Raw genomic sequence first — 56,180 nt, forward strand, 5'->3', positions numbered from 1 at the left:
TCTACTTCCAGGGTCACATCTCCCCGGGCATCTACGCCCGTGCATTCGCCGAAGGTCGTCTGACCGAAGAGCAGCTGGACAACTTCCGTCAGGAAGTGGATGGCAAGGGTATCCCTTCCTACCCGCACCCGAAACTGATGCCGGAATTCTGGCAGTTCCCGACCGTTTCCATGGGGCTGGGCCCCATCGCCGCCATCTATCAGGCGCGTTTCCTGAAGTACCTGACTGACCGTGGCATCAAGGATTGCTCCGAGCAGACCGTTTACGCCTTCCTGGGTGACGGCGAGATGGACGAGCCGGAAGCCAAGGGTGCCCTGACCGTTGCCGTGCGTGAAAAGCTCGACAACCTGGTGTTCGTGGTCAACTGCAACCTGCAGCGTCTGGATGGTCCGGTTGTCGGCAACGGCAAGGTCATCAACGAGCTGGAAGGTCTGTTCGCCGGCGCTGGCTGGGACGTGACCAAGGTCATCTGGGGTCGCAAGTGGGATGAGCTGCTGAAGAAAGACACTTCCGGCAAGCTGATCCAGCTGATGAACGAGACCGTGGATGGTGACTACCAGACCATGAAGTCCCGCGACGGTGCCTACGTGCGCGAGCACTTCTTCAACCGTTACCCGGAAACCGCCGCGCTGGTCAAAGACATGACCGACGAGGAGATCTTCGCCCTGAACCGCGGTGGTCACGACCCCCGCAAACTGTTCGCCGCCTTCTCCAAGGCTGCAGCGACCAAGGGCAAGCCGACCGTGATCCTGGCCAAGACCATCAAGGGTTATGGCATGGGCGAAGCGGCCGAAGGCAAGAACATCGCTCACCAGGTCAAGAAGATGGATCTGGGCTCCGTGCGTCACCTGCGCGATCGTTTCAACCTGCCGGTCACCGACGAGCAGCTGGAAAACCTGCCGTACCTGAAGATCGAAGAGGGTACCGAAGAGCACAAGTACCTGCACGCCCGCCGTGCCGCACTGAAGGGCTATGTACCGACCCGTCTGCGCGAGAGCACCACCAAGCTGGAAATCCCGGCGCTGGATGCCTTCGGTCCGCTGCTGGGTGAACAGGCGCGCGAAATCTCCACCACCATGGCGTTCGTGCGTTCCCTGAACGTGATGCTGAAAGACAAGTCCATCGGCAAGCGCATCGTCCCGATCCTGGCTGACGAAGCCCGTACCTTCGGTATGGAAGGCCTGTTCCGCCAGATCGGTATCTACAGCCCGCACGGTCAGCAGTACACCCCGCAAGACCGCGACATCGTCTCCTACTACAAGGAAGACAAGCAGGGTCAGGTTCTGCAAGACGGTATCAACGAGCTGGGCGCCATGTCCTCCTGGCTGGCTGCTGCCACCTCTTACAGCACCAACGACTGCCCGATGATCCCGTTCTACATCTACTACTCCATGTTCGGCTTCCAGCGGATCGGCGACATGGCGTGGGCAGCCGGTGACCAGCAAGCCCGTGGCTTCCTGCTGGGCGCGACCTCCGGTCGTACCACTCTTAACGGAGAGGGCTTGCAGCACGAAGATGGTCACAGCCACATCCTGGCCAACACCATCCCGAACTGCATCTCCTACGATCCGTCCTACGCCTATGAAGTGGCGGTGATCGTACAGGACGGCCTGCGCCGCATGTACGGTGAGAACCCGGAGAACGTGTTCTACTACATCACTACCCTGAACGAGAACTATGCCATGCCGGCCATGCCGGAAGGCGCCGAGGAAGGCATCCGCAAGGGTATCTACAAGCTGGAAACCGTGGCCGGCACCAAGGCCAAGGTACAGCTGCTGGGTTGTGGTTCCATCCTGGGTCACGTGCGCACTGCCGCCCAGATCCTGGCCAGCGAGTACGGCGTGGGTTCCGACGTGTTCAGCGTCACTTCCTTCAACGAACTGGCTCGTGACGGTCAGGACGCGGATCGCTGGAACATGCTGCACCCGACCGCCGAAGCGCGTGTGCCCTACATCGCTCAGGTGCTGGGCAGCGAAGCCACCATCGCCGCGACCGACTACATGAAGTCCTTCGCCGATCAGGTGCGTGCCTTCGTTCCGACCGAGAACTACCGTGTACTGGGTACCGACGGTTACGGCCGTTCCGACAGCCGTGCCAACCTGCGTCGTCACTTCGAAGTGAACGAGTTCTACGTAGTGGTTGCTGCCCTGACCGAACTGGCCAAGCGCGGCGAGGTAGACAAGCAGGTGGTGGCCGAAGCCATCGCCAAGTACGGCATCGATGCCGACAAGGTCAACCCGCTGTACGCGTAAGAGGATTGAGTGTCGCGCCGGGTATCCGGCGCGACCTTGCCTGGGTTTAAACGGATAACGCGGGATGCGCGTGGTGATGCTCAGGCTGCCACGCGGATGCACGCAAGAGGATAAAGCGCAATGTCCAAACAGATTATGGTGCCGGATATCGGTGCCGATGAAGTTGAAGTCACCGAGATCATGGTGGCCGTGGGTGACAAGGTCGAACTGGACCAGTCCCTGATCGCCGTGGAAGGTGACAAGGCCTCCATGGAAGTCCCGGCCCCCGCCGCCGGTATCGTCAAAGAGATCCTGATCAAGGTGGGCGACAAGGTTGCCACCGGTTCCCAGATCATGGTCTTCGAAGCCGAGGGTGCTGCCGCACCGGCTCCGGTCCAGGCTGCTGCCCCGGTTGCTGCCGCGCCGGCCGCCGCTCCTGCTGCTGCCGCTCGCCAGGACGTCAACGTGCCGGACATCGGTGGTGACGAAGTCGAAGTGACTGAGATCATGGTTGCCGTGGGCGACATGGTTGAAGCCGACCAGTCCATCATTGCCGTGGAAGGTGACAAGGCCTCCATGGAAGTGCCGGCACCGTTCGCCGGTCGCGTGGTCGAGATCAAGGTTGCCGCCGGCGCCAAGGTTTCTACCGGCTCCCTGGTGATGGTCTTTGAAGTGGCGGGCGCTGCCCCGGCCGCTGTTGCCGCGCCGGCTCCTGCTGCTGCCCCCGTGGCTGCCGCTGCTCCGGTTGCCGCCGGTGCCAAGGACGTCAACGTGCCGGACATCGGCGGTGACGAAGTGGAAGTGACCGAAATCATGGTCGCCGTGGGTGACAAGGTTGAAGCCGACCAGTCCCTGATCACCGTGGAAGGCGACAAGGCCTCCATGGAAGTGCCTGCGCCGTTCGCCGGTGTGGTCAAGGAGATCAAGGTGAAGGCGGGTGACAAGGTCTCCACCGGTTCCCTGATCATGGTATTCGAAGTTGCGGGTGCCGCTCCGGCTGCCGTGGCTGCTCCGGCTCCTGCCGCAGCGCCCGTTGCTGCCGCTCCGGCTGCCGCCGCTCCTGCACCGGTTGCCCAGGCTGCTGCCGCCTCCGATTTCGTCGCCAACGACGCCTACGTCCACGCCTCCCCGGCTGTACGCCGTCTGGCGCGCGAGTTCGGTGTCAACCTGGCCAAGGTGAAAGCCTCCGGTCGCAAGGGTCGCATCGTCAAAGAAGACGTGCAGGCTTACGTGAAGGATGCGGTCAAGCGCGCCGAGTCCGCTCCGGCTGCCGGTACCGGCACTGGCAACGGCATGAGCGTCGTGGCCTGGCCGAAGGTTGATTTCAGCAAGTTCGGCCCTGTCGAAGAGCTGGAACTGACCCGTATCCAGAAGATCTCCGGTCCTGCCCTGCACCGCAACTGGGCCATGATCCCCCACGTCACCCAGTTCGACGAAGCCGATACCACGGATCTGGAAGCGTTCCGCAAAGAGCAGAACATCCTGGCCGAGAAGCAGAAGCTGGACGTGAAGATCACCCCGCTGGTGTTCATCCTGAAGGCGGCCGCCAAGGCCCTGGAAGCCCATCCGCGCTTCTGCAGCGCCCTGTCCGAAGACGGCAGCAAGCTGATCATGAAGAAGTACATCCACATCGGTGTGGCGGTGGATACCCCCAACGGTCTGGTGGTTCCGGTGGTTCGCGACGTCAACAAGAAGGGCATCCACGAGCTGTCCCGCGATCTGGCCGAGATCTCCAAGAAGGCCCGTGCCGGCAAGCTGACCGCTGCCGACATGCAGGGCGGTTGCTTCACCATCTCCAGCCTGGGTGGCATCGGCGGTACCAGCTTTACCCCGATCGTCAACGCGCCGGAAGTGGCCATCCTGGGCGTCTCCAAGTCCGAGATGAAGCCGAAGTGGAACGGTAAAGAGTTCGTGCCGCGCCTGATGCTGCCGCTGGCTCTGAGCTACGACCACCGCGTCATCGATGGCGCCGACGGTGCCCGCTTCATCACCACCCTGAGTGGTGTGTTGTCCGACATTCGTCGACTGGTCCTGTAAGTGAGAGGGCGGGCCCAGAGCCCGCCCTTTTTGCTTCTCATTTCGTTAACAGGATTGTAAACTTGCCCCGTTTTTTTCACGGCTGCAGCGGCCTTGTTTGGCATAAGACTGTGCTGTCCGGGGATATAAGAACGACAAAGAGGTCATGATGAGTAAAGAAATCAAAACCCAGGTCGTAGTACTGGGTGCTGGCCCTGCCGGTTATTCCGCTGCCTTCCGTGCGGCTGACTTGGGTCTGGATACCATTATCGTCGAGCGTTACTCCACCCTGGGTGGCGTCTGCCTGAACGTGGGTTGCATCCCGTCCAAGGCACTGCTGCACGTCGCCAAAGTCATTGAAGAAGCCAAGGCGCTGGCCGAGCACGGCATCGTCTTCGGTGCCCCGCAGACCGACATCGACAAGGTGCGTCTGTGGAAAGAGAAGGTCATCAACCAGCTGACCGGCGGTCTGGCTGGCATGGCCAAGATGCGTAAAGTCGAGGTCGTGAACGGCTTCGGCAAGTTCACCGGTCCGAACACGCTGGAAGTGGAAGGCGCCGACGGCAAGACCACCGTCACCTTCGACAACGCCATCATCGCCGCCGGTTCCCGTCCGGTGAAGCTGCCGTTCATCCCCCATGACGACCCCCGCGTATGGGACTCTACCGATGCGCTGGAGCTGACGACCGTTCCTGGCAAGCTGCTGGTCATCGGTGGCGGCATCATCGGTCTGGAGATGGGTACCGTGTACTCCTCCCTGGGTTCCGAGATCGACGTGGTGGAATTTGCCGACCAGCTGGTACCGGCTGCCGACAAAGACATCGTCAAGATCTACACCAAGCGCGTTGCCAAGAAATTCAACATCATGCTGGAGACCAAGGTCACCGCTGTTGAAGCCCGTGAAGACGGCCTGTACGTCTCCTACGAAGGCAAGCACGCCCCGGCCGAGCCGGTTCGCTACGACAACGTGCTGGTTGCCGTAGGCCGTGTGCCGAACGGCAAAATGCTGGATGCCGAGAAGGCCGGTGTTGCCGTCAACGAGCGCGGTTTCATCGAAGTCGACAAGCAGCTGCGTACCAACGTGGCCCACATCCACGCCATCGGCGACATCGTCGGTCAGCCCATGCTGGCCCACAAGGGTGTACACGAAGGCCACGTGGCGGCCGAAGTCATCGCCGGCAAGAAGCACTACTTCGATCCGAAAGTGATCCCGTCCATCGCCTATACCGAGCCAGAGATGGCCTGGGTGGGTCTGACCGAGAAGGAAGCCAAGCAACAGGGTCTGAACTTCGAAGTCGCCACCTTCCCGTGGGCTGCTTCCGGTCGCGCCATCGCGTCCGACTGCTCCGACGGCATGACCAAGCTGATCTTCGACAAGGAGAGCGGCCGCGTCATCGGTGGTGCCATCGTGGGTACCAACGGCGGTGAACTGCTGGGTGAAATCGGTCTGGCCATCGAGATGGGTGCCGACGCTGAAGACATCGCGCTGACCATCCATGCTCACCCGACTCTGCACGAGTCCGTGGGTCTGGCTGCCGAAGTGTTCGAAGGCTCCATCACCGACCTGCCGAACGCCAAGGCCAAGAAGAAAAAATAATCTTCTGCCCGTTTCATAAGAAAAGCCGCTCCATGGAGCGGCTTTTTGTTGTCTGTCTTTCGGCACCCTGCGGTCAGCAGCGCCCCTTCTTGGCCTGTCCCGGTGGGCAGAAGGTGCCGTCGCCTCCGCGATTCCCGTCGCTGACCCGGATCCGGGTATCGTCCACGCTCACATCGGCCCCGTGCACCCGCACGGGCCCGCTGCTGCAGGCACTGAGCAGCACCCCCAGCACTATCATCACGACCAGCTTGCCCATCATACCTCCTCGCGTTTTCCTGATTATGGGGCATTTTCAGAAGCCGGTGGAGGCGGTGCAAAAGCGCCTGCGTCACGGCTTGCCGTGGTGGCGACAGCGGGCGCCGCAGCGCCTTCTGTCGGGTGATGAAATGGGAGTCAAAAGTTACAGCCGGAAGTTGCCGACCAGCTTGTCGAGCTCGCCGGAGAGGTGCTGCAGGTTGCGGCTCGACTCGGTCAGGTGATGGGCGATGTCGGCGGTCTCCATGGTGAGCTGGTTGATGTCCTCCACGTTGCGGTTGAGTTCGCCCACCACGCTCGACTGCTCTTCGGTGGCGGTGGCGACCTGGATGTTCATGTCGCTGATCTGGGTGATGTGTCCGGTGATCTGGTCGAGGGCGCCGTTGGCCTCGTCGGCCTGGGTCACCACCCGCAGGCTCTGGTTGCGCCCATGGGCCATGGCGCTGACGGCGCGGGCGCTCTGCTCCTGGAGGCTGTTGATCATGCCCTGGATCTCGGCGGTGGAGGCGGCGGAGCGGCTGGCGAGGTTGCGCACCTCGTCGGCCACCACGGCGAAGCCACGGCCCTGCTCGCCGGCGCGGGCGGCCTCGATGGCGGCGTTGAGGGCCAGCAGGTTGGTCTGCTCCGAGATGCTGCGGATGGTGTCGAGGATGCTGCCGATGGAGTCGGTCTGGCTCGCCAGGGACTCGATGACCCCGGCGACCTGCTCGATTTCACCGGAGAGGCCGACGATGCCGTGACGGGCCTGGGCGACGACCTGTGCCCCCGCATCGGCCTGCTCGTTGGCCTGCTTGGCAACGTCGGCTGCCAGGGATGCATTGCCGGCGATTTCGCTGACGGTGGCTCCCATCTCGTGGATGGCGGTAGCGACCTGGACGGTGCGATCCCGCTGGGCGGTGCAGTTGTGCTGGGTGAGCTGGGCCTTGGCGGCCACCTCGCTGGCGGTGGCGGCTACCTGGCGCGAGTTGCTCGCCACCTGCACGATGGCCCCGTGGATCCGGGTCACGAACTGGTTGAAGCTGTGGGCAATCTCGGCCAGCTCGTCCTTGCCGGTGAGACTGGCGCGGCTGTCGAGGGCGAGGTGGCGGGCCACCTCGCCAATATGAGATTGCAGGAAGGAGACCCGGCGGCGCAGCCCGATGAGGATGAGGGTCGAGACGAGCAGCGAGATGGCGATGGCGATGACGATGATGGCGATCATCTGGGTACGACCGCTGTCATAGCTGTTTTCGCTCAGGTCGTTGCGATGCTGGGCCTGACCTATCAACCCGTCGAGCAGCTCATTGGCGCCCTTGCGCATGACCCCGTAGCTCTGGCTGTAGCGATCCCGGTAGATGGCGCGTGCCTCGTCCATCTTGTTGTCAGAGAGCGCCTGCAACATGGGGGTCAGCTCCTCCCGCTCCACCCGGGTGAATTGATCGAGCAGGGTCTGGGCCCTGGCCCGGGCGTCGGGATCGACCTGGGCCTTGACGGCCTGCTCCATGGCCTGGCGCATCTCGGGAATGTCTTCCTCGCGGGTCTCCTTGACCCGGGTCAGCACCCCCTTTTCGTCGCGCAGGGAGGTGTCCTGCAGCAGCATCATGTCGATGCCGACTCGCATGCGCGGGATGCGGGAGGCAACTTCCGCCATGGCCCGCATGGGGGTGGCGGTATTCTGGAACAGCTCTTCGGCCTGCTGCCTGATGTTGTCCATGCTGCGCAGACTGGCGGCGCCAACCAGCAGCAGGGCGAGACAGGGCACGGTGACGGCCAGGATCAGTTGGGTTTTGATGGTGAGGTTGCCTGCCAGCATGTTGACTCCTTGGTGTGTTGCTGTGTCGCTACTGTAGCGGCTTGTCATGACGGTTCGCCGTCATGGGGGTCGGTATTCCCTGTCGACCCGGTGAAAAAAGGGCGCCGCAGCGCCCTTTCATCTTATAACCGGAAGTTGCCGACCAGCTTGTCGAGCTCGCCGGAGAGCTGTTGCAGGCTGCGGCTGGACTCGGTCAACTGGTGGGCTATATCGGCGGTCTCCATGGTGAGCTGGTTGATGTCCTCCACGTTGCGGTTTATCTCCCCGACCACGCTGGACTGCTCTTCGGTGGCGGTGGCGACCTGGATGTTCATGTCGCTGATCTGGGTGATGTGTCCGGTGATCTGGTCGAGGGCGCCGTTGGCCTCGTCGGCCTGGGTCACCACCCGCAGGCTCTGGTTGCGGCCCTGGGCCATGGCGCTGACGGCGCGGGCGCTCTGCTCCTGGAGGCTGTTGATCATGCCCTGGATCTCGGCGGTGGAGGCGGCGGAGCGGCTGGCGAGGTTGCGCACCTCGTCGGCCACCACGGCGAAGCCACGGCCCTGCTCGCCAGCACGGGCGGCCTCGATGGCGGCGTTGAGGGCCAGCAGGTTGGTCTGCTCCGAGATGCTGCGGATAGTGTCGAGGATGCTGCCGATGGAGTCGGTCTGGCTCGCCAGGGACTCGATGACCCCGGCGACCTGTTCGATTTCACCGGAGAGGCCGACGATGCCGTGGCGGGCCTGGGCGACGACCTGGGCCCCCGCATCGGCCTGCTCGTTGGCCTGCTTGGCGACGTCGGCTGCCAGGGATGCATTGCCGGCGATCTCGCTGACGGTGGCTCCCATCTCGTGGATGGCGGTGGCGACCTGGACGGTGCGATCCCGCTGGGCTGTGCAGTTGTGCTGGGTGAGCTGGGCCTTGGCGGCCACCTCGTTGGCGGTGGCGGCGAGCTGGCGGGAGTTGCTCGCCACCTGTTCGATGGAGCCGTGGATCTTGGCGACAAAGTTGTTGAAGCCGCTCGCCACCTGGGCCAGTTCGTCACGGCCATCGACCTTGAGGCGATGGGTGAGGTCGCCATCACCGCTGCCGAGTTCGCGGAACAGGCGGGCCAGTTCGTTGAGGGGGCGGCTCACGGAGCCGGCCAGGAGGACGCCGAGCAGCCCCATGCCGACGGCGATAGCCAGGCTGACCAGCACCATGTGCAGGCGTGCTCTGTCCAGTTCGGCATAAATCTCGGCCTCCGGCACCTGGGCCACCAGATACCAGTCGAGCAGGGGGATGTAGCTGCTGGCCAGGATCACTGGCTGGCCGTCGACCTCGGCACGGGTGGCGGCAAAGGGCTGCTTGTTGAGCAGGTTGGTGCTGCTGCCGCTGGCCAGCTGGGTCAGGTTGTCCCGATCGATGCGGCTGGCGTCTGGGTGCAGCTTCACCTTGCCGCTGCCGTCTGTCATGAAGACGAAGCCGCTGTCGCCGATGCGGAAGTTGGCGAGCATGCTGACCATGCTGTCGAGGGATTTGGCGAGGCCGGCGAGGCCGCGTCCGTCGAGTTGCTGGAAGTTGACGAACAGTTTCACCTCGCCGTTGCTCTCCCGAAAGATGCTAAGCATCAGATCCTGGCGGCTCTTGGTGTAGTCATAGAACCAGTTGTCCTGCTCGTGGTTCAGGATGCGCAGAAAACCGTCCTGGTTGTAGTAGGCGGCACTCTGACGATCGGCGAAGGAGGCGGTGACCAGACCATACTGGCTCGTCATGTCCTTGAGCTGGTTGATGAGGATGGACTCCTGCTCCTTGGGCATACCGCGCTCGACCCAGTCCAGCACGAAGCGGTCGTTGGCAAGCTGTCTGGCGGCATTGGCGACCGAGGTGAGATCCTTTTCGATCTCCTTGCCGATGCGCTGGGTCAGGTTGGGCAGCTCCTGCTCGAACATGCGGTCCTCGATCAGCTGCTGGGCAGAACGCTGGCTGAAATAGCCCACCAGCAGGCAGGAGAGGGCCACGGCGAGGATGACGGTGGCCAGAATTTTCTGTTTCAGTGTCAGGCTTGCGAACATAGGGGTGACTCGGAAGTGTGAACCAGGGTTGAACTCATATTAGCGGCTGATTTGGCGCGCTCTTGAGGCGGCGGGGGCGTTTATTGTCGATTAACGTTTGCGCTCACACCCGGATTGGACTGGATTGGCGCCCGATTTTGCCAAGACATCGTCGCAAGCGGGGCGACCCCTCGCCAGCACCCCGGCTTGCGGTTAAAGTGCTTGCACTTATAGTAGGCTGCACCTGACTGGCGGCCTGCCCGCTCGACTCGCTCCGGATTTATGGACTCTCATATGCGCATCTTTCATCGGGGATGGACCCACCTGCTCGTGCTCCTGCTGGCGACCCTGCCGTTCATGGCGGCGGCCGGAGCCAATGATCCCGCGCCTTCGGCCAGAAACTCGGGGGCAACCAAGATGGAGCGTCCGAGGATCGCCCTGGTACTGAGCGGCGGCGGGGCCAAGGGGTCGGCCCATATCGGGGTGCTCAAGGTGCTGGAGGCAAAGCACATCCCGGTGGACATCATCGTCGGGACCAGCATGGGCTCCTATGTGGCGGGCATGTATGCCATGGGGCTCAGCGCCGAGGAGGTGGAGCGCACGACGCTGGCCATCGACTGGAACAAGGGCTATCAGGACAAGGTGGGGCGCGACGAGCTCTCCCTGCGCAAGAAGCAGCAGACCGAGAAGTACCAGCTGCGCACCGACATCGGGGTCAACGGTGACCAGACCCAACTGCCGGACGGCTTCTTCCAGGGGCAGTCCATGGCCAGCCTGCTGCGCCACGCCACCTCCAACCTGCCGGCGCAAAAGAGCTTCGACAACCTGCCTATCCCCTATCGCGCGGTGGCGACCGACATGGAGACGGTGACCCCCTTCGTGCTGGATCACGGCAGCCTCGCCAAGGCGATGCAGGCCTCCATGTCCATTCCCGGTGCCCTCAAGCCGGTGGAGTGGGACGGCCGTATCCTGGCCGACGGTGGCACGGTCAACAACATACCGGTGGACGTGGCCAAGGCCATGGGGGCCGACGTGGTGATCGCGGTGGACATCGGCGCCAAGCTGCGTACCCGGGAATCCTTGAAGTCGGGGCTGGCCATGATCGATCAGCTCACCACCTATATGACCCAGGTGGGGACCGAAAAGCAGAAGGCGCTGCTCGGCCCCAGGGACATCCTGCTGACCCCCGAGTTCGGCAACATGGGGATCGCCGACTTCGCCCTGATGCCGGAGGGGATCAAGATCGGGGAGGCGGTTGCCAACAGTGCAGCGGCCCGGCTCGATGCGCTCTCTCTCTCGCCCGCCGCCTACGCCGACTATCGCAACGGCAAGCTGAGCCGGCGCGCCGAGCGCAGCGGCCAGCCCGCCTACTACATCGACAAGGTGGAGATCATCAACAAGTCGCGCCTCTCCGACGACACGGTGCGGGCCATGCTGAACGTGCGTCCGGACAAGGTGCAGACCTACGAGAGCCTGGAGGCGGGGATCCGTCGCCTCTACGCCCTGGAGTCGTTCGATCGGATCACCTACGAGGTGGAGGAGCGGGACGGGGAGAACGTGCTGGTGGTGGACGCCAGCGAGAAGAACTGGGGGCCGGGTTATCTTAACTTCCAGCTCGGTTTCTCCGATGACTTCGAGAGCAGCTCCAACTACAACGTCGGCATGTCCTACACCCTGACCAACGTGAACGACTGGGGAGGCGAGTGGCTGACCGAGGCGTCCCTCGGGACCGCCAAGCACCTCAAGACCGACTTCTACACCCCGCTGGAGCCCTCCCAGACCTACTTCGGCGAGACGAGCCTGGCCTACGACAAGACCCAGCGACGCGTCTTCTTCCCGGAAGAGAGCAGGTCCTCGTCCGGGGTCAGCTATCTGGACTCCGAGTACAGCTTCACCAGCGTGGATCTCGCCGTCGGCTGGAATCGCCAGCCCTGGAGCCGCTTCTCCCTTGGGCTGGAGGGCAAGATCGGCAGCGTGGAGATCCAGAACCTCACCAACGCGGATGCCGATGCCTCAGCCTGGGGACCCTACATCCGCTTCGAGCACGACACCCTCGACAGCCGCTACTTCCCCTATCAGGGGGTCTACTGGGACATCAAGGGTGGCTACTCCTACGTCGATCTCGACCCCGCGGACGCGCCCTCCGAGCAGGCCGAGGGGGTGAATTACCGGCTGGTGATGATCAAGCCCTGGTCCTGGGACAGACACAGCCTCAACCTGATGCTGGAAGGGGGCGGCTCAAGCTCCCAGGAGACGGTACCACTGTTCGTGCAGGATCTGGGCGGGCTGTTCCGCATGTCCGGCTTCCAGCATTACCAGTTGAGCGGTCGCTACAGCCTGTTCGGCGGATTGCGCTACATCTACCGGGTGGCGGACAACGATTTCGGTGCCTTCAAGGCGCCCCTGTTCCTCGGGGGCTCCCTCGAGCAAGGGGGGGTCTGGGACAAGGGAGAGGACATCAGCATCGAATCCTCCTATACCTCGGGTTCCCTCTATATGGGGGTGGAGAGTTTCCTCGGTCCCATCTTCCTCGGCTATGGCGTGGCGGAGGGGGGGCACGACATGTTCTATCTGCAATTGGGCACTACGTTCCAATAAGGGCGAAATGCTGCCTTTTTGTTAACTCACCTTGGGTGGGCGGCTTGTCACTCTAAAAAAACCTAATAGGTTTATATGGTTATGCTGGTTTGATGAATAACTGCACAGGGTTTGGATTTTAATTAGTCGTTAAAACTTATATAGTGGGGGGCACCCTACGGGTGTCCCGCAAGGACGATCGCCGCGAGCTTGGGCGAACCCCAAAAAAAAGACCAAAGAGGAATTAGTCGTGCTTGAAACATACCGTAAACACGTCGCAGAACGTGCCGCCGAAGGCGTGGTCGCCAAACCTCTGGACGCAGAGCAGGTTGCCGCCCTGGTTGAGCTGATCAAGAATCCGCCCGCCGGCGAACAGGACTTTCTGAAAGAACTGTTGTCCTCCCGCATTCCCCCGGGTGTTGATGAAGCGGCCTATGTGAAAGCCGGCTTCCTCACCGCCGTCGCCAAGGGCGAGGCCCATTCCCCCATCCTGACTGCCGCCGAAGCCGTCGAGCTGCTCGGTACCATGCAGGGTGGTTACAACATCCAGCCGCTGATCGACCTGCTGGACGATGCGACCCTGGCTCCTCTTGCCGCCAAGGGTCTCTCCCATACCCTGCTGATGTTCGACTCCTTCCACGACGTGGAAGAGAAGGCCAAGGCGGGCAATGCCCACGCCAAGCAGGTACTGCAATCCTGGGCTGACGCCGAGTGGTTCCTGAACCGCCCGGCCCTGGCCGAGAAGATCACCGTCACCGTCTTCAAGGTGACCGGCGAAACCAATACCGACGATCTGTCGCCGGCGCCGGACGCCTGGTCCCGCCCGGACATTCCGCTGCACGCCCTGGCGATGCTGAAGAACGCCCGTCCCGGCATCACCCCGGACAAGGATGGCGTCATCGGCCCCATCAAGACCATCGATGCCCTGAAAGAGAAAGGTTTCCCGCTGGCTTACGTGGGTGACGTGGTCGGTACCGGCTCTTCCCGTAAATCCGCCACCAACTCCGTGCTCTGGTTCATGGGCGATGACATTCCGTTCGTGCCGAACAAGCGTGCCGGCGGCGTTTGCCTCGGCGGCAAGATTGCCCCCATCTTCTTCAACACCATGGAAGATGCCGGCGCCCTGCCCATCGAAGTGGACGTCTCCAAACTGGAGATGGGCGATGTCATCGACATCTTCCCCTATGAGGGCAAGATCACCCGCCACGGCACCGACGAGGTGCTGGCCCGGTTCGAACTGAAGACCGAGGTGCTGATCGACGAAGTGCGCGCCGGTGGCCGCATTCCGCTGATCATCGGCCGCGGCCTGACCGACAAGGCCCGCGAAGCGCTGGGTCTGCCGTTCTCCACCGTGTTCCGTCGTCCGCAGCCTGTCGCCGACACCGGCAAGGGCTTCACCCTGGCCCAGAAGATGGTGGGCAAGGCATGTGGCGTGAAGGGCATTCGCCCGGGCACCTACTGCGAACCCAAGATGACCACGGTCGGCTCCCAGGACACCACGGGCCCCATGACACGCGACGAGCTGAAAGACCTGGCCTGCCTCGGCTTCTCCGCCGATCTGACCATGCAGTCCTTCTGCCACACCGCCGCTTATCCCAAGCCCATCGACGTGCAGACCCACCACACCCTGCCTGACTTCATCATGAACCGCGGCGGTGTCTCTCTGCGTCCGGGTGACGGCGTCATCCACTCCTGGCTGAACCGCATGCTGCTGCCGGATACCGTGGGTACCGGTGGTGACTCCCACACCCGTTTCCCCATCGGTATCTCCTTCCCGGCGGGCTCCGGCCTCGTGGCCTTCGCCGCCGCCACCGGCGTGATGCCGCTGGACATGCCGGAATCCGTGCTGGTGCGCTTCAAGGGCGAGCTGCAGCCGGGCATCACCTTGCGTGACCTGGTCCATGCCATCCCCTACGCCGCCATCCAGAAAGGGCTGCTGACCGTCGAGAAAGCGGGCAAGAAGAACATCTTCTCCGGCCGCATCCTCGAGATCGAAGGTCTGCCGACCCTGAAGGTGGAGCAGGCATTCGAGCTGGCGGACGCCAGCGCCGAGCGTTCCGCCGCCGGTTGCACCATCAAGCTGGATAAAGAGCCGATCATCGAGTATCTGAACTCCAACATCGTGATGCTGAAGTGGATGCTCTCCGAAGGCTACGGCGACGTGCGCACCATCACCCGCCGCATCAAGGGGATGGAAGAGTGGCTGGCCAACCCGGTACTGATGGAAGCGGACAAGGATGCCGAGTACGCCGAAATCATCGAGATCGACCTGGCCACCATCAAGGAGCCGATCCTGTGCGCGCCGAACGATCCGGACGACGCCCGTCTGCTGAGCGACGTGGCGGGTGACAAGATTGACGAGGTGTTCATCGGTTCCTGCATGACCAACATCGGCCACTTCCGCGCCGCCGGCAAACTGCTCGAGAAGTATCAGGGCGAGCTGCCGACCCGCATGTGGATCGCGCCGCCCACCAAGATGGACAAGGATCAGCTGACCGAAGAGGGCTACTACGGCATCTTTGGTCGCGTCGGTGCCCGCATCGAAATCCCTGGCTGTTCCCTCTGCATGGGCAACCAGGCGCGGGTAGCGGAAGGGGCCTCCGTGGTCTCCACCTCCACCCGCAACTTCCCGAACCGTCTGGGCAAGGGGGCCAACGTCTATCTGGCCTCTGCCGAGCTGGCCGCGGTTGCCGCCATCATCGGCAAGATCCCAACCGTGGAAGAGTATCTGCAGTATGCCAAGGCGCTGGACGCCACTGCGGCCGACACCTACCGCTACCTGAACTTCAACGAGATCGCCTCCTACACCAAGAAGGCCGATGCGGTGATCCTGCAGCAAGCGGTCTGAGACTCGTCGGTCTGACCACTGAAAATAACAATGCCGCGTCTCGACGCGGCATTTTCCATTTCAGGGGGCTGCGCGATAATGACCCGCCATGCCCAGCAACGGCGTCGTCGATTTGCCTGGTACGCGCGTTGCGCTTTCGTTGTCTGGCCATGATGGCCCCACCGTTTCCTGGTGGGCACTTTTATACCGCGGTACCTGCGAAGCGGGCCCGCGCATTGCGGCGTGGTTGCTATGTTTCTGTTCCGGATTGATCTGGCCCGCATGAAGTGGCGCCTTGGTTGTGCCCTGCTGGTGTTGGCCCTGCCCCTGGTGGTGGGAGGGTGGATAGTGCACGACAGCTACGAGCAGGAGCTGAAGAACGATGCCAGCGCGTCAGCCAGCAAGGCCAGAACCTTGCTGGAGCGCATGCTGGATCAGGCCGAACGGGCCAACCTCGAGGTATTGCCGCTGGCCGGTCGACCTTGCAGCGACAACCTGTTGCTGCTGCGCAAGCGGGTGGCGCTGGAGCCTTTCCTGCGTTCCATCAATCTGGTGCGACAGGGGATCATCAACTGCACCTCGCTGTTCGGGCCTGCCAGGGAAGTGGATGACGGCTCCCGCTACACGGATCGCAAGTTGCTGCTGATGAGCGGCAACCTGGTGCGCAAGAATCACCCCTTGCTGGTGGTGCGTCAGGAGCGGGGGCGTGATGCGGCACTGAGCGCCATTGACAGCAGCCAGCTCAGTTTCATGCTCACCCTGAGCAGCGATCCCAGCGAGCTGTTCTTGCAGGTGGGGTCCGCCTGGCTCGATGAGTCCGGCCACTTCCAAAGCGATCCGCCGAAACTGCACAGCAAGTTTGCCCTGATACTCGCCTCCCAGCGTTACCCCTTCACCATCCACGCCGGTTATGCCATGCCGATCTACTGGCGTGCCCTGTGGGAGGCTCGCCATCTGCAACTGATCTGGCTGGGAGCCAGTTCGCTGGTGCTCTCACTGCTGGTGTGGTGGCTGCTTGGGCGGCCTGGGGCCCTGACGGACGAGCTGAGACGCGGGCTGCGAGCCAGGGAATTTGTCCCCTATCTGCAACCGCTGATCGCCAGCAAGGGCGGCAAGATGGTGGGAGCCGAGGTACTGATGCGCTGGCAACATGCCACCGAGGGGCTGATCCGCCCCGATCTCTTCATCCCCCAGGCGGAAGAGTCTGGCCTGATCGTGCCCATGACGGTCAACCTGATGAAGACGGTGGCCAAGACACTCCACCCGGTGCAGGAGCAGTTGCCCGAGGCATTTCACATCAGCTTCAACATCAGTGCCATCCACTGCCGGGACCTCTCCCTGGTGGCGGAGTGCCGCGACTTCCTCGGCCACTTCGTGCCGGGACGGGTGGTGCTGGTGCTGGAGCTCACGGAGCGGGAGCTGCTGGTGACCAGCCCGCAGACCCTCTCCCTGTTTCGCCAGCTCGACGAGATGGGAGTGCAGCTCGCCATCGATGATTTTGGCACCGGCCACTCCAGCCTCATCTATCTGCAGCAATTCCACGTGGACTATCTCAAGATCGACCGCTCCTTCATCGGCCGTATCGGGACGGAGTCCCTCTCCGAGCACATCGTGGACAACGTCATCGACCTTGGGGGACGGCTGGGGTTGTCCCTGGTGGCCGAAGGGGTGGAGACGGAGCAGCAGGCCGCCTATCTGAGAGGCAAGGGGGTCCAGTATCTGCAGGGATACCTGTTTGCCCGCCCCATGCCGATACGCCAGTTCTGCCGGGAGCTGACGGCGGGAGAGATACAGGTCGCTGCCGGGCGCACCGCCCAGGGCTAGGCCGGGCCCACCAGGCTGTGCAGCCAGTTCACCAGGATGTCGTGGGGGCTGCCGGGTTCGGGAGGGGCGGGGGCGAGCAGGTGATAGCCGGTGCCGTCGGGGACGAAGCCGAGCGGTGCCACCAGCAGACCGGCCTCGATATCGTCGCACACCTGCCGGTAGGGGCCGATGGCGACCCCCAGCCCGGCGACTGCCGCCTGCAGGCTGAAATAGAAGTGCTCGAAGGTCTGACCCGGCCCCTCCTCGTCGGCGGACATACCTGCGTGCTGCTGCCACTCCAGCCAGGCGCCCGGACGGGTCTTGGTGTGCAGACGGGGTGCCGTTGGCCTGAGGGCCTGCACATCCCCCCTGGATTCAAAGAAGTGCGCCACCTTGCCCGGCGGGCAGACAGGGCCGGTCCGCTCTTCGAACAGCAACTGGTTGTAGAGCTCGGCAGGCCACTGGAAGTCGTTGCGCCGGATGGCGAGATCGATGCCGCTGCCAAAGCTGAGGGCGCCGCCGCCCGCCATCAGGTGTACGTCCAGCTCCGGGTGCAGGGCCTGGAAGGCGGGCCAGCGCGGGATCAGCCAGCGCATCAGGAGGGTGGGTTCGCAGGAGAGCACCAGCGACTGGGGGCGGCTCTGCTGGCGCAGGGCCTGCGCCGTCTGGCGGATGCTGCCCAGCCCCTCTCTGACCGCCTGATAGAACCGTTCACCCGCGTCGGTCAGAAAGACCCGGCGCTGGCGCCGCTCGAACAGCATGACCCCCAGATCCTCCTCGAGCAGTCGTACCGCCCGACTGATGGCGCCATGGGTGAGGTGCAGTTCGTCGGCGGCGCGGCCGAAATGCTCGGTGCGGGCAGCCACCTCGAAACAGCGCAGGGCGGTGAGGGAGGGAAGCGAGAGGGCTTTTTGTGAGTTTTTTTTCACCATTCATGTCAGAAATCATCGTTCGTTATTGGTGTTATTGGCAAATAAAATAGCCGATACCCCCTCTAATCAGGACTCTTTTCATGACCGAACTGTTAGCCGTTGTCGCCATTACTCTCTTTGCCGTCATCAGCCCCGGGCCCGACTTTGCCATGGTGTCGCGCAACAGCCTGCTGCTCTCGCGCCGCACCGGCGTGTTGACGGCGATCGGCATCGCGGCCGGGGTCTGCGTGCACGTGGCCTACACCCTGCTGGGGGTGGGCCTGCTGATCCAGCAATCCCTCTGGCTGTTCAACCTCATCAAGCTGGCGGGGGCCGCCTATCTCATCTTCCTCGGCATCAAGATGCTGCGGGCCAAACCGGCTGCCGATGAAGAGAGCATCTGTCAGCCTGCCCTCTCCAGCCTGGGGGCGCTGCGCACCGGATTTTTGACCAATGTGCTCAATCCCAAGACCACCATCTTCATCGTCAGCCTCTTCATGCAGGTGGTGCAGCCGCAGACGCCGCTGGCGGTCCAGATCGGCTATGGCGCCTTCATCGCGCTGGCGCACGCCCTCTGGTTTGGTGCGGTGGCGCTCTTCTTCTCCACCCCTGCGGTGCGGGACCGACTGCTGGCGGTACGCCACTGGATCGATCGGGTGTTCGGGGGGCTGCTGGTGGGATTCGGCATGTTGCTGGCATTGACCCAGCAGACGCGCTGAGGCGGGGAGGGGCGCTCCCCCTATCCACCCCCGACTGTAGGGTCTTGTTTTTCATGCCTTGGCAGCCACTTTTCGGTAGAATTGGCGCTCATTTTGAAGTCAGATGAGGCGCGGTATGACGGTCAGGTTCCAGGCATTTCACAGCATCAAGGCGATTGGCAATCGGGAGGTGCTGTTCAACTGGTCCAGAACCAACCCCCTCGGCGCCCTTGATCAGGTGTGGCGCCCGACGACCCGTGACGAGCTGCAGCAACTGCTGCGGGAATATCCCGAGCGCAAGCTGCGGCTCATCGGCTCCGGCCTCTCTTTCGAACCCATCCACAGCGTCTACGCCGAAGGCAGCCAGGCGCTGCTGGTGGACCTGCACCACCTGCGCGGCCAGCTGGACAAGACTGCCGATACGGTGACCTACCTGGCGGGGACGCCGCTTGATACCGTCTATGCCGACCTCATCGCCATGGATCGCATGCTGCCGGCATCCCCCGGCGTCATCGGCATCCAGACCCTGGGCGGTGCGCTCAGCACCGGCACCCATGGGCAGGGACTGCACCAGTCCGCCCTGTGCGATGCGGTGGCTGCCCTGACCGTGATGCTGGCGAGCGGCGACATCATCCGTGTGGATCGCACCGATCCGCGCTTCGGCGCCTTCGTGATGGGCATGGGGATGCTCGGTATCCTGCTGGATGTGACCCTCAACACCGTGCCCAACCGCATCATGCGCTGCACCAAGTTCACCACCGACTACCCCTTCCTGCTGGAACACAACGAGCGCCTCAACCGGGAGCACGCCTTCGTGAAGAGCTGGTGGTTCGCCTGGACCGGCGAGAGCCACATCTGGCTGGTGGATCCCGCCTCCGATGACGAGGTGGCCCGCTACCGCGCTGGGGGCAGCGAGCCGCTGGTGCTGGAGGGAGACATGGACGAGCGCATGAACCTGGCGCTCAATGCCACCATAGACGCGACCCTGCAGAAGATGGCCAGAGACACCAAGGACGAGGCCAGGGCAGGCGAGCACTTCGAGACGGTACGCCGCTTCAAGGACGCCTCGGATCTGGTGGGCAACGTCTACCAGATCCTCTGCAAGGGAATTCCTGCTCCCCAGATCAACTGCGAGGTGGCCGTGCCCCTCGAACGCATGGGGGAGGCCCTTGAAATCCTGCAGACATGGCAGGAGGCGAACCCCGGCGTGCTGCACTACCCCTTCATCCTGCGCTGCACCGGTCCATCCGTGGCCTGGCTCAGTGCCGCCCATGACAAGTCGGTGTGCTGGATAGGTTTTCTGGTCTATCTGGCGGCGGACGGGACCTTTGTCGGGGGCTCCATGGAGCAGATGCGCGAGTTGCAGCAACTGCTGGTGCCCCTCGGCGGCATTCCCCATTTCGGCAAGCACCTGGCGATGGACCTCTACGACTTCCCGGCCCTGTTGCCGCGCTGGCACGACTTCCTGGCCCTGAAGCGGGAGCTTGACCCCCATGGCCGTTTCGAAAACCGCTGGCTCGGCGACCTGTTCGCCAACCGGTAAGGATCTGACATGACCGATATGCAAGACACTCGCTTACTCATCCTCCTGCCGATCAGAGGGGGGGCAACCCGATGACAGACATGCAAGACACCCGCATCCCCGTGACCCTGCTGACCGGCTTTCTCGGCAGCGGCAAGACCACCTTGCTCAACCATTGGGTCAAGCAGCCCGAGCTCGGGGAGTGTGCCGTGCTCATCAACGAGTTCGGCTCCGTGGGGCTGGATCACCATCTGGTACAGCAGGTGGACGAGCAGGTGGTGCTGCTCGATTCCGGCTGCATCTGCTGCTCGGTGCAGGGCTCCCTGGTTGAGGCGCTGCAGGGGCTCTTCATGAAGGCCATCCAGCGCAAAATCAAACCCTTCAAACGGCTGATCATCGAGACCACGGGTCTGGCCGATCCGGCCCCTGTGCTGTTCACGTTGAGGGAAGAGGGCTTTATCGCCCAGCGCTACCGCTTCGATGGCACCGTCACCGTGGTGGATGCCGGCCATATCGAGCAGCAGCTGGCCGCTCAATATGAGGCGGTCAAACAGGTGGCGCTGGCGGATCTGCTGGTGGTGAGCAAGGGCGATCTGGTGGATGAAGAGACCCTTGCTCGGGTGGAAGCCCAACTGGCGGCCCTCAATCCGGCAGCCCCCATCCAGCGGGTCAGCAATGGGGTGCTCTCACCCGCGGTGCTGGAGAAGCTCGGCGCCTACAACGAGGCGGCGGGGCGCGACGTGCGCCAGTTGCTGGCCTGGCTGCGTACCGAATCCCCGAAACAGGGGCTGGCTTCGCCCATGCAGCCGAAGATGACGCCGTTTGCCGCCAAGGTGGGGACGGTCGCGCCCACCCGCTTCGAGCACGGCAATATAGAAAGTTTCTCCCTGCGCATCGGCGAGCCGCTCAAGCCTTCCCGCCTGCTGGCCGCCATCGATGCGGTGCAGGCGCAATACGGCGATGCCCTGCTGCGTCTCAAGGGGATATTGCAACTGGAAGGGGAGAGCCAGCCCGTGGTGATCCACGGCGTGCACGGCCAGCTCTATCCGTTGCAGGCGCTGGGGGAGTGGCCCGAAGGCAAGGCCCAGTCCCGGCTGGTGTTCATCGTGAAGAGCCAGGACAGGGCTGGCATAGAGCAGTTGTTCCTCTCGACCCTCAAGGCCCCCGAACCCAGCCTGGAAGAGCACCTCAAGGCCATGCTCGGCCACCCGGATGCCTGATATGCTGATATGGCCCGCGCTCGTGCGGGTCTTTTCTTATGTGATGAGGAGAGACAGAACCATGCCTGACAGCTCCCCGATGGTGACGCCCGCCCAGCGCAAATGGCTGCCCTGGCTGACGGCGGTCGGTTTTTTCATGCAGACCCTGGATGGCACCATCCTCAACACCGCCCTGCCCAGCATGGCCGAGGCCCTGGGCGAGAGTCCGCTGCAGATGCAGTCCGTCATCATCGCCTACATGCTGACGGTGGCCCTGCTCATTCCCGCCTCCGGCTGGCTGGCGGACAGATTTGGCACCCGCCGGGTCTATCTGGTCGCCATCCTGCTGTTTACCCTGGGTTCCCTGGCCTGTGCCATCGCCAACACCCTGCCCATGCTGGTGATCGCCCGGGTGTTGCAAGGGGTCGGGGGGGCCTTGCTGATGCCTATCGGGCGTCTGGCGGTGCTGCGGGTCTACAGCAAGCATGAGCTGCTGAGGGTGATGTCGTTCGTCACCATCCCCGGTCTGCTCGGCCCCCTCATCGGCCCGGCCCTGGGGGGCTGGCTGGTGGAGGTGGCGAGCTGGCACTGGGTCTTCCTCATCAACCTGCCAGTGGGCCTGCTCGGCTTCGTGGCAAGCTGGCACTTCATGCCCGACCTTCGCCAGCACACCGCCAGGTTTGACTGGCAGGGGTTTGTGCTGTTCAGTGTCGGCATGGTGCTGGTATCCGTCGGTCTGCAAGGCCTGGGGGAGCACAGCATCTCAACCGGCTGGGCCCTGTTTGCGGTATTGTTCGGTCTGGCCGCCATGGCGAGCTACTGGCTCTATGCCGCCACGGCGGAGCAGCCCCTGTTCAGTCTGGCGCTGTTCAAGACGTCCACCTTCGCCATCGGTATCTGGGGCAATCTGTTTGCCCGCCTCGGCAGCGGCGCCATGCCGTTTCTCACCCCGCTCTTCCTGCAACTGGGGCTCGGCTTCTCCCCGAGCAAGGCGGGGATGACCATGATCCCCACGGTGATCGGCGCCATGCTGACCAAGACGCTGGTGAACAAGCTCATTCCGCGCATCGGTTATCGCCGCATCCTGATCGGCAACACCCTGGCGCTCGGGGCCATGATCGCGAGCTTCTATTTCATCGACAACCAGGTGCCCCACGGCGTACTGCTGGTGTGGCTGGCGGTCTTTGGCGCCATCAACTCCCTGCAATTTTCCGCCATGAACACCCTGACCCTGCAGGATCTCAGCAGTGAGCACGCCAGCAGCGGCAACGGTCTGCTGTCGGTGGTGATGCAGCTCTCCATGAGCCTGGGGGTGGCCATCGCCGCCAGCCTGCTGGGACTCTTCTCCATCGGCCAGCCCGAGGAGAGTGGCCGCTGGCTGGAGGGGTTCCACCTCACCTATCTGTGCATCGGCCTGATGTCCATGCTGGCGGCGCTGATCTTCGCCCAGCTGGCGCGGGAAAAGCGCTGAGTCCCAGGCTCAGGGGGCGGGCAGGTAGCTCACGTCGCAGGGCAATCGGGCCAGCAGTCCGGCCAGGTGGGTAGTCTCCAGCAGGAAAGTCTGCTCGGGGTGGCCCGGCGTCCAGGTAAAGGCGTGGTGATTCATGAGCACGGGATCCACCAGCAGGGGGATGTCGGCGCGGGGCAGGAAGGGGCAGACGGCTCCCGGCAGGCAGCCAATCTCGGTCTGCATCTCGTCGGCAGTGCAGATGGAGGGTTTGGCACCGAGCGCCGCCTTGACCGCCTTGCTGTCGAGCCGGCCGTCCCTGTGGGTCAGCAGCAGGGCGAAGCGACCATCCTTGAATTTGAGGAAAAGGGTCTTGCTGAACTCGGCCTGCCAGCCGAGGCGAGCCTTGACCCGCTCGTCGGTGGCGTAATCGAGGATGGGTTCGTGCTCGAAGTGCTGGTAGGGCAGGTCGGTGAGCAACTGACAGTTGAAGTCGTGAATGGCATCGAGTGGCATGGGGTTCTCCTGTGATGGCGGTCATCCTGCCACTTGCACCGGCGCAGGCCCAATCACCGTTTCTTATCCATCATCAGCGGAGTCATCAACAAGGGCACCCGAGGGTGCCCTTGCTGTTCAGTGATGCTGCAATTCGCCCGCTTTCCAGTGGAAGGGAATGGGGTCAAGGCGCTGAGAGGCTTTGTCGTAACCTGCCCACAGCTCAGCGATGGTGCGACCATCGATGGGGTGGCGGAATGTGGGGGCCAGCTCCGCCAGCGGCCAGAGCACGAAGGCGTTGGTGAGGATCTCGCCGCGGGGCAGCACCAGCGGTGTCTCGCAGACCAGCTCGCCGTAGAGCAGCAGATCGAGATCCAGGGTGCGCGGGGCGAACTTCTTGGCATCCGGCTCGCGGCCGTGAGCGAACTCCATGGCGCGCAGCCGCTGGCACAGGGTCGCCAGGGGCAGCTCGGTATCGGCACCCACCACCAGGTTGTAGAAGGGGCGGCCGTTGAAGCCCACCGCCTCGCTCTCGAATACCCGGGAGACCTGCAACTCGCCGAATTCGGCGTGCAGGGCATCGAGGCCGGCGCGGATATGGCGTTCCCGATCGATGTTGGATCCCAGACTGATATAGATGCGGGTCATCAGTTGGCGCTCGCAGCCGGCGTGCGATGGCGCAGGATCTCGACCCCGACACCTGCCGCATTGGGCACGGCACCCGGTTTGGTCAGGGTCACCTTGACCCACTGTACCCGCTCGTCTTCCAGCACCAGGGCGGCGACCTGCTCGGCCATGGTCTCTACCAGCTCCACTATCTTGCCCTGGGCGTGATCACAGATCTTGCGAGAGAGGGTGGCGTAATCCAGCGCCAGATTGATATCGTCGGTTGCGGCGGCTGGGCGATTGTCAAACCCCATCTCGAGGTCGAAACAGAGCTTCTGGCGAATGCCCTTCTCCCACTCATATACCCCTATGGTGGTCAAAACCTCGAGTCCGCGAATAAACACCTTGTCCATGACAGTACTTCTTCTTTACTCTTGATGGGCTGTGAAAACAGCGCAGGGATGCAGGCCCGGCAAGCAGATTGCCGCTGGCGGCCGGTTTGGGCGACACGCTTTCGGGCAAGCCCGGGCCTGGGAATGTGGCCCGCATCATACCCCATTCATATCGTGGTAAAAACGACCAAGATGACGGCCCTGACGATTTTGATGATTATTCTGGCCTATCTGGGCGGCTCGCTGTCCAGTGCCGTGCTGGTTTCCCGCATCACGGGTCTGCCGGATCCCCGTGACCATGGTTCCCACAACCCGGGGGCGACCAATGTGTTGCGCCTCGGCGGCCGGATGGCGGCGCTGATCGTACTGCTTCTCGACGTGCTCAAGGGGATGGCCCCCGTCTACCTCGCCTGGTATCTGCAGATCAAGCCCGTCTACCTCGGCTTTATCGGGGTGGCCGCCTGTCTGGGCCACATGTACCCCCTCTTCTTCCACTTCCGTGGCGGCAAGGGCGTCGCCACCGCCCTCGGTACCATGCTGCCCATTGGGTTTGCCATGGGGGGCGCCGTCATCACCACCTGGCTGCTGGTGCTGCTGGTGAGCGGCTATTCGTCACTGGCGTCCATCGTGACCGTGTTGCTGACTCCGCTCTTTACCTATCTGCTCAAACCGGAATACACGTTGCCGGTCTCCCTGCTCTCCTGTCTCATCCTGATCCGTCATCACGAGAACATTACCCGCCTGCTCAAGGGGGAGGAGTCCCGCCTCTGGGGGCGCCGGGGAGCGGTCCCGCCAGCAGAAGTGATGAAAATGGATGATGCTGCGCAAAAAAGAGACGAACGAGACGAAAAGTGAAATTTCCCGTTGACCACCTGCCCTAAAATCCGTTTAATAGCGCCCACGCCCAGATAGCTCAGTCGGTAGAGCAGGGGATTGAAAATCCCCGTGTCGGCGGTTCGATTCCGTCTCTGGGCACCATATTTTGGTGCCATGAAATAAAAACGTGTTCATGCACAATGGTTTGAAGTGTGCCGGCTTAGCTCAGTAGGTAGAGCAACTGACTTGTAATCAGTAGGTCACCAGTTCGATTCCGGTAGCCGGCACCATTTGCCCAGATAGCTCAGTCGGTAGAGCAGGGGATTGAAAATCCCCGTGTCGGCGGTTCGATTCCGTCTCTGGGCACCACGAATAATTCCTCCTTAGCTCAGTCGGTAGAGCGACGGACTGTTAATCCGCAGGTCGCTGGTTCGAGCCCAGCAGGAGGAGCCAAATAAAAAGCCCAGCAGCAATGCTGGGCTTTTTCTTTTCCCGTTTTTCGATGTTCCGCTTCCCGCTGTTCGAAAAGCGTCCTGTCCGGTGACAAAGCTGCCGCAGCGCCCCTCTTGAATCTTTCCTCCCAGTGACTTGGCCCGTCTGCCGAGTATGATGGCGTGGTGAGTCCCTATGCTGTGCCCGCCGGATCACCCTGTCGTGATCGACGCTTGCCGTCACCCTGGCCCGGCAAAACGGGATCGGTTTCTTGAGTGAGGTCATGCATGAATGCAACAGAGCTTTGGCAGCTTTCCCCCGAGCAATTCAACGAGTGGCGGCGTGAGAACGATTATCCCCGTATCTGGGCGCTGCTGGTGGCGTCGCTGCCCCATTTCGACGACTGGATGGCGGAGCAGAAGATAGAAAAAAGCGTGATCTTCCAGATCGGCATCGCCCGCTTCATCAGCTCCCGCTGCGTGCTGAGCCTTTGTGTCTACATGAGCGACGACAAGGTCCGTCTGTATGAGAGCGCCTCGAGTGCACTGGAATCCCTGCGCAAGAGCGGCCTCATCCGCTCGGAGACCCGTTTCGAGCCTTACAGCATGTGGCTGGCGGGAAAACATGGCAATGACGAGGTGAAACGGGTGCAAAGCCTGCTCTCGGTCTCGGAGAACAACAAGGGGGAGGCCCAGGTGCTGGGCAAGCATCGTCTGCTCAACATCGGCGGTGTTGCCCTCAAAAGCCCCATCATCTCCGGCCGGTTGCTCGATTTTACCTGTCTCGACGAGCTCTCTCTCGATGGGGCCGTCAACAACTCCAAGGTTTATCTGTGGCACTGCTCGGCCAAGGGGGTCAGGGTCAATGGCGGGGTGATCGGGCTCGATCTGTTCGACTCCCTGCTGTGGGACCACAGGGCCTGGGCCAAGAAGCGGGAGCTGGCGCTGGAGGACGGGGTCTTTCAGGACTTCACCATAGAGTGCGAGGAGATCCGCTTCCACTCCTCCCGGGCGGTGCTGAAAAACTTCAGCGTCAGCGCCAAGAACTTCGATGCCACCATGGAGCACACCAACCTGGACAAGGTGGAGGTGGTCTACAACGACAATGGGCGGATCGACCACAACGAGGCGAGCAAACTCTATCGCAATGCCAAGCGCCTCTTCTCCAGCGTGGGTGACACCGTCGATGCCGGCGAGTGTTACTACAAGGAGAAGCTGCACGAGATGAAGTCCCTGGCGAGCCCGCGGGAGCTGTACCGGGAGCGCTGGCTGCGAAGCGGTCCGATGACGAAGTGCTGGCTCTCCCTGTTGTGCTATCTCAAGTGCGCGGGCAAGTTCATCAGCTTCATCACCTGGGGGTTTGGGGAGCGTCCCATCAGAAGCCTGCTGATGTCGATGGGGGTGATCCTGCTGGCGACCCTGACCTATTTCCTGGCGCCGGAGTCTGCAACCCACGGCCATCTGGGGCGCTCTCTCTATTTCAGCATCGTCACCTTCGTGACCCTGGGTTATGGGGACATCTCCCAGACCTCCTCGCCGCTGCAACTGCTGTCGGCCATCGAGGCCTTCTGCGGCATGTTCCTGACCGGTCTCTTCCTCGCGGGTTTTGCCTCGAAAACCAAGCAGTATTGACGGGAGTGCCGGCGGCGGGTGCCATCAGTGCCCGCCTCCGGTGCCCTCCTGCTGTCTTCCCATCCCTCCCGGCTGGCCCGGCGACCCTGCTTGACGCAGCGGCGGTGGAGCGACTTTATTTAAAGTCATCGCATGCCATGGCAAGCGATGGCGCCACCAGCGCCCGGACATGACGCAATCAGAGGAGAAAGCCCGGTATCGATCCGCCAACCACCGATGTAGAGAAGGAATAACGCTATGATATTGAATCACTTATGGGGATTGTATGCCCATCCCCACACCGAATGGCATACCATAGACGAGCGGCACGACAGCTTCAGAAACAGTCTGACCCACATCCTGCTCGTGGCCCTTATCCCTCCCATCTGCGCCTACTATTCCGCCGTTCACATCGGCTGGAGCATCGGGGTCGGCGATCCCATCACCCTGACCGCCAACAGCGCATTCAAGCTGTCGGTCGCCATGTACGTGACCCTTATCATCGGCGTGCTGGCACTCTCCTATCTGGTGCACTGGATGGGGCATACCTTCGGCTCGGATCCTAGCTACACGACCTCGCTGGAGCTGGCGGCCTACACCTCCACGCCACTCTTCATGGTGGGCTTCTCCGCTTTCTTCCCGCATCTCTGGTTCGTGATGCTCATCGGTTTGGTCGGGCTGACCTATTCCGTCTACCTGCTCTATATCGGCGTGCCCATCTTGATGCACATCACCAAGGAGCAGGGATTCATCTACGCCAGCTCAGTGGTGACGGTCGGCCTGGTGTTGCTGGTCTGCGTGCTGGCTGCCACGGCCATCCTGTGGGGATCCGGCTTCGGTCCCGTCTTCACCCAGTAGCCGTGTATGCCGACGGCAACGACGACAAGGGCGCCTTGATGGCGCCCTTGTCGTTGATCTCTCGCCTGGTCGGCGTGTCTTTGCCAGACCCGGGAGGGAAGTCGTCTGCGTTGATCAGCGGGGATTCCCGCTGCCGATACCGAACGGGATGCGGTAATCGCTGCTCTGATCGCCGAGGCTGACGGTCAGGTTGCCCTGGGCGCGGCTCGGGATCTGTACCTGTTGGGTACCCATCAGGTTGGCGTGGACGGAGGCCACCAGATCACCGGATTCATCGCGCACCTCCAGCATGGGGTTGGCCTTGCCGGCCATGGCGGCGCTGGCATGCCAGTTCACGAACAGCACACCCGGGGTGGCGTTGAAGTCGGCGGGGACGGAAGCCTGGGCAACACCGGCACTCATCAGGCCTGCAACGGCCAGCATCTTGATCACGTTTTTCATGTTCATTCACTCTCTTGGTTTTTATGTCATTGGCAAGGCCTGACAGGCCTGCATCAATGCATCCTTGCAAGAGGTCATTCAAATGGTGTGTTGTTTTGTCACGGATGTTTGTCACCCATGTGTATGGGGGACTGCCATGAACGACCAGTTGTTTTGCGGCTTGGCGCTCCTGCCTAAGCGATGTGTGAATATTAAGCGCCTCACCCGGTCATTGTTAGCGAGATAAACTGGCCTACACGTTCAAAAAATGTGAATGATGTTCTGTGGGGAGGAAGCAGGCAGGTTGGGGGGGGGGTCACCCTTCAGGAGAGAGGTGCATGTCCCAGACCTGACACCGGATTGTCACATCCGGTGCGTACTGTGCGGCTTCATTTTCACACTTGTTCAAGGATGACTATGTTTCGCGTTTCCTCCCTTGCCGCCTGCGTGGCGGCCACCCTGCTGAGCGGCTGCAATTCGGGCAACGACTCCTCCTCGCCCGCCGTCGGCGACTATCAATACAGCACCAAGGCGGTCTATGCCGCCCGTCAGGCAATGAACAGCTATGAGGTTGCCCCTGAAGGCTTTAGTCCCGTCTTCACCGAGCTGGTCGCACGCCACGGCTCCCGCTCGCTGTCCAGCCCCAAATACGACGTGCTGACCAAGCTGGTGTGGGAGGAGGCCGCGAGGCAGGGGGCCTTGACCGAGCTGGGCCAACGGCTCGGCGCCAAGGTGGACGCCGTCACGGCCGCCAACCAGACCCTCGGCTATGGCCTGCTGAGTGCGCTCGGCAAGGAGGAGCACGCCAACCTGGCGACCCGGCTCGCCGAACGGCTGCCCACCCTGCTGACCACTGAATCGACTCCCCTCTGCCTCAAGGTCGAGACATCGGGCAAGGACCGCGCCAACGAAAGCGCCTACTTCTTCATGCAGAGCCTGGCCAAACGGGTCTCTCTGGTGACGGACAGCCCCGACTGTTACGTCAGCCAGGAGAACCCTTCCGAGATCGACAAGGGGCTGCGCAACAAGTTCGAGCTCTACTTCCACAAGACCGAGCCACAGGGGGAGTACACCCGGTATCTGCCCACCTTCCAGGCCTATCAGGCCTTTGTCGGGGACGAAGACAACGGGGTGGCTCCTGCTCCCGAGCTGACCGAGGTCCTCGATGCGCTCAAGGCCCTGCCCAGGACCCGGGTGATGGCCCGCGAGATGCTCGAGCGTCTCTACAGTAAAGCCTTCGTCGACGAGCTGGCCGCCGGGGTGGATTATGTGGCGGTGAATCCGGAAGACGGCGGCAAGACCCATGTGCGCGACGAGGTGGACGCCGCCCTCATGCTCTACAACCTCTTCATCATCGGCCCGGGGATGATCCGGGAGGCGCAGGCACAAGGCGGGTCCTGGGATCTCGAGCAGTTCATCACGCCAGAGGAGTCTGCCTGGTTCTCCTACCTCTCCGATGCCGAGGACTTCTACGAAAAGGGGCCGAGTCTTGCCAGCCAGAGCGCCACCTACGCCGTGGCCCAGCCCCTGCTTGACGGCCTCTTCAACGAGGTACAGACCCAGGTGGTGGAAGAGGCGGGCGAGCATGTCGCCAAGCTGCGCTTCGCCCATGCGGAGACCCTGATCCCGCTGGCGGCCCTGATGAAGCTGGAAGGGAGTCGCCAGAGCGCCCAGCCCGGCGTGCTGATGAGCCAGGAAAACAACGAATGGCGTGGCGGCTGGGTCTCTCCCTATGCGGCCAACATCCAGTGGGATGTCTACCGCAACGAGGCCGGCCGGGTGCTGGTGAAGATGCTTTACAACGAGAAGGAGCTCGCCTTCAAGGCAGGTTGCGCCCCCATTGCGGTGGGCAGCTTCTTCTATGACTTCGGCGAGCTCAAACGCTGTTACGACTACTCGTCCTGACGCGCTCGTGCCATCCCCGGGGCCGGTCATCGCCGGCCCCGTTTTTTTGGTTCAGGCGGAGCCGGCTTGTCGACGACCCGCCTGCCAGGTGGTGCCCATGGAGGCGGCGATGATGGCGGCTATCCCGAGCCATTGGGACGGGGGCAACTGCTCGCCCAGCCATACCAGTCCCATCAAGGCTCCCATGGCCGGTTCACCGCTGGTGAGAATGCCGTAGCTCTTGAGGGGAAGGCGGCGCAGGGCAAACATCTCGAAAGAGTAGGGGATGGCGCTCGAGAGCAGCCCCACCCCGATGATGGTGAGGATCACGGGGACGGTGAATGACGCCTCGATCGCCCCCTCCAGCCCGAAGGGCAATACCAGCAGGGTGCCCACCCACATGCCCAGCGCCGGAGCCTGTGCGCCCAGCAAGGCTCCTGCCCGCTTTCCGGTGAGCATATAGAGCCCCCAGAAGAGGCCAGCCCCGAGAGCCAGTGCGGCCCCCAGGGGATCGATGGCCTGCTGTGTTGCCCGCAGGGGCAAGAGCAGCAGCAGCCCGGCGATGGCCAGTATCAGCCAGATGAAGTCTGCCCGGTGGCGTGAGGAGAGCAGGGCCACTGTCAGGGGGCCGATGAACTCGATGGCCAGGGCTACGCCGAGGGGAATGCGTGCGATGGCGAGATAGAAGAGCAGGTTCATGGCCCCAAGCGACAGGCCGTAGGGGATGGCGCCCAGCAGGGTGCGTCGGTCGAGGGGGGCACGCCAGATGCGAAACACCAGGGAGAGAAGGAGGGCGGCGCACCCCAGCCGGAACAGGGTCGTACCTGCGGCTCCCAGCAGGGGAAACAGGGATTTGGCCAGGGAGGCGCCGAGGGTGATCGACAGCATGGCGAGCAGGACGGCCAGAAGAGAGGAGAGGGCATTGGGATTGGGTTGCATGGTATTCATACCGGGCAGGACGATGGGCAGTAAAATATATCTGGAGACTTGGGTAAAACCGGTCTAATACTGGCCTTGTGCGATAATTTTTATCTAATGAACCCCATGACCGACAAATTTGACCTGCTCATCCTCGCCGAGCTGCAACAGGATGCCCGTCTGCCCACGCCGGAGCTGGCCCACAGGGTCGGTCTTTCCGCCCCTGCCTGCTACCGCCGCGTCCGCGCCTTGCGGGAGTCGGGTCTCATCGAGCGGGAAGTGGCGCTGGTGGCACCGTCCACCATGGGCTGGCCCATCACCATGCTGGTGCTGGTGACCCTGGAGCGGGATCATGGCCGCATCGTCGATGAGATGATCGCCAGCCTGCAGCGGGAACCCGAGGTGATGGATCTCTGGTATGTGACGGGGGAGCAGGACTTCGTGCTGCAAGTGGCCGCCAGGGACATGCAAAGTTACGAGCAGTTCACCCGTCGGGTGCTCCATGCCAGGGACCAGGTGCGCAGTTTCAAGACTCTGGTGGTCATGGGACAGCACAAGCGTTGCGGCGCCTTGCTGCCCGGGTAAAGAGGGGGCTGCGCCGAAGCCTTGCCGGCATTGCGGGAGCGCCGTCAGGGAAACGAACAGGGGCAGGTACGGCCTGCCCCTTCTGTGTCAGCCAGGTGCCCCGGGCGCCAGCTCCTCTGCCGTCATGGGGCGCAAGACCCGGCAGGGATTGCCGACCGCCACCACGCCTGCCGGAATGTCTCTGGTGACAACGGACCCCGCCCCGATGACGCTGTTGTCCCCTATGGTGACGCCCGGGCAGATGACGACGCTGCCCCCAATCCAGACGTTGTTGCCGATGCGCACCGGCTTGCCGAACTCCACCCCCTTGATGCGAGGCGCTACCGCCACCGGGTGGGTAGCGGTGTAGATCTGCACTCCGGGGGCCAGCAGCACGTTGTCGCCTATGTGTACCTCGCACACATCCAGGATGGTGCAGTTGAAATTGGCGTAGAAATTCTCGCCGACAAAGATGTTGGCGCCATAGTCGCAGAAGAAGGGGGGCGTGATGAAACAGCGTTCTGCGCGGCCACCCAGCAGGCGGGTGAGGCGCTCATCCCAGCCAGGGGCATCGGTTCGCTCCCGGTTCAGTTCTCCCAGCAGGGCGCGACACTGCTCCCGCGCAGCCCGCAGTTCGGGGTCCCCTGCATCATAGGGCGCTCCCGCCACCATCTTCTGCCACTCGGGGCCACGCACGGCGGGCCGCTGCACTGTTGTTGCGTCAGTCATCATTGCTCCATCAGCCAGATCAGGGATTCGTAAGGGCGCAGCTTGCAGGATTGCGGGCGGGCCGGGCTATCCGGGTAGTTGCCAAGCAGCAGTCGCCCCTCCCCGCTTTGCCGCTCGGCAGGCAAGGCAAATTCCACCGGCTCGCCGTAGAAGTTGCTCACCACCAGCAGGGTCTGACCGTTGGCGCGGCGGACATAGGCCCAGATCTGCGGGTGCCCTGCCAGCAGCTCCTGATAATCCCCCTGGGTGAAGATGGGATGGCTCTTGCGCAGGCGGATCAAATCCCGGTAGTGCCAGAACACCGAGTGCTGGTCGGCCAGCGCCGCCTCGGCATTGATCTCGGAATAGTTGGCGGCAGGCTTGAGCCAGGGCGTCCCGCTGGTGAAACCGGCGTTGGAGGCGGCACTCCACTGCATCGGGGTGCGGGAGTTGTCCCGGGACTTGGCACCGAGAATGGCGAGGATCTCGGCCTCGCTCATCCCTTCCGCCTGCTTGATGGCGAAGATGTTGCGACTCTCCACATCCTGATAGTCGTTGATGCGCTGATAGCCGGGGTTGGTCATGCCGATCTCCTCCCCCTGATAGATGTAGGGCGTCCCCTGCAGGCCGTGCAGCGTGCTGGCCAGCATCTTGGCGGCGACCACCCTATGCTCGCCCTCATCGCCGAAACGGGAGACGATGCGCGGCTGATCGTGGTTGCACCAGAACAGCGCCGACCACCCCTTGCCATGCATGCCGCTCTGCCAGTGGTTGAAGATGCGCTTGAGTTCGAGGAAATCGAACGGCGCCTTGGTCCACTTGTCGCCATTGGGGTAATCCACCTTGAGGTGATGGAAGTTGAACACCATGGAGAGCTCGGAGCCATCGAGGGCGCCATAGCGCTGGCAGTGCTCCAGAGAAGTAGAGGACATCTCCCCCACCGTCATGGCGCCGACAGGAGCAAACACGTCGCGGCTCACATCCTGCAGGAATTCGTGGATGCGCGGCCCGTCGGTGTAGAAGCGGCGGCCATCTCCACTGTCGTCGCTCGGGAAGCGCTGATCCTTGGAGATAAGGTTGATGACGTCGAGCCGGAAACCGTCCACCCCCTTCTTGGCCCAGAAGTGGATGATGTTTTTCACCTCGGCACGTACCGCCGGGTTTTCCCAGTTGAGATCCGCCTGCTCGCGGGCAAAGAGGTGCAGGTAGTACTGGCCGGTGGCCGGGTCCAGCTCCCAGGCGCTGCCGCCAAACTTGGATTGCCAGTTGTTGGGCACGCCGCCGTCCACCGGATCTTTCCAGATGTAGTAGTCGCGATAGGGGCTGTTCTTGTCTCCCAGCGCCGACTTGAACCAGGCGTGCTCGGTGGAGGTGTGGTTGACCACGATATCCATCACGATGCGGATGCCGCGCGCATGGGCGGCGGCCAGGAGCGCTTCGAAATCGCTCATGGTGCCGTAGGCCGGATCAATATTCAGGTAGTCGGCGATGTCGTAGCCGTTGTCCACCTGGGGGGAGACATAGACCGGGGTCAGCCAGAGGGCATCGACGCCGAGGGTCTTGAGGTAGTCGAGGCGGGCCATGATCCCCTTGAGATCACCGGTGCCACGGGCGCCGGAATCCTGAAAGCTTTTGGGGTAGATCTGGTAAATCACGGCGCTTTGCCACCAGGGTGTCTGTGTCATGGTTGGTTCGCTCATTGGTTGAAACCGGATTAGTTGGAACAGGGCAACGATAAAGGGCGGAGCCAGGGCTCCGCCGAGGTTGTGTGGATCAGGCCGTGGCCAGATCCAGCTTGCCGGCAGCCTGCTGGCGCTTGTAGACCAGCAGGGTCAGCAGGGCGGGGACCACGATGGCCACCAGCATGGCGATGGCGTAGATGCCCCAGTATTGCGGCTGGATGGAGAGGATGCCCGGCAGGCCGCCCACCCCGATGCCGTTGGCCATCACCCCGGCGAAGCCGCAGATGAGAGCCGCACAGCTTGAGCCCACCATGGCGCACAGCATGGGGAACTTGTACTTGAGGTTGATGCCGTACATGGCCGGCTCGGTCACCCCGAGATAGGCGGAGATGGCGGCCGGGACCGAGATCTCCCGCTCGTTCTCCTTGCGGCTGATCAGGATGATGCCGACGACCGCAGACGCCTGGGCGATGTTGGAGAGGGCGATCAGCGGCCAGATGGGGGTGCCGCCCATGCTCTGCATCAGTTGCAGGTCCACCGCGTTGGTGGTGTGGTGGATGCCGGTGATGACCAGGGGCGCATAGAGGAAGCCGAACAGGGCGGCGCCGATGGGGGCAAACGAACCCGTCATGGCCGCCTTGGCGGCAAAGCCGACGCCGTCACCAATCCAGCGGCCGAACGGACCGATCAGGGCGTGGGCCACGATCACCGCCAGCAGCAGGGAGATGAAGGGCACAATCACCAGGTAGAGATAGGCCGGGATGATGCGCTTGAGGCTGGTCTCCACCCAGGCGAGGAAGACACCCGCCAGCAGGGCCGGAATGACCTGGGCCTGATACCCTACCTTCTGGATGACGAAGAGGCCGAAGTCCCACACTTCCGGGGTCTGCTGGCCGATGCCATAGGCGTTCATCAGTTGCGGCGACACCAGCGTGATACCCAGCACGATGCCGAGGATCTCGGAGCCGCCCATCTTCTTCACCGCAGACCAGCAGACACCCACCGGCAGGAAGTGGAAGATGGCTTCACCCAGCAGCCAGAGGAAGGCGTGCACCTGGGCCCAGAACTGGCTGATCTCGGTGAGGGTGTGGGTGCCGTCGTCGAACATCTTGATGTCGCCGATGACGTTGCGAAAGCCCAGGATCAGACCACCGGTGATGATGGCGGGCAGCAGGGGGACGAAGATCTCCGCCAGGTGGGAGATGCCGCGCTCCAACGGGTTCATGTTGTGGCGGGCGGCCTGTTTGGCGGCCTCCTTGCTGCCGCCGCTCACGCCGATCTCCTGGGTGAGCGCCTTGTACCACTGATCCACCTCGTTGCCGATCACCACCTGGAACTGGCCACCCTGGGTGAAGCTCCCCTTCACCGAAGGGATGGTCTCGATGGCCTTGGGATCGGCCTTGGCCGGATCGGCCAGCACGAACCTGAGCCGGGTCAGGCAGTGGCTGACAGTGGTGATGTTCTCTTTGCCGCCGATCCGCTCGATCAGCTGCGCCAGATGCTGTGTGTTGACTTTTGACATGAGCCTTCCCTCTGTGACTCCATGAATAATGGTCGTGTCTTTACCGGCTGGCCAAGGACCGCCCGTTTATTGGTATCGTTCCCAATCAGCATGAAGCCAGTGGCTGGCATCGGCAATGGGAACGTTCCCAATTCGTGGCGCTGGTCACAAAAAGCGCAAAACGCCGGGAATGGAGGAAAAGATAGACTACAGGGGCTGACAGGGGGCGATGGTCGCTCTGGGGGGTTGCCCCTCTTCAATCTGGTCGAGCAGCTGTCTGGCGGCCAGGATGCCGGCATCCTTGTAGCCGAAATCCAGGCTGAGGGTGTTGGCAAAGAGGAACGTCAGCATGGGATTGCTGCCAAGGCCGCTCACCAGGATGTCGGTGCGACCCTGCTCCTGCAGGTATTTGGCGGCGCCGATGGCCAGGGTGTCGCTGGCACAGACCATGGCCTGGGTGGTGGGGGTGAGCAGCTCGGCCGCGAGCCGATAGCCGCTTTGCAGACCGAGATCCCCGAGGGCGCTGCGGGGCGTGCGCCCCTGTTCCCGACAGTAGTCGAGGTAAGCCTGATGCCGACGCAGCCCAGTGGTGAGATCGCTGCGTTCCACCCCGAGATAGGCGACCTCGGTCAGGCCACGCTCCCCGAGGTGGGCGAGCACGGCGCGCACCGCCCCGTCATCGTCGAAGCAGACCGACGAGAAGCCGGGGCGCTCGCGGGCCATCAGCACCAGTTTCTCCCTGAGCGGCGCCATGGCGGCATAGTCCAGATCGTTGAAGGCAAACAGGATGATGCCGTCCACCCCGCGCCGCTCCAGCACCGCCAGGTGCTCGCTCACCTTGGCGGGGGAGAACTTGCTCTCCATCAGCACGGCGTCGTAGCCACGCTGGTAGAGGGTCTCCAGCATGCCGCGCACCGCCTGGTTCTCGGAGCTGGAGTCGAGGCGCGACACTACGATGCCGACCACCTGCTGGCTCTGGCTGCGCATGGCCCGCGCCGATTTGCTCGGGACGAAACCGTGCTGGGCGATCACCGATTCGACCCTGGCCCTGGTCTGGGCATTGACCTTGGGATCCTGATTGAGCACCCGGGAGACGGTCGACTTGCCGACTCCGCTGAGGCGAGCGATATCGAGGATGGTCAGTTTCTTTTCCATGGGGGATCCGTGACAGGGGAGGGCGACAACCGGGATGCAGACATTGTTGTGATTAACTCCTGTGAATACAAGCCCATGGCGTTAGAATGCCCTTTCCCAGGCGACTTTCTTCGCCGTTGCACAGGACGCGCATCATGGATCTGTTGGCAAGTCTGCACTTCTCTCTCTCCATCACGGGCCCCATCTGTCTGGTGCTGGTACTCGGCATCTGGCTCAAGCGGCTGGGTCTCTTGCCCGACAGCTTCGTCGAGTCCGCCTCCCGTCTGGTGTTCCAGGTCACCCTGCCAGCTCTCTTGTTTCTAAGCATGGTGCGCACCGATTTTTCCACCATGCCTAGCCCCTGGCTCATCCTCTACGGCCTGCTCGGCACCCTCGCCGGTTTCCTGGTGCTGGAGGTACTGGCGGCCCGTTTCATCAGCGAGCAGAAATTGCGGGGCATCTTCGTGCAGGGCAGCTTTCGCGGCAACATGGGGATCATGGGGCTGGCCTATGTGCAAAACGCCTACGGCCCGGAGGGGATAGGGGCCGCCGCCCTGCTGGTGGGCTCCATCACTGTGCTCTACAACGTGCTCGCGGTGATCACCCTGACCCGCAGCCTGGGGGGCGGAAAGGGGCTCGCCCCCATACTCAAGGGGATCGTCAAAAACCCCCTCATCATCGCCATTCTGGCGGCCCTGCCCTTCGGTCTGCTCGGCATCGAACTGCCTCAGCTGGTCATCAGCACGGGCAACTATTTCGCCAACATGACCCTGCCGCTGGCCCTGCTGTGCACCGGCGCCAGCCTCAACCTCAAGGCCCTGCGCGGCGGCGCCATGCTGACCGGCTGGGCCACGGTCAACCGGTTGTGCTGCATCCCCATGCTGCTGGTGCTGGGGGCCTGGGCGCTCGGTTTCAGCCCTCAGGCCCTCGGCATCCTGTTTCTCATCAGCTCGACCCCCACCGCCGCCGCCAGCTATGTGATGACCCGCGCCATGGGCGGTGACAGCGCCCTCGCGGCCAACATCATCGCCACCACCACCCTGGGCTCGCTCGTCACCACCAGCCTGGGGGCCGCCCTGATGAACTACCTGGGACTGATGGGGTGATGGGGCGCCGCCATGATGCACGACCCGGGGTTGACGGGATCGGCATTCGCCCTTGACCTTGCCGGAGGCGGCAGCTTTAGGCTGAGGTCACATCGACAGAGGAGAGAGCCCATGACCATCGAACTCACCGTTACCGGCATGTCCTGCGGCGGTTGCGCTGCCAGCCTGCAAAAGGCCTTGCTGGCCCAGCCAGCAGTCCGCACCGCCACGGTCGACTTTGCCAGCCGCCAGGCTGTCATCGAGAGTGAGCTGAGCAAAGCCGAGTTGATCGCCCTGATCGAGGCGAGAGGCTTTCAGGTAGAGTGAATTATCACTTAATTGGTATAAATCAGACTAATATTCTGTTTACTTCTTTTTATTGGTGAGAATGATCACTTAAATCCCGTTTAAAAAGAATAAAAATGCTGCAATTCCCTCATCCAAAAGGATTGCAGCATGACCCTTCCCATTCGCAAGACCCTGATCGCCGCCGTGCTCGGCCTGACCCTCTCCCCCATGGCCATGGCGCTGCCCAGCGTGCACATTCTGGCCACCGGCGGCACCATCGCCGGGGCGGGCCAGTCCGCCACCCAGTCCAACTACGAGGCCGGCAAGGTGGCCATCGAGACGCTGATCGCCGCCGTGCCCGAGATGAAAAACGTGGCCGACGTGCAGGGTGAGCAGGTGGTCAAGATCGGCTCCCAGGACATGAACGACGAGGTGTGGCTCACGCTGGCCAAGCGGGTCAACGCGCTGCTGGCCAGGGATGACGTGGACGGTATCGTCATCACCCATGGCACCGACACCATGGAGGAGACCGCCTACTTCCTCAACCTGACCGTCAAGAGCGACAAGCCGGTGGTGCTGGTGGGCGCCATGCGCCCCTCCACCGCCATGAGCGCCGACGGCCCCATGAACCTCTACAACGCCGTGGTGACCGCCTCTGACCCCGCCTCAAAGGGGCGTGGCGTCATGGTGGCAATGAACGACACCGTGCTGGATGCCCGCGACGTCACCAAGACCAACACCACAGGAGTGCAGACCTTCGCCTCCCCCAACTTCGGCCCGCTCGGCTACATCCACAACGGCAAGATCGACTACCAGCGCAGCCCGGCCCGTCTGCACACCAGCAAGACCCCGTTTGACGTGAGCAAGCTCGACAAGCTGCCCCAGGTCGGCATCGTCTACAGCTACGCCAACGCCTCGGACCTGCCGGCTAAGGCCCTGGTGGATGCCAAGTTTGACGGTATCGTTAGCGCCGGGGTGGGCAACGGCAACCTCTACCACACCCTGTTCGACACCCTGGCCAAGGCGAGCAAGGACGGCATTCGCGTGGTGCGTTCCGCCCGCGTGCCGACCGGTTCCACCACCCTGGATGCGGAGATCGACGACGCCAAGTACGGCTTCGTCGCCGCCGAGACCCTCAACCCGCAGAAGGCGCGGGTGCTGCTGATGCTCGCCCTGACCCAGAGCAAGGATCCGGCCCAGATCCAGCGCTGGTTCCAGCAGTTCTGAGACCTCGGCTCGGCCTGATTGAGACTACTTTGTGAGATGAAGGGCAGGATGGGATCCTGCCCTTTCTTGTTGCGCCAGAGGCAGATGCTGGCCCTCAGCTCATCATCAGCCAGCCGCAGAAACTCAGGTAAACCAGTCCCACCAGGGCGAGCCTGCCCGCCGTCATCCGCTCCCGACTGAACCCCCTCCACAGCAGCGCGACCGCCAGCAGCGTCACCAGGGAGGAGGCCATCATGGTGCTATCCAGCAGCCAGGGAGTGAACAGCAGGCAGAACGCCTTGGGAATGGTGCCCTGGATCATCATGGCCCCGGAGATATTGGCCAGTGCCAGCCGGTGTTTGCCCTGCCGCACCCAGATGAGCACGTTCATCAGCTCGGGCATTTCGGTGGCCACCGGGCTCAGCAACAGGGCCGCCAGCACCGGAGAGAGGCCGAACAGCTCGCCCATGCTCTCCAGCTGGTGAACGAACAGCTGGGCCGCCAGCGCCACCACACCGAGCGCCACCAGGGTTTGCAGCAGCACCTTGCCGAGCGCCGGGATCCTGGCGTGCGGATCCAGCTTGAGGGGGGAGGGCAATTCGGCATCGTGGCTGTCGGTCTGTTTCAGCTCACGTCGCACATAGAGGAGGTAGATCAGCACGAACAGGGGGGCCAGCCAGGTTTTACCGGTGAAGGCCATCATGCCAAGCAGCACGGCCAACAGGAAGGTGCCGGCAAACCAGGCCTGATCGCGGCCTATCTCCCGCTGCACCTCGCTATTGATGGCTCTGTGCTCCCGGTTCATGCACAGCAGCAGGGTCACGCCAACGGCGGCATAGCCAAGGGTGGAGAGCACTAGGGGACCGCCGAGGGCCGCACCTATGCCTATCTGCTGCTGGGCGGGGGCATCCCCCATCAGCAGGGCGGTCAGGGTGACGATGCATTCGGGCAGGGCCGTGCCGAGGGCGGCCAGCAGAGAACCGGTGGCGCTTTGGGACAGTTTGAAATGATGGCCGGTCCATTCGATGCCGTTGACGAAGTATCCGCAGGACAGATAGATGGTGACGGCAGAGATCAGAAATAACAGCAAGGTTATCAGCATGATGAGTAACCGCCAGGCGAGCAGAACAACCGATGGACCCGATACGGCTCGCCCGGCTGGCGTGCGTATCGAGGCCAAAGGTCTTGCAGGACGACAGGTGCTATCGCCGCCCATGCCATGGATCTGCGGATCCAAGAGTGTTGACATGGGCCCTGCCCGGATTTCGGGCGGGTTGCTACTCCCCAGTGACAGTGCGGGCTTTTTACCAAGTGGCTCGGTGAGTCGCAAGGCCAACAGGAGATGATCCGCGCGACAAGTTGTAAAAGGATGTGACAACCCCCTCGACTCTCCCGTCCGAGATCCTGATCTTTTTACGGGGATCCTTGTGCTGGCACAGCGATTGCTACGAGTTGGCTACTGTCCACATTGACTTGGGAAGGGTGAACGATGAAACGGTGGATCCAACATTTTTACCAGCTTAATCGCCTCAACTGGCTGATGGTCTGGCTGCTGCTTTGCTGCAGCATCATCCTGCTGTTTCCGGCCGGATTGATGAAAGGTGCCGTGAGCCAGTGGGCCACGGCTCATGCGGCCTGGCTTGGGGTCGGCATGTTGATCGCCATCTCCTATTTCTGCAGTCAGGGCTTCCTGATCGCCTGGGAGTGGGCCTGTGACGAGTGGCAGTCCCGCCGCCAGCAGGATCAACTGGCCCAGATGATTGGCTTCCTCGACTTCAACGAGAAGGCGGTGCTGCGGGAGTTCGTACTGCAACGGAAAAGCGTCATAAACCTGCCGATCACCGAACCCGCCGTCAAAAACCTGATGGATGCCGGCGTGCTCACCTACGCCTACGGCAAGCCGACGCGAGAGAAGGAGGACGAGAACCAGATCCGCGCCCTGATGATCGCCCTGCCAGCGCGCCCTCTGCTGACCTACAAGGTTCTGGGGCTGTCGCGGGGCAAGATGAGCGACGAGCAGGTGGAGCAGATCATGAATGCCAGGCCCAAATTCGCGCAGAAAAGCCTCCAGCGCTGACCTTTCCCCCCATGAAAGAAAAGAGCCGGACATCTGTTCCGGCTCTTTGCTGTCTGGCGTTGCTTATTCGGTTCTGGCCTTGAGGTAGCCGGCGTAGTCGGGCACCTGGACGCTGAATGCCTGCTGCATGTGCGGGCTGTCCATGATGAAGTCCGCCGTCGCCTCGTTGGTGGCGACCGGGATGTTCCAGACGGCCGCGAGGCGCAGCAGGGCCTTGACGTCAGGATCGTGGGCGGCGGGATTGAGGGGATCCCAGAAGAAGATCATCACGTCTATCTTCCCTTCGGCGATGAGGGCGCCGAGCTGTTGATCCCCTCCCATGGGGCCGGAGAAGAGGCAGGTAATGGGCAGCTGCGCCTTCTTGCCGAGCAGGGTGCCCGTGGTGCCGGTCGCATAGAGATGGTGGAGCTTGAGCTCCTCCTTGCGGCGCAGCACCCAGTTCAGCAGAGGGGCTTTCATGTTGTCGTGAGCCACCAGGGCAACCCGTTTGTGGGGCGCCATCTCGCGTGCAATCAGTTCCATGGAGGTCATCCGTAGCAAAATGATGGGAATGGGGTCGTATCCTAATCGAAAGCGGCGCCTGCCGCTGCCCCATGCATCGTAACTGTGATCCCGGAGGCGGTTCAATCCGGCGCCTGCCACCCTGGCAGCCTCTGGCCTGCCTTGTCAGCAGCCAGGTTGGCTACCGTATCGTAGGGCAAGATCTCTGCCGCTGGTGCCATGAAAAAACCCGCCTGGGCGGGTTGGGATTGTCTCTTGATGTCATCGCGATTCAGGATGACTCGGCATGGAGCTGGGATTGCTGGTAGTTTTCCAGACCGATACGAGCGATGAGATCGAGCTGGGTTTCCAGCCAGTCCACATGCTCCTCTTCATCTTCCAGGATCCCCTGAAACAGGTCGCGGCTGACGTAGTCCTGCACGGACTCGGCATAGGTGATGGCGACTTTCAGGTCGGGGATGGCGTCCATCTCCAAAGACAAGTCACAGCGCAGCATCTCTTCCACCGTCTCACCGATGCGCAGCTTGCCCAGATCCTGCAAGTTGGGCAGCCCTTCCAGAAACAGCACCCGCTTGACCAGCTCGTCGGCATGTTTCATCTCATCGATGGATTCGTGATACTCCTTGTGCCCCAGCCCTTTGAGGCCCCAGTCATCATAGATGCGGGCATGCAGGAAGTATTGGTTGATGGCAACCAGCTCATTGGCCAGCACCTTGTTGAGGTGGGCAATGATTTTGGGATCTCCTTTCATCGACATTACTCCTCGTGTTCGAGCCTAGGCAACGATCACTAGAGCTTAGTCCAGAAACATGACCATAACGTGATGGGGAAAGTCGTCCCCTGGAGGGCAGAAGGAGAGATGAAGACGAGAAGTCGGCGGTTTTACGCCACTTCGTAATAGAGCGGTGCCTGCTCTGACTCCATCTTGTCGATTTCGGTAGCGATGATCTCCATCGCCATGCGCACACATTTACCACATTGGGTACCGACTTCCAGCGACTGTTTCAACTGTCGGAATTCAGTCTTGCCTGCCTGTACTGCCTTGCGGATCTGGTTATCTGTGATGCCGCGGCACAAACACACGTACATAATCTGGACCTCATGCTGGAATGAGATGAAATCTAAATGAGAATGGTTCGTAGTGCAAAGAACGAATGGTAATAAGATCCCGTGCTTGCCAGTGATTCCACCCTTGGGGAGAATGCCTTCATCAGAGAGGATGCGAACATGTTCAAAAATCTATTCAATGCCCTGTTCAAGGGAGAGATCGCCCAGAGCCCCGAGGTTGAGCCCATCGAATACATGGGCTATCTCATCTATCCCGAGCCCATGGCGGAAGGGGGGCAATACAGGCTGGCCGGTCGCATCACCAGGGAGATCGACGGGCAATTACAGACCCATCGCTTCATCCGCTCCGATCTCTTTGCCAACCCGGCGGATGCCGAGCGCTTCATGGTGCAAAAGGCCCATACCTTCATCGACCAGATGGGGGAGCGCATGTTTGAACCCCGCGTGAAGCCAGACGTCAGCCCCGCTCCATGATGTCAGCCGAGCTGCTCGCCTTGCGCCACGCTATCGCTCATGCCGGCGAGCGGCGTCTGATCTGGCTGGAAGGGGAGGAGGATGACTGCATCGTTCGTGCCGAATCCTTGCTGTGGGGGGCGGTGTTCTGGCTGGGGCAGGGTCCTGAGCGTCATGCTCCGCAGCCTGCCGCCAAGGCGCTTCAACGGCTCGGTCAGGAGTGCGACACCCTGGTATTCAATGCCTTCAGCGGTTTTCACCCCGATGCATTCGGTGCCTTGGCGGGGACATTGAGGGCTGGGGGGCTCTTGCTTCTGCTGACCCCGCCGCGGGAGGCATGGCCGACCTACCCAGACCCTGATCGTCAGAGGCTGGTCGCCCAGCCAGAGGAGGTCGATCGTGCCGGGCAGGGGTTCATCTCCCGTCTGGTACGATTGCTGGAAGAAGATCCGGCGCGAGATCTGACGCCTGCCTCTTGTGATATTACCTGGCAGCCTCTCGACGGGGACCGGCCGCTGAGCGCGGATCAGGCCCGTGCGCTGCCCGCCATCCAGAACGTGTTGCACGGCCATCGCCGTCGCCCCCTGGTGCTGAGCGCCGATCGCGGTCGTGGCAAGAGCGCCGTGCTGGGGCTGGCGAGCGCCGACTTGCTGAGTCGGGATCCGGCCTTGACGATAACGGTGACTGCCCCTTCCCACGCTACAGTAGCGACACTTTTTGCCCATGCAGAGCGCGCGCTGGCAGAGATGCCTGAGCGGCTGGCCGGTCTGAGCTATGTGTCCCCTGATCGGGTGGCTCAAGGAGACGTGCTGGCGGATCTGCTGCTGGTAGATGAAGCCGCCGCCATCCCGACCCCACTGCTGGAGGCCATGCTGGCCCGCCACAGTCGTATTGTCTTCGCTACAACGGAGCACGGCTATGAGGGGACGGGGCGCGGCTTTCATCTGCGCTTCAAGCGGATACTCGATGAGCAAACCCCGGATTGGCAGGAGCTGCACCTGGTGGAGCCCATTCGCTGGAGCCTGAGCGATCCGCTGGAGCCTCTGATTTTCCGGCTCCTTGGTCTGAATGCCGACATATCGGCACCTCATCCCCCGACATCACCGACCTGGCGCCTGGTCGGACAAGATGAGCTGGCCCGTGATGACGCGCTGCTCAATCGGGTGTTCGGCCTGCTCGTGCTGGCTCACTACCAGACCAGCCCCAGTGATCTGCGGTATTTGCTGGAGGGGCCGGATCTCGACATTCATCTGATGGAGCAGGGACAGGAGTTGCTCGGGGTGGCGCTGGTCGCGCGGGAGGGCAATATCCCCCCTGATCTGGCGCACGCGATCTGGGCCGGACGAAGGCGCCCTCGTGGACATCTGCTGCCCCAGTCGCTGCTGGCCCACGCCGGTTTCGTGACGGCGGGGGAGCGCTCTTATGCCAGGGTGATGCGCATCGCCATCCATCCTGCCCTTCATCGTCTCGGGCTGGGGTCCTGGTTGCTGGACAAGCTGGTTTCACATTATCGGGCATTAGGGGTCGATTATCTGGGATCTGCCTTCTCCGCCAGTCCAGATCTGCTGCCATTCTGGCTCAAGGCGGGATTGAAGGTGCTGCGTCTTGGTCTGCAGCGCGATGCGGCCAGCGGCAGTCATGCAGCTTTGCTGCTGATGCCGTTGCAATCGGAATATCACGCCGAGCTGGCGCAATGGCGACAGCGTTTCATGAGCCAGTTGCCGGCCCTGCTGGCTGGTGAACTCAAGAGGCTGGATACCGAACTGGTCTGGCTATCCCTCAGAGGCGGACCTGTCACTCATGTGCCGGATCTGGATGAATTCGAGCATCGGGAACTCGATTGCTTTGCCCACCATCACAAGCCATTCGAATTGTGCCAGGCGACACTGCAACGCTGGCTGCTCCGGCAAGTGATGATGCTGGATGCGTTGAGTCAGGATGAACGACGGTTGCTGATCGCCACCATCTGGCAATATGCGTCCTGGTCCGAGCTGGCTGCCCGACAGGGTGTCGCGGGCAAACCCGCCCTGATAAAAGCACTGCGCTCCCTGCTGGCCAGACTGCTGGCTCAGCAAGCACCAGCGGGCTGACCCCCGCCTCTGGCACGGCAGAAAACCACGGAGCCCGGGAGGACCCCATGGCCCCTCCCGGGTTCTGCACATCGATTCGACTCACCATGGCTGAAGCTCTCCCCGTTCAAGACGTGGCCACCCCGGGACCCGTTTCTCCCTCTTCCCTGCTCGCGTTTTGCCCATTGCCACTGCTCTGATGAGCCTGGTCAGGGCTGTCTGCATTTTGGTTTTTTCTGAATATGGGCTAATACTTGAATGTGAAATGAATTTTAATAAATGCATTATTTTCAGATGGTTAGCGTTGGGCGTATTGAATGCAGGCCATCTTCTCCAACGTGCACAGGGAGTGCAATGTGAGAAACGATGCAGCTCAGGCAGGTGCCGGAATGATGATGTGGTTCATCAGCAGCAGCGCCTTTGCCAATGAGATCCGGTTCAACATGACGCGCGGGGCGACCGCCATCAGCCAGCAGGTCTATGACCTGCACATGACGATTTTCTATATCTGTTGTGTCATCGGTCTGCTCGTCTTCGGCATCATGTTCTGGTCCATCGTGCACCATCGAAAATCGCGCGGTGCCAAAGCCGCCCAGTTTCACGAAAGCACCCGCATCGAGTTGCTGTGGACGGCCATCCCCGTGTTGATACTGATCGCGATGGCGGCACCGGCAACCTCGACCCTGTTGAAGATGGAGGATACCTCCAAGGCCGATCTCACCGTCCTCGTCACTGGCTCGCAATGGAAATGGCATTACAAATACCTCGAGTATCCGGTGGAGTTTTATTCCCTGCTGGCGACCAGCAAACAACAGATCTCCGGTGATGCCCCCAAGGGCGGCAATTATCTGCTGGAGGTGGATAACCCTCTGGTGTTGCCGGTCGGCAAGAAGATCCGTTTCCTGATGACCTCGGACGATGTCATCCACTCCTGGTGGGTTCCCGCCTTCGCCGTGAAAAAAGATGCCAATCCTGGCTACATCAACGAATCCTGGACGCGGATCGACAAGCCGGGCACCTATCGTGGGCAGTGCGCCGAGCTGTGCGGCAAGGATCACGGTTTCATGCCCGTGGTTGTGGTGGCCAAATCCGCAGAGGAGTTCGAGACGTGGATTGCCAGGAAGGGAGACGAGCAGGCAACCGCCAAGGCACAGCAACAGGCGCAGGCAGCGGAGACCATGACGTTGCCACAAGCCATGGCGCTGGGGGAGAAAGTCTATCTGGGCCACTGTGCGGCCTGTCATCAGCCCGCGGGTACCGGATTGCCCGGCATCTTCCCGGCGCTCAATGGCAGCAAGGTGACCACACAGGCGGAGCATCGTGCCCAGCATCTGGATACGGTGTTGCATGGCCGGAGTGGTACGGCGATGCAACCTTTTGGCAAACAGTTGACGGCACAGGAACTCGCCGCCGTCATCACCTATGAACGCAATGCCTGGGATAACAAGACCGGTGACCTTGTGCAGCCAGCCGAGGTGCAGTCCCTTCTCAACGCGGCCAATCCGGACAAGGACAAGTGAGGCGTCGGCATGAGTGATGGAATCACGGATACCCCGCACAGCGAACATGTCCACCAGCCAGCGGCCGGTCTGAGGCGCTGGCTCTACACCACCAATCACAAGGACATCGGTACCCTCTATCTGTGCTTTGCCCTCACCATGTTCTTTACCGGTGGCGCCATGGCCATGGTGATCCGGGCAGAACTGTTCCAGCCCGGACTGCAACTGGTGGAACCCCTGTTTTTCAACCAGATGACCACAGTACACGGCCTCATCATGGTCTTTGGTGCCGTCATGCCCGCCTTCACCGGCCTCGCCAACTGGCTGATCCCCATCATGATTGGGGCCCCTGACATGGCACTGCCCCGCATGAACAACTGGAGCTTCTGGATCCTGCCGTTTGCTTTCCTCATCCTCCTGTCGAGCCTGTTTATGGAGGGAGGCGGCCCCAGTTCTGGCTGGACCTTCTATGCCCCCCTGTCTACCCAGTACAGCGGCAACAGCACGGCCCTGTTTGTCTTTGCCATTCACATCATGGGGATCTCCTCCATCATGGGGGCCATCAACGTCATCGTGACCATCTTCAACCTGCGGGCGCCGGGCATGGGCTGGATGGAGATGCCGCTGTTTGTCTGGACCTGGCTGATCACGGCGTTTCTGCTCATCGCTGTCATGCCGGTGCTGGCGGCTGCGGTGACCATGGTGCTGACGGACAAGTATTTCGGGACCAGTTTCTTCGATGCGGCTGGTGGGGGGGATCCTGTCCTGTTTCAGCACATTTTCTGGTTCTTCGGGCACCCGGAAGTCTACATCATGATATTGCCGGCTTTCGGCATCGTCTCCTGCATCATTCCGACCTTCTCCCGCAAGACGCTGTTCGGTTATCGCTCCATGGTCTATGCCACCAGCAGCATCGCCTTGCTCTCCTTCATGGTCTGGGCTCACCACATGTTCACCACCGGATTGCCCGTGGTGGCGGAGCTGTTCTTCATGTACACCACCATGCTGATCGCGGTGCCGACAGGGGTAAAGGTATTCAACTGGCTTGCCACCATGTGGCGTGGTTCTCTGACATTCGAGACCCCCATGCTGTTTGCCATCGCCTTCATCACTCTGTTCACCATTGGCGGTTTCTCCGGGCTGATGCTGGCCATGACACCGGCTGATTTTCAGTATCACGACACCTATTTCGTAGTGGCCCATTTCCACTATGTGCTGGTGACCGGTGCCGTCTTCTCGATCCTGGCTGCGGCCTACTACTGGTTGCCGAAATGGACGGGGCACATGTATGACGAGCGGCTCGGCCAATGGCATTTCTGGTGTTCGCTCGTCTCGGTCAATGTGCTGTTTTTCCCCATGCATTTTGTCGGGCTGGCGGGCATGCCTCGCCGCATTCCCGATTACGCCCTGCAATTTGCCGACTTCAACATGCTGATCAGCCTGGGGGGTTTTGCCTTCGGCCTGTCCCAACTGCTGTTTGTCTGGGGCGTGGTCAAATGCATCAGAGGCGGAGCCAAGGCGAGCGATCGGGTATGGGAGGGGGCCGAGGGGCTGGAATGGACGCTCTCTTCTCCCCCTCCCTATCACAGTTTCCAGACTCCGCCGGATATCCGGTCGGAAGAGCGTTAGGGAGGTCATATGACCCAGGTCAGTCATGCGCCCTTGCTCAGAAAACTGGCTCTGGTCGTGCTCGTCATGTTTGGTTTTGCCTTTGCGCTGGTGCCGCTTTATGACGTCTTCTGCCGGATCACCGGCCTCAATGGCAAGACGTCTGATCAAGCGGCCAGTACGGAGCGGGCGGTGATCGACAGCAAGCGGAGCATCCAGATCGAGTTTCTTGCTCATGCGGATACCCGGATGCCGTGGGAGTTCAGTGGTGAAACGGCTCGGCTGTCGGTGCGGCCGGGGGAGGTGAAAATGGTCAACTTTCGGGTGTTCAATCCCACGGAGCGGGCCATGGTGGGTCAGGCGGTCCCGTCGGTCTCTCCCGGTCCCGCCGCAGCCTATCTGAAGAAAGTGGAGTGTTTCTGCTTCAATCGCCAGGAGCTGAGGGCAGGGCAGAGCAAGCTGATGCCGCTCAAGTTCTATATCGATCCGGCACTACCGGACAGCATCAATACCATCACGCTTTCCTACTCGCTCTATGACATCACGGCGTCCGTACCTGCACCGGCACTCGCACAGAGGAAATGACCATGTCCAAGGTGAACCAGACCTATTATGTCCCGGACCAGAGTCGCTGGCCCATCATTGGTGCCATTGCACTGTTTTTCCTGGCGTTGGGGGCGGGACATCTGGTCAATGAAGTGGCGAGTGGGCAGACCGGTTTCGGCCGGTATCTGATGATGGCCGGTGTCGCCCTGCTGGCATTCATGTTGTTTGGCTGGTTCCGTCACATCATCCGGGAGTCCATGACCGGGCTCTACAGCGCCCAGATGGACAGATCCTTCAGGCAGGGCATGGTCTGGTTCATCTTCTCCGAAGTGATGTTCTTTCTGGCTTTTTTCGGAGTGCTGTTCTATGCACGCCAGCTTGCGGTGCCCTGGCTGGATGGTGCGGGCCACAGGGTGATGACGGGCCAACTGCTGTGGCCGGATTTCACCGCTCACTGGCCCCTGCTCAAGACGCCCGGCGGGGCCACGACCCAGGCCATGCCCTGGCAGGGGATCCCCCTCATCAATACCTTGATCCTGCTCGGCTCCTCCGTGACCCTGCTGTTTGCACACATGAGTCTGGAAAACGGCAGACGCATGCGGCTCAAGGGAATGTTGCTGGCCACCGTGGTGCTCGGGCTGACATTCCTGTGGTTTCAAGGCTATGAGTATCTGCATGCCTATCGGGATCTCGGGTTGCGGCTGGATTCCGGCATCTATGGCAATACCTTCTTCATTCTGACCGGGTTCCATGGACTGCACGTGCTGCTGGGCACCCTTTTCCTGACCATCATCTGGCTGCGAATCATGTTGAGGGATCATTTCACCCCACAGCGTCATTTCGCTTTCCAGGCTGCGGCCTGGTACTGGCACTTCGTCGATGTGGTCTGGCTCTGTCTGTTCGTCTTTGTCTACCTGCTTTGATGCCGTGCTCAGTAGGGGCGAGGGTTGGGCTCCAGCCAGCCCATCGCGAGAGAGAGCAGCAGTATGATGACCACCAGCAGGGAGAAGAAGACGCGCCGGCCCAGAGGTACCGACATCTTTTGCGTATTGCCTGCACTGAGCATCAGCCAGAGGGCGTGAAACAGCTGGCCGATGATGAGCAGCAGCATGAGTATCAGAACGACCTTGATCAACATCTTGGGATCCTCCTCGATATGCGCGATTCGGCTGCACGAGACAAGCGACGACCATGGCATCACAGACGCTGGTTCGTCTTGTTGTTCACTCTGGTGGTGACGGCCGGTTTGTGCAAGCTGGCGTTCTGGCAGTGGCAGCGCGCAATGGAAAAAACGGCCTGGCTGGCGCAGATGGCAAAGATGCAGCAGGCCGGGCCAAGGACATTGGCCCAGATCGACTGGCAACACCCGGAGTCACTGGATGGCCAGCCTCTGCAAGGGAAAGCCGAGTGGGTCAGCCCTTATGTCTGGTTGCTGGACAACCAGATCGTCAACGGGGAGGTTGGCTATGACGTGCTCATCCCGGTACGCGCAGAAGGAGGATCCTCACTGTTGCTGGTCAACCTGGGATGGGTGCCCGCGCCATCCGACAGGTCGCAATTACCCAATCCCGCCATCCCCGCCGCAATGACCCTTGAAGGTGTGCTGCGCATGGCTCCCGGCGGCTTCCTGCTGGGACAGAACATAGAACCAGGCCCCTACCCGAACCGGCTGCAATCCATCAGGGTCGAGACCCTGCGACAGGCAATCGGAGCCCCGCTTGCAGACGCAGTGTTGTATCAAAGACGAACCCCACTCCTCTATCACTACCAGCACAATGTCATGCCTCCTGAAAAACACCGGGCCTATGGGGTGCAATGGCTCGGCTTGGCGCTGGTGGTTCTGTCAGGGGGGGTCATACTGACAAGGAGGTGCTCCCCATGAGCGGATGGCGACGCTGGCGGGTGCCAGCGCTCTTTGCTGCGGTGATCCTGCTGCCTGTGGTGCTGGCGGCTCTGACTCTTCACCAGGGCTGGTATGAACCCGGCACGCGCAGCAAGGGGCACTGGCTGCACCAGGAGATCTACCTGTTGCAACCGCTTCCTGCCCATCAGCACCAATGGCGACTGGTCTATCTGGTGGCCCCTCGCTGCGAGGGGCAATGCCGGCAGGTCCCTGTGCTGATGGCGCGCATCCAGGCTGCACTTGGCCGCAACCTGGACAAGCTGGAACTGGTCCAGTTGACGCCACCTCACGAGACAAACAGTGAAATGAGAGAGGGGGATATACTGCTGGTGGACGACCGCGGGCTGGCCATCTTGCGTTACGAGGTGCCCGGCAGCACGACGACCTGGCCGTTGCTTGGCAAGGCGGTACTGTCGGATCTGCAGCAACTGCTCAAGTATCAGCGTGGGGTGCAGTGACGATGCAGCCGGCATGGGACTCGCATCTTCTGGTTACTGCACGGTCAGCGAGGCGGCATATGAAGATGCACAAGAGGCTGGCCTCCGCGGCCATTGTGCTGGCAGTTCTTGTCATCGCGCTCGGTGCTTATACCCGGTTGACGGATGCCGGGCTGGCTTGCCCCGATTGGCCAGGTTGCTATGGTTCCCTTGCCATTCCCCGCGCCGAGCATGCGGAACTGGCGGCACAGCGCTATCCGGCCAGCCCGCTTGTTCCTCACAAGGCGCGCAGCGAGATGGTGCATCGCTACTTCGCCGGGGTGCTGGGAGGCGTGATTGTGCTCCTGTCCGGCTTGGGCTGGCGTACAGGCGGCCGACTGCGCCACCTCTCGCTTATCTTGCTGGTGCTGGTTGCGGGTCAGGCGGCGCTGGGTATGTGGACGGTGACCCTGGCCCTGCATCCCCTGGTGGTGACCACTCATCTGCTGGGTGGCTTCGCCATCCTGACCTTGCTTTGGCTCTATCGGGCCGAATTGGCAGGCTTCCCTTCACCCCCGCCCGTACACCAGGGTGTGTCCTGGCTTGGCAGCATGGCCTGTGGCGTGCTGCTGCTGCAGATCGCGCTGGGGGGCTGGACGTCGGCGAACTATGCGGCCATGGCGTGTGTGGAGTTTCCCTTGTGCCAGGGCAACTGGCAGGCAGAGCTGAATTGGGCGCAAGCCTTTCACCTCCCCCTGGGGCACGCCAGCTATGAGTTCGGCGTGCTGGGCAAGGAGGCGCGCCAGACCATTCACATCGCCCATCGCCTGGGAGCGCTGACCACGGCCTTGCTGGTGGGGGCTTTCGCCCTCGCGCTGCTCTGCCAGCGGACCCCCCTGAGAGGGTTTGGCTGGTTGTTGCTGGGTCTGCTGACCGTGCAGATTGCCTTGGGATTGGCGAACGTCCATCTGGCCCTGCCGTTGGCCAACGCCCTTGCGCACAATCTGGTGGCAGCCCACCTTCTGGTTTGCTGTGTGCTGGCGCGCGGGAGGCTCTCTGTGCCTCATCACGACCCCTTGCGACCCCCTGGGATGGTCAGGAGCCGGACATGAATGGGAGAGGGCGGGTACAGCGCTTCGCCCTCCGCCGGGTGCACGATTATTGTCAGTTGACCAAACCAAAGGTGGTCGCCCTGCTGCTCCTGACCGCCTGGGTGGGCATGCTGCTGGCCGAGCCGACACGCGCCTCTCTGGACGAGATGATACTGGGCCTGGCGGGGATTGGACTGCTCGCTGCCGGGGCGGCGGCCATGAACCATTCTCTGGAGTACGGCATTGATGCCCGGATGCCAAGAACGCGCTGGCGCCCGGTCGCCATGGGACGGATCACGCCGGGGCAGGCGATGAATTTTGCGATCTGTCTGGCACTGTCGGGGTTTGTTCTGCTCCATTGGGGCGTGAATCCCCTGACTGCCTGGCTAACCCTGGCCAGCTTGTTCGGCTATGCGGTCGTCTATACCCTGCTGCTGAAGCGGGCCACGCCGCAGAATATCGTCATCGGCGGATTGGCGGGAGCCATGCCACCGCTCTTGGGCTGGACCAGCATCACGGGGCAGCTTTCGGCCGAGCCCTGGCTGCTGGTGATGATCATCTTTACTTGGACGCCGCCCCATTTCTGGTCTTTGGCCATCCACCGGCGCGATGACTATGCCGGTGCCGACATTCCCATGCTGCCCGTCACCCACGGCACCGATTTCACCAAGACAGCCATCCTGCTCTATCTGCTGATCCTGACGCTCGTCTGCCTGCTGCCCTATCTGATCGGCATGTCGGGGCTTGTCTACCTGGTCGGCAGCCTTGGGTTGAACCTCGGATTCTGCTGGCATGGTTGGCTGTTGAAGTACGGGGATCGGCCCGGCCAGGCGATGCGCACCTTCCGTTTCTCCATCTATCACCTGATGCTGCTGTTTGGTCTGCTGATTCTGGATCACCACTGGTTGTGGCGGTTGTCATGACGTTGATGCGGGTCGCGGTCGGGTGAACGGTGACGCTGCGTTGGTGCACTGCAGGGATGCACAGACCTGATGCAAAACAAGATGGCCCCAAGGGGCCATCTTGTTTTCAGGGGGACGGAGTGGAGCCTAGAGCTTGACCATGATGTGGCGCGGTACCGTGTAGTCCTCCAGCGCATAGAGGGAGAGATCCTTGCCGTAGCCGGACATCTTCATGCCGCCGTGGGGCATCTCGGAGGTGAGCATGAAGTGGGTGTTGATCCAGGTGCAGCCGTACTGCAGGTGGCTGGCCACCTTGCTGGCAAGGCCGAGATCCCGGGTCCAGACCGAGCTGGCGAGGCCGTAGTCCGAGTCGTTGGCCCACTGCACCACCTGTTCGGCGTCGCTGAAGCGGGTCACCGACACCACCGGGCCGAATACCTCCCGGCGCACAATTTCATCCTCCTGACGGGCATGGGCGATCAGGGTCGGTTCGAAGAAGAAGCCGTTGCCGGGGCGGATCTTGCCTCCCGCCGTCACCTCCACATGACCGCTGCTCTGGGCCCGCTCCACGAAGCTGGCCACCCGGTTGCGCTGCCGGTCCGAGATGAGCGGCCCCATCTCCACCCCCTCCTCGCGCGGACCGCCCACCTTGATGGAGGCGACCGCCTCGGTCATGGCGGCGACGAACTTGTCGTAGATCTTGCCCTGGGCATAGATGCGGCAAGCGGCGGTGCAATCCTGGCCGGCGTTGTAGAAGCCGAAGGTGCGAATGCCCGCCACCACTGCCTCCAGATCCGCATCGTCGAAGATGATGACCGGCGCCTTGCCCCCCAGCTCCAGGTGGGTGCGCTTCATGGTGCGGGCGGCGCTCTGCAGGATCTTCTGGCCGGTGGCGATGTCACCGGTCAGGGACACCATGCGCACCAGCGGGTGCTCCACCAGCGGTGCCCCCACGCTCTCGCCCCGGCCGCAGACGATGTTGATGACGCCGCGGGGGAACAGCTCGCTGGCGAGCTCCGCCAGGCGCAGGGCGGTGAGCGGGGTCTGCTCGGAGGGCTTGAGCACCACCGTATTGCCGGCGGCGAGCACGGGGGCCATCTTCCAGGCCGCCATCATCAACGGATAGTTCCAGGGGGCGATACTGCCCACCACCCCGATGGGATCGCGGCGGATCATGCTGGTGTGCCCCTCGATGTACTCCCCCGCCAGCGGCCCCTGCAGGCAGCGGGCGGCGCCGGCGAAGAAGCGGAAGCAGTCCACCACCGCCGGCAGCTCGTCGTTGAGCACCGCCAGATAGGGTTTGCCGCAGTTGAGGGATTCGAGGGCCGCGAACTCCTCGGCGTGGCGCTCGATGGCATCGGCCAGGCGCAGCAGCAGGGTACTGCGGCTCGCCGGGGTGGTGCGGCTCCACTGGGCGAAGGCGCGCTGGGCACCGTTCACCGCCCGGTTCACCTGCTCGAACGAGGCTTCTGGCACCGAGGCGAGCAGCTCGCCGGTGGCCGGGTTGAGGATGGGCTCGGCCTGGCCGTCACCGGTGACGAACTGACCGTCGATCAAGAGTTGGGTAGAGAGTTTCATGGTTGCATCCTTGCGCACGCGTTGAGTCGTTATTTGCCACTGCCGGCGACGTCCTGGCCGTCGCGGGTGAGGTAGTAGGCAAGCAGAATGGGAATGGTGGTGAAGGCCACTATGATGAGCGCCACCACGTTGGTGACCGGCCTGTCCCGTGGCCGGATCAGCTCCTGATACATCCAGATCGGCAGCGTGGTCTGCTGGCCGGCGGTGAAGGTGGTGACGATCACCTCGTCAAAGCTGAGCGCGAACGCCAGCATGCCTCCCGCCAGCAGTGCCGTGGCGAGGTTGGGCAGGATCACGTAGCGCAGGGTCTGGAAGCCGTCGGCCCCGAGATCCATGGACGCCTCGATGAGGCTCTGGTTGGTGCGGCGAAAGCGCGCCAGGGCATTGTTGTAGACCACCACCACACAGAAGGTGGCGTGACCGATGACGATGGTCCAGAAGCTGAAAGGGATCTCCATCACCCCGTAGGCGGAGCGCAGCGCGATGCCGGTGACGATGCCGGGCAGGGCGATGGGCAGCACCAGCAACAGCGACACCACCTCCTGGCCGAAGAAGCGGCTGCGGGCGATGGCCCCCGCCGCCAGGGTGCCGAGCACCATGGCGGCCAGCGTCGCCAGCCCAGCTACCTCCAGCGACAGCTGGATGGCGCGCCACACGTCGGGGCGGTTGAGGGTCACCTCGAACCACTTGAGGGTGAGCCCGGGGGGCGGGAACTGGTAGCTCTTGCTCTCGCTGGTGAAGGCGTAGAGGAAGATGAACAGGATCGGAAAGTGCAGGAACAGGAGGCCGCCGATGGCCGCGTACTTGAGCAGGCCGGAGGCCTGGCTGCCATGGTCCCGTTTCATGGAGGTATTAGAGCGCATCGAAAGCCCCCAGACGTTTCGCTGTCGTCAGGTGAATAGCCATGATCAGGATGGGCACCTGCGAACGTGTGTGGATGAGTGACATATGGGTATCAAAGCGCATCGAAAGCCCCCAAGCGT

General features: G+C 62.2%; 49 protein-coding genes, 4 tRNA genes, 1 pseudogene and 1 riboswitch (2 of these 55 cut by a window edge). Of the genes and pseudogenes, 33 read left to right on the forward strand and 21 right to left on the reverse strand.

Annotated features, from left to right (window positions below; genetic code table 11):
- The 3 genes from aceE to lpdA all read left to right on the forward strand — a co-directional run.
- Window positions 1–2,252: the 3' portion of a pyruvate dehydrogenase (acetyl-transferring), homodimeric type gene (gene aceE / locus C2U37_RS10055; protein ID WP_104452205.1), read on the forward strand. It extends 409 nt beyond the left edge of the window; the window shows 2,252 of its 2,661 coding nt (coding positions 410–2,661); its start codon lies off the left edge, out of view; it ends in the stop codon at window positions 2,250–2,252.
- Window positions 2,253–2,372: 120 nt separating this feature from the next.
- Window positions 2,373–4,268 (forward strand): pyruvate dehydrogenase complex dihydrolipoyllysine-residue acetyltransferase, encoded by a 1,896-nt coding sequence (gene aceF, locus C2U37_RS10060; protein ID WP_042015108.1) that lies wholly within the window; start codon window positions 2,373–2,375, stop codon window positions 4,266–4,268.
- A 148-nt stretch (window positions 4,269–4,416) separates the two neighbouring features.
- The gene (lpdA, locus tag C2U37_RS10065; RefSeq protein ID WP_104452206.1) at window positions 4,417–5,844 is read left to right on the forward strand and encodes a dihydrolipoyl dehydrogenase; all 1,428 of its coding nucleotides are present in this window, start codon (window positions 4,417–4,419) and stop codon (window positions 5,842–5,844) included.
- Window positions 5,845–5,917: 73 nt separating this feature from the next.
- Here the strand turns inward: lpdA and C2U37_RS10070 are convergent, their stop codons facing one another.
- The 3 genes from C2U37_RS10070 to C2U37_RS10080 all read right to left on the reverse strand — a co-directional run bounded on the left by C2U37_RS10070 (window position 5,918) and on the right by C2U37_RS10080 (window position 9,924).
- Window positions 5,918–6,100, reverse strand: a complete 183-nt coding sequence (locus tag C2U37_RS10070; RefSeq protein ID WP_104452207.1) for a hypothetical protein — start codon at window positions 6,098–6,100, stop codon at window positions 5,918–5,920.
- Between the two features lie 144 nt (window positions 6,101–6,244).
- The gene (locus C2U37_RS10075) at window positions 6,245–7,891 is read right to left on the reverse strand and encodes a methyl-accepting chemotaxis protein (RefSeq protein ID WP_104452208.1); all 1,647 of its coding nucleotides are present in this window, start codon (window positions 7,889–7,891) and stop codon (window positions 6,245–6,247) included.
- Between the two features lie 122 nt (window positions 7,892–8,013).
- On the reverse strand, window positions 8,014–9,924 hold the full coding sequence (locus tag C2U37_RS10080) for a methyl-accepting chemotaxis protein (protein WP_104452209.1): 1,911 nt from the start codon (window positions 9,922–9,924) through the stop codon (window positions 8,014–8,016).
- Window positions 9,925–10,197: 273 nt separating this feature from the next.
- On the opposite strand from C2U37_RS10080, the gene C2U37_RS10085 reads away from it, so the two are divergent.
- The 3 genes from C2U37_RS10085 (at window position 10,198) to C2U37_RS10095 (ending at window position 17,131) form a co-directional block, all read left to right on the forward strand.
- Window positions 10,198–12,501: a patatin-like phospholipase family protein gene (locus C2U37_RS10085; protein WP_104452210.1), complete on the forward strand. Its 2,304-nt coding sequence runs from the start codon at window positions 10,198–10,200 to the stop codon at window positions 12,499–12,501.
- Between the two features lie 229 nt (window positions 12,502–12,730).
- Window positions 12,731–15,328: a bifunctional aconitate hydratase 2/2-methylisocitrate dehydratase gene (gene acnB / locus C2U37_RS10090; RefSeq protein ID WP_104452211.1), complete on the forward strand. Its 2,598-nt coding sequence runs from the start codon at window positions 12,731–12,733 to the stop codon at window positions 15,326–15,328.
- Between the two features lie 231 nt (window positions 15,329–15,559).
- Window positions 15,560–17,131, forward strand: coding sequence for an EAL domain-containing protein (locus C2U37_RS10095; protein ID WP_104452212.1), 1,572 nt, complete (start codon window positions 15,560–15,562; stop codon window positions 17,129–17,131).
- Here the strand turns inward: C2U37_RS10095 and C2U37_RS10100 are convergent.
- Window positions 17,128–18,046 (reverse strand): annotated as a pseudogene (locus C2U37_RS10100) (LysR family transcriptional regulator). The gene C2U37_RS10095 and the pseudogene C2U37_RS10100 sit on opposite strands and share 4 nt — an antisense overlap.
- A 76-nt stretch (window positions 18,047–18,122) precedes the next feature.
- On the opposite strand from C2U37_RS10100, the gene C2U37_RS10105 reads away from it, so the two are divergent.
- From C2U37_RS10105 to mdtD, 4 genes are all read left to right on the forward strand, one after another.
- On the forward strand, window positions 18,123–18,740 hold the full coding sequence (locus tag C2U37_RS10105; protein WP_010675804.1) for a LysE family transporter: 618 nt from the start codon (window positions 18,123–18,125) through the stop codon (window positions 18,738–18,740).
- Between the two features lie 115 nt (window positions 18,741–18,855).
- Window positions 18,856–20,262: a D-arabinono-1,4-lactone oxidase gene (locus tag C2U37_RS10110; RefSeq protein ID WP_104452214.1), complete on the forward strand. Its 1,407-nt coding sequence runs from the start codon at window positions 18,856–18,858 to the stop codon at window positions 20,260–20,262.
- A gap of 71 nt (window positions 20,263–20,333) precedes the next feature.
- Window positions 20,334–21,461, forward strand: coding sequence for a CobW family GTP-binding protein (locus C2U37_RS10115; protein WP_199770523.1), 1,128 nt, complete (start codon window positions 20,334–20,336; stop codon window positions 21,459–21,461).
- 61 nt (window positions 21,462–21,522) lie between these two features.
- Window positions 21,523–22,911, forward strand: a complete 1,389-nt coding sequence (gene mdtD / locus C2U37_RS10120; protein ID WP_010675801.1) for a multidrug transporter subunit MdtD — start codon at window positions 21,523–21,525, stop codon at window positions 22,909–22,911.
- Window positions 22,912–22,920: 9 nt separating this feature from the next.
- Here mdtD and C2U37_RS10125 read toward each other — a convergent pair whose 3' ends face one another.
- From C2U37_RS10125 to folB, 3 genes are all read right to left on the reverse strand, one after another.
- Window positions 22,921–23,403: a YbaK/EbsC family protein gene (locus tag C2U37_RS10125; protein ID WP_104452216.1), complete on the reverse strand. Its 483-nt coding sequence runs from the start codon at window positions 23,401–23,403 to the stop codon at window positions 22,921–22,923.
- 117 nt (window positions 23,404–23,520) lie between these two features.
- Window positions 23,521–24,030, reverse strand: a complete 510-nt coding sequence (gene folK / locus C2U37_RS10130) for a 2-amino-4-hydroxy-6-hydroxymethyldihydropteridine diphosphokinase (RefSeq protein WP_041213984.1) — start codon at window positions 24,028–24,030, stop codon at window positions 23,521–23,523.
- Window positions 24,030–24,401, reverse strand: a complete 372-nt coding sequence (gene folB / locus C2U37_RS10135) for a dihydroneopterin aldolase (protein ID WP_010675798.1) — start codon at window positions 24,399–24,401, stop codon at window positions 24,030–24,032. Before folB ends, folK begins: the two co-directional genes overlap by 1 nt.
- 171 nt (window positions 24,402–24,572) lie before the next feature.
- Between folB and plsY the strand changes: the two genes are divergently transcribed.
- The 7 genes from plsY to C2U37_RS10170 all read left to right on the forward strand — a co-directional run bounded on the left by plsY (window position 24,573) and on the right by C2U37_RS10170 (window position 28,096).
- Window positions 24,573–25,235, forward strand: a complete 663-nt coding sequence (plsY, locus tag C2U37_RS10140) for a glycerol-3-phosphate 1-O-acyltransferase PlsY (RefSeq protein WP_029314836.1) — start codon at window positions 24,573–24,575, stop codon at window positions 25,233–25,235.
- A 47-nt stretch (window positions 25,236–25,282) separates the two neighbouring features.
- Window positions 25,283–25,358 (forward strand) — tRNA-Phe (locus tag C2U37_RS10145).
- A 52-nt stretch (window positions 25,359–25,410) separates the two neighbouring features.
- A tRNA-Thr gene (locus C2U37_RS10150) sits at window positions 25,411–25,486 on the forward strand.
- A gap of 3 nt (window positions 25,487–25,489) precedes the next feature.
- Window positions 25,490–25,565: transfer RNA gene (locus tag C2U37_RS10155), tRNA-Phe, on the forward strand.
- An 8-nt stretch (window positions 25,566–25,573) separates the two neighbouring features.
- Window positions 25,574–25,649 (forward strand) — tRNA-Asn (locus C2U37_RS10160).
- Between the two features lie 266 nt (window positions 25,650–25,915).
- Window positions 25,916–27,259 carry a potassium channel family protein gene (locus C2U37_RS10165; protein WP_104452217.1) on the forward strand — a complete coding sequence of 448 codons (1,344 nt, stop codon included), beginning with the start codon at window positions 25,916–25,918 and terminating at the stop codon, window positions 27,257–27,259.
- 237 nt (window positions 27,260–27,496) lie between these two features.
- Window positions 27,497–28,096, forward strand: coding sequence for a Yip1 family protein (locus C2U37_RS10170; RefSeq protein WP_029314835.1), 600 nt, complete (start codon window positions 27,497–27,499; stop codon window positions 28,094–28,096).
- 114 nt (window positions 28,097–28,210) lie between these two features.
- Here C2U37_RS10170 and C2U37_RS10175 read toward each other — a convergent pair whose 3' ends face one another.
- Complete coding sequence (locus C2U37_RS10175; protein ID WP_039039727.1) at window positions 28,211–28,543, reverse strand: hypothetical protein; 333 nt, start codon at window positions 28,541–28,543, stop codon at window positions 28,211–28,213.
- 384 nt (window positions 28,544–28,927) lie between these two features.
- Here C2U37_RS10175 and C2U37_RS10180 point away from each other — a divergent pair, with 384 nt between their 5' ends.
- Window positions 28,928–30,421, forward strand: coding sequence for a histidine-type phosphatase (locus tag C2U37_RS10180; RefSeq protein WP_102948912.1), 1,494 nt, complete (start codon window positions 28,928–28,930; stop codon window positions 30,419–30,421).
- Between the two features lie 51 nt (window positions 30,422–30,472).
- Here C2U37_RS10180 and C2U37_RS10185 read toward each other — a convergent pair whose 3' ends face one another.
- Complete coding sequence (locus tag C2U37_RS10185; protein WP_104452218.1) at window positions 30,473–31,348, reverse strand: EamA family transporter; 876 nt, start codon at window positions 31,346–31,348, stop codon at window positions 30,473–30,475.
- 96 nt (window positions 31,349–31,444) lie between these two features.
- Between C2U37_RS10185 and C2U37_RS10190 the strand changes: the two genes are divergently transcribed.
- Entirely contained in the window at window positions 31,445–31,903 is a 459-nt protein-coding gene (locus C2U37_RS10190) for an Lrp/AsnC family transcriptional regulator (RefSeq protein ID WP_039039724.1), read from the forward strand.
- Between the two features lie 87 nt (window positions 31,904–31,990).
- Here C2U37_RS10190 and C2U37_RS10195 read toward each other — a convergent pair whose 3' ends face one another.
- The 4 genes from C2U37_RS10195 to treR form a co-directional block, all read right to left on the reverse strand.
- Window positions 31,991–32,611, reverse strand: coding sequence for a sugar O-acetyltransferase (locus C2U37_RS10195; RefSeq protein ID WP_103243774.1), 621 nt, complete (start codon window positions 32,609–32,611; stop codon window positions 31,991–31,993).
- Complete coding sequence (treC, locus tag C2U37_RS10200) at window positions 32,611–34,275, reverse strand: alpha,alpha-phosphotrehalase (protein ID WP_104452219.1); 1,665 nt, start codon at window positions 34,273–34,275, stop codon at window positions 32,611–32,613. The genes C2U37_RS10195 and treC overlap by 1 nt, the downstream gene beginning before the upstream one ends.
- A gap of 88 nt (window positions 34,276–34,363) precedes the next feature.
- Window positions 34,364–35,794, reverse strand: a complete 1,431-nt coding sequence (gene treB / locus C2U37_RS10205) for a PTS trehalose transporter subunit IIBC (RefSeq protein WP_039039721.1) — start codon at window positions 35,792–35,794, stop codon at window positions 34,364–34,366.
- A gap of 186 nt (window positions 35,795–35,980) precedes the next feature.
- Window positions 35,981–36,928 (reverse strand): trehalose operon repressor TreR, encoded by a 948-nt coding sequence (treR, locus tag C2U37_RS10210; RefSeq protein WP_041211765.1) that lies wholly within the window; start codon window positions 36,926–36,928, stop codon window positions 35,981–35,983.
- A 134-nt stretch (window positions 36,929–37,062) separates the two neighbouring features.
- Between treR and C2U37_RS10215 the strand changes: the two genes are divergently transcribed.
- The 3 genes from C2U37_RS10215 to ansB all read left to right on the forward strand — a co-directional run bounded on the left by C2U37_RS10215 (window position 37,063) and on the right by ansB (window position 39,507).
- A complete protein-coding gene (locus C2U37_RS10215; RefSeq protein WP_104452220.1) occupies window positions 37,063–38,013 on the forward strand; it encodes an AEC family transporter in 951 nt (316 codons plus the stop codon).
- Between the two features lie 111 nt (window positions 38,014–38,124).
- Entirely contained in the window at window positions 38,125–38,319 is a 195-nt protein-coding gene (locus C2U37_RS10220) for a heavy-metal-associated domain-containing protein (RefSeq protein WP_042015137.1), read from the forward strand.
- Between the two features lie 129 nt (window positions 38,320–38,448).
- Entirely contained in the window at window positions 38,449–39,507 is a 1,059-nt protein-coding gene (ansB, locus tag C2U37_RS10225) for an L-asparaginase 2 (protein WP_010675782.1), read from the forward strand.
- A gap of 94 nt (window positions 39,508–39,601) precedes the next feature.
- Here ansB and C2U37_RS10230 read toward each other — a convergent pair whose 3' ends face one another.
- Window positions 39,602–40,588 (reverse strand): sodium:calcium antiporter, encoded by a 987-nt coding sequence (locus C2U37_RS10230; protein ID WP_267893179.1) that lies wholly within the window; start codon window positions 40,586–40,588, stop codon window positions 39,602–39,604.
- Window positions 40,589–40,676: 88 nt separating this feature from the next.
- Window positions 40,677–40,784: riboswitch (yybP-ykoY riboswitch) on the reverse strand.
- A gap of 191 nt (window positions 40,785–40,975) precedes the next feature.
- On the opposite strand from C2U37_RS10230, the gene C2U37_RS10235 reads away from it, so the two are divergent.
- Entirely contained in the window at window positions 40,976–41,563 is a 588-nt protein-coding gene (locus tag C2U37_RS10235) for a superinfection exclusion B family protein (RefSeq protein WP_010675780.1), read from the forward strand.
- A gap of 63 nt (window positions 41,564–41,626) precedes the next feature.
- Here C2U37_RS10235 and C2U37_RS10240 read toward each other — a convergent pair whose 3' ends face one another.
- The 3 genes from C2U37_RS10240 to C2U37_RS10250 all read right to left on the reverse strand — a co-directional run bounded on the left by C2U37_RS10240 (window position 41,627) and on the right by C2U37_RS10250 (window position 43,153).
- A complete protein-coding gene (locus C2U37_RS10240) occupies window positions 41,627–42,085 on the reverse strand; it encodes a methylglyoxal synthase (RefSeq protein WP_041211864.1) in 459 nt (152 codons plus the stop codon).
- A 250-nt stretch (window positions 42,086–42,335) separates the two neighbouring features.
- Entirely contained in the window at window positions 42,336–42,815 is a 480-nt protein-coding gene (bfr, locus tag C2U37_RS10245; RefSeq protein ID WP_103858517.1) for a bacterioferritin, read from the reverse strand.
- 131 nt (window positions 42,816–42,946) lie between these two features.
- Window positions 42,947–43,153, reverse strand: a complete 207-nt coding sequence (locus C2U37_RS10250) for a bacterioferritin-associated ferredoxin (protein ID WP_039039715.1) — start codon at window positions 43,151–43,153, stop codon at window positions 42,947–42,949.
- 138 nt (window positions 43,154–43,291) lie between these two features.
- Here C2U37_RS10250 and C2U37_RS10255 point away from each other — a divergent pair, with 138 nt between their 5' ends.
- From C2U37_RS10255 to C2U37_RS10280, 6 genes are all read left to right on the forward strand, one after another.
- On the forward strand, window positions 43,292–43,606 hold the full coding sequence (locus C2U37_RS10255) for an HlyU family transcriptional regulator (RefSeq protein ID WP_104453215.1): 315 nt from the start codon (window positions 43,292–43,294) through the stop codon (window positions 43,604–43,606).
- Window positions 43,603–45,675 carry a tRNA(Met) cytidine acetyltransferase TmcA gene (locus C2U37_RS10260; protein ID WP_104452222.1) on the forward strand — a complete coding sequence of 691 codons (2,073 nt, stop codon included), beginning with the start codon at window positions 43,603–43,605 and terminating at the stop codon, window positions 45,673–45,675. The genes C2U37_RS10255 and C2U37_RS10260 overlap by 4 nt, the downstream gene beginning before the upstream one ends.
- A gap of 368 nt (window positions 45,676–46,043) precedes the next feature.
- A complete protein-coding gene (coxB, locus tag C2U37_RS10265; RefSeq protein WP_233768467.1) occupies window positions 46,044–47,174 on the forward strand; it encodes a cytochrome c oxidase subunit II in 1,131 nt (376 codons plus the stop codon).
- A gap of 9 nt (window positions 47,175–47,183) precedes the next feature.
- A complete protein-coding gene (ctaD, locus tag C2U37_RS10270) occupies window positions 47,184–48,782 on the forward strand; it encodes a cytochrome c oxidase subunit I (RefSeq protein WP_104452223.1) in 1,599 nt (532 codons plus the stop codon).
- Between the two features lie 9 nt (window positions 48,783–48,791).
- Window positions 48,792–49,346, forward strand: a complete 555-nt coding sequence (locus C2U37_RS10275) for a cytochrome c oxidase assembly protein (RefSeq protein ID WP_103859226.1) — start codon at window positions 48,792–48,794, stop codon at window positions 49,344–49,346.
- A 2-nt stretch (window positions 49,347–49,348) separates the two neighbouring features.
- On the forward strand, window positions 49,349–50,230 hold the full coding sequence (locus C2U37_RS10280; protein ID WP_103859227.1) for a cytochrome c oxidase subunit 3: 882 nt from the start codon (window positions 49,349–49,351) through the stop codon (window positions 50,228–50,230).
- 8 nt (window positions 50,231–50,238) lie between these two features.
- On the opposite strand, the gene C2U37_RS10285 is transcribed toward C2U37_RS10280, so the two are convergent.
- A complete protein-coding gene (locus C2U37_RS10285; RefSeq protein WP_043152873.1) occupies window positions 50,239–50,445 on the reverse strand; it encodes a DUF2909 family protein in 207 nt (68 codons plus the stop codon).
- An 81-nt stretch (window positions 50,446–50,526) separates the two neighbouring features.
- Here C2U37_RS10285 and C2U37_RS10290 point away from each other — a divergent pair, with 81 nt between their 5' ends.
- The 4 genes from C2U37_RS10290 to cyoE are packed head-to-tail and all read left to right on the forward strand — an operon-like array spanning window position 50,527 to window position 53,640.
- Window positions 50,527–51,189 carry an SURF1 family protein gene (locus C2U37_RS10290; protein ID WP_104452224.1) on the forward strand — a complete coding sequence of 221 codons (663 nt, stop codon included), beginning with the start codon at window positions 50,527–50,529 and terminating at the stop codon, window positions 51,187–51,189.
- Window positions 51,186–51,668 carry a hypothetical protein gene (locus tag C2U37_RS10295; protein ID WP_104452225.1) on the forward strand — a complete coding sequence of 161 codons (483 nt, stop codon included), beginning with the start codon at window positions 51,186–51,188 and terminating at the stop codon, window positions 51,666–51,668. Before C2U37_RS10290 ends, C2U37_RS10295 begins: the two co-directional genes overlap by 4 nt.
- A 59-nt stretch (window positions 51,669–51,727) precedes the next feature.
- Window positions 51,728–52,738, forward strand: a complete 1,011-nt coding sequence (locus C2U37_RS10300; RefSeq protein ID WP_104452226.1) for a COX15/CtaA family protein — start codon at window positions 51,728–51,730, stop codon at window positions 52,736–52,738.
- Window positions 52,735–53,640 (forward strand): heme o synthase, encoded by a 906-nt coding sequence (gene cyoE, locus C2U37_RS10305; protein WP_104452227.1) that lies wholly within the window; start codon window positions 52,735–52,737, stop codon window positions 53,638–53,640. The genes C2U37_RS10300 and cyoE overlap by 4 nt, the downstream gene beginning before the upstream one ends.
- Window positions 53,641–53,766: 126 nt before the next feature.
- Here cyoE and C2U37_RS10310 read toward each other — a convergent pair whose 3' ends face one another.
- The 3 genes from C2U37_RS10310 to C2U37_RS10320 form a co-directional block, all read right to left on the reverse strand.
- Window positions 53,767–55,197 (reverse strand): gamma-aminobutyraldehyde dehydrogenase, encoded by a 1,431-nt coding sequence (locus C2U37_RS10310; protein WP_041211738.1) that lies wholly within the window; start codon window positions 55,195–55,197, stop codon window positions 53,767–53,769.
- A gap of 29 nt (window positions 55,198–55,226) precedes the next feature.
- Complete coding sequence (locus C2U37_RS10315) at window positions 55,227–56,042, reverse strand: ABC transporter permease (protein WP_103255178.1); 816 nt, start codon at window positions 56,040–56,042, stop codon at window positions 55,227–55,229.
- Between the two features lie 110 nt (window positions 56,043–56,152).
- Window positions 56,153–56,180, reverse strand: the 3' portion of a protein-coding gene (locus C2U37_RS10320; protein ID WP_104452228.1) for an ABC transporter permease. Its footprint extends 941 nt past the window's final position; only the last 28 of its 969 coding nucleotides appear in the window; the start codon falls outside the window, past its right edge; its stop codon occupies window positions 56,153–56,155.

It is taken from the genome of Aeromonas sp. ASNIH1 (assembly GCF_002934285.1).
GTDB classification, from domain to species: domain Bacteria; phylum Pseudomonadota; class Gammaproteobacteria; order Enterobacterales; family Aeromonadaceae; genus Aeromonas; species Aeromonas caviae.

What these genes read in the sequence shown, in the direction of transcription:
- C2U37_RS10125 (WP_104452216.1), bottom strand. Translation starts at nt 23,403, where the DNA reads ATGCCACTCGATGCCATTCACGACTTCAACTGTCAGTTGCTCACCGAC.
- C2U37_RS10300 (WP_104452226.1), top strand. Translation starts at nt 51,728, where the DNA reads ATGAAGATGCACAAGAGGCTGGCCTCCGCGGCCATTGTGCTGGCAGTT.
- cyoE (WP_104452227.1), top strand. Translation starts at nt 52,735, where the DNA reads ATGAATGGGAGAGGGCGGGTACAGCGCTTCGCCCTCCGCCGGGTGCAC.
- C2U37_RS10280 (WP_103859227.1), top strand. Translation starts at nt 49,349, where the DNA reads ATGTCCAAGGTGAACCAGACCTATTATGTCCCGGACCAGAGTCGCTGG.
- folB (WP_010675798.1), bottom strand. Translation starts at nt 24,401, where the DNA reads ATGGACAAGGTGTTTATTCGCGGACTCGAGGTTTTGACCACCATAGGG.
- C2U37_RS10215 (WP_104452220.1), top strand. Translation starts at nt 37,063, where the DNA reads ATGGATCTGTTGGCAAGTCTGCACTTCTCTCTCTCCATCACGGGCCCC.
- C2U37_RS10310 (WP_041211738.1), bottom strand. Translation starts at nt 55,197, where the DNA reads ATGAAACTCTCTACCCAACTCTTGATCGACGGTCAGTTCGTCACCGGT.
- C2U37_RS10220 (WP_042015137.1), top strand. Translation starts at nt 38,125, where the DNA reads ATGACCATCGAACTCACCGTTACCGGCATGTCCTGCGGCGGTTGCGCT.
- C2U37_RS10105 (WP_010675804.1), top strand. Translation starts at nt 18,123, where the DNA reads ATGACCGAACTGTTAGCCGTTGTCGCCATTACTCTCTTTGCCGTCATC.
- C2U37_RS10165 (WP_104452217.1), top strand. Translation starts at nt 25,916, where the DNA reads ATGAATGCAACAGAGCTTTGGCAGCTTTCCCCCGAGCAATTCAACGAG.
- C2U37_RS10285 (WP_043152873.1), bottom strand. Translation starts at nt 50,445, where the DNA reads ATGTTGATCAAGGTCGTTCTGATACTCATGCTGCTGCTCATCATCGGC.
- C2U37_RS10170 (WP_029314835.1), top strand. Translation starts at nt 27,497, where the DNA reads ATGATATTGAATCACTTATGGGGATTGTATGCCCATCCCCACACCGAA.
- treC (WP_104452219.1), bottom strand. Translation starts at nt 34,275, where the DNA reads ATGACACAGACACCCTGGTGGCAAAGCGCCGTGATTTACCAGATCTAC.
- bfr (WP_103858517.1), bottom strand. Translation starts at nt 42,815, where the DNA reads ATGAAAGGAGATCCCAAAATCATTGCCCACCTCAACAAGGTGCTGGCC.
- C2U37_RS10085 (WP_104452210.1), top strand. Translation starts at nt 10,198, where the DNA reads ATGCGCATCTTTCATCGGGGATGGACCCACCTGCTCGTGCTCCTGCTG.
- C2U37_RS10175 (WP_039039727.1), bottom strand. Translation starts at nt 28,543, where the DNA reads ATGAACATGAAAAACGTGATCAAGATGCTGGCCGTTGCAGGCCTGATG.
- C2U37_RS10080 (WP_104452209.1), bottom strand. Translation starts at nt 9,924, where the DNA reads ATGTTCGCAAGCCTGACACTGAAACAGAAAATTCTGGCCACCGTCATC.
- C2U37_RS10195 (WP_103243774.1), bottom strand. Translation starts at nt 32,611, where the DNA reads ATGACTGACGCAACAACAGTGCAGCGGCCCGCCGTGCGTGGCCCCGAG.
- C2U37_RS10110 (WP_104452214.1), top strand. Translation starts at nt 18,856, where the DNA reads ATGACGGTCAGGTTCCAGGCATTTCACAGCATCAAGGCGATTGGCAAT.
- C2U37_RS10180 (WP_102948912.1), top strand. Translation starts at nt 28,928, where the DNA reads ATGACTATGTTTCGCGTTTCCTCCCTTGCCGCCTGCGTGGCGGCCACC.
- C2U37_RS10250 (WP_039039715.1), bottom strand. Translation starts at nt 43,153, where the DNA reads ATGTACGTGTGTTTGTGCCGCGGCATCACAGATAACCAGATCCGCAAG.
- C2U37_RS10185 (WP_104452218.1), bottom strand. Translation starts at nt 31,348, where the DNA reads ATGAATACCATGCAACCCAATCCCAATGCCCTCTCCTCTCTTCTGGCC.
- aceF (WP_042015108.1), top strand. Translation starts at nt 2,373, where the DNA reads ATGTCCAAACAGATTATGGTGCCGGATATCGGTGCCGATGAAGTTGAA.
- C2U37_RS10070 (WP_104452207.1), bottom strand. Translation starts at nt 6,100, where the DNA reads ATGGGCAAGCTGGTCGTGATGATAGTGCTGGGGGTGCTGCTCAGTGCC.
- treB (WP_039039721.1), bottom strand. Translation starts at nt 35,794, where the DNA reads ATGTCAAAAGTCAACACACAGCATCTGGCGCAGCTGATCGAGCGGATC.
- folK (WP_041213984.1), bottom strand. Translation starts at nt 24,030, where the DNA reads ATGACCCGCATCTATATCAGTCTGGGATCCAACATCGATCGGGAACGC.
- C2U37_RS10275 (WP_103859226.1), top strand. Translation starts at nt 48,792, where the DNA reads ATGACCCAGGTCAGTCATGCGCCCTTGCTCAGAAAACTGGCTCTGGTC.
- coxB (WP_233768467.1), top strand. Translation starts at nt 46,044, where the DNA reads ATGATGATGTGGTTCATCAGCAGCAGCGCCTTTGCCAATGAGATCCGG.
- treR (WP_041211765.1), bottom strand. Translation starts at nt 36,928, where the DNA reads ATGGAAAAGAAACTGACCATCCTCGATATCGCTCGCCTCAGCGGAGTC.
- C2U37_RS10190 (WP_039039724.1), top strand. Translation starts at nt 31,445, where the DNA reads ATGACCGACAAATTTGACCTGCTCATCCTCGCCGAGCTGCAACAGGAT.
- ctaD (WP_104452223.1), top strand. Translation starts at nt 47,184, where the DNA reads ATGAGTGATGGAATCACGGATACCCCGCACAGCGAACATGTCCACCAG.
- C2U37_RS10095 (WP_104452212.1), top strand. Translation starts at nt 15,560, where the DNA reads ATGTTTCTGTTCCGGATTGATCTGGCCCGCATGAAGTGGCGCCTTGGT.
- C2U37_RS10295 (WP_104452225.1), top strand. Translation starts at nt 51,186, where the DNA reads ATGAGCGGATGGCGACGCTGGCGGGTGCCAGCGCTCTTTGCTGCGGTG.
- C2U37_RS10075 (WP_104452208.1), bottom strand. Translation starts at nt 7,891, where the DNA reads ATGCTGGCAGGCAACCTCACCATCAAAACCCAACTGATCCTGGCCGTC.
- C2U37_RS10240 (WP_041211864.1), bottom strand. Translation starts at nt 42,085, where the DNA reads ATGGAACTGATTGCACGCGAGATGGCGCCCCACAAACGGGTTGCCCTG.
- C2U37_RS10260 (WP_104452222.1), top strand. Translation starts at nt 43,603, where the DNA reads ATGATGTCAGCCGAGCTGCTCGCCTTGCGCCACGCTATCGCTCATGCC.
- mdtD (WP_010675801.1), top strand. Translation starts at nt 21,523, where the DNA reads ATGCCTGACAGCTCCCCGATGGTGACGCCCGCCCAGCGCAAATGGCTG.
- lpdA (WP_104452206.1), top strand. Translation starts at nt 4,417, where the DNA reads ATGAGTAAAGAAATCAAAACCCAGGTCGTAGTACTGGGTGCTGGCCCT.
- ansB (WP_010675782.1), top strand. Translation starts at nt 38,449, where the DNA reads ATGACCCTTCCCATTCGCAAGACCCTGATCGCCGCCGTGCTCGGCCTG.
- C2U37_RS10230 (WP_267893179.1), bottom strand. Translation starts at nt 40,588, where the DNA reads ATGCTGATAACCTTGCTGTTATTTCTGATCTCTGCCGTCACCATCTAT.
- plsY (WP_029314836.1), top strand. Translation starts at nt 24,573, where the DNA reads ATGACGGCCCTGACGATTTTGATGATTATTCTGGCCTATCTGGGCGGC.
- C2U37_RS10315 (WP_103255178.1), bottom strand. Translation starts at nt 56,042, where the DNA reads ATGAAACGGGACCATGGCAGCCAGGCCTCCGGCCTGCTCAAGTACGCG.
- C2U37_RS10235 (WP_010675780.1), top strand. Translation starts at nt 40,976, where the DNA reads ATGAAACGGTGGATCCAACATTTTTACCAGCTTAATCGCCTCAACTGG.
- C2U37_RS10115 (WP_199770523.1), top strand. Translation starts at nt 20,334, where the DNA reads ATGACAGACATGCAAGACACCCGCATCCCCGTGACCCTGCTGACCGGC.
- C2U37_RS10255 (WP_104453215.1), top strand. Translation starts at nt 43,292, where the DNA reads ATGTTCAAAAATCTATTCAATGCCCTGTTCAAGGGAGAGATCGCCCAG.